The following is a 47,404-nucleotide window of genomic DNA, read 5'->3' on the forward strand; positions in this document are numbered from 1 at the left end:
ATGATGGCAAGAAGGACACACCTGTTCCCATGCCGAACACAGCAGTTAAGCTTCTTAGCGCCGATGGTAGTTGGGTCTTTGACCCTGTGAGAGTAGGACGTTGCCACGCGTGTCATATCAAAGTTATGGGGAATTAGCTCAGCTGGGAGAGCGTCTGCCTTACAAGCAGGATGTCGGCGGTTCGAGCCCGTCATTCCCCACTCTTGACTCGTTAGCTCAGTCGGTAGAGCAACTGACTTTTAATCAGTGGGTCGCAGGTTCGAATCCTGCACGGGTCATATTCCAAAATGGGAACATCGCGGAATTTTACTTGCGGGTGTGGCGGAATTGGCAGACGCACCAGATTTAGGATCTGGCGCCTTCGGGCGTGGGGGTTCAAGTCCCTTCACCCGCACTTGCATTATTGATTGATATAACATATAATTTAATAATATTAGTTAATAACGCCGGCTTAGCTCAGTTGGTAGAGCATCTGATTTGTAATCAGAGGGTCGAGGGTTCAAGTCCTTTAGCCGGCATTTTGCGGAAGTAGTTCAGTGGTAGAACACCACCTTGCCAAGGTGGGGGTCGCGGGTTCGAACCCCGTCTTCCGCTTTGCCAAGATACATTTAGGCTTTTAATAAGCCGGGGTGGCGGAATTGGCAGACGCACAGGACTTAAAATCCTGCGGTGAGTGATCACCGTGCCGGTTCGACTCCGGCCCTCGGCATTTCACTTCTAGTGAATAATAAAATATGTTGCACCCGTGGCTCAACTGGATAGAGTACCTGACTACGAATCAGGCGGTTGCAGGTTCGAATCCTGCCGGGTGTATTAGAGTAAAACGGGAAGTAGCTCAGCTTGGTAGAGCACTTGGTTTGGGACCAAGGGGTCGCAGGTTCGAATCCTGTCTTCCCGATTTGTTTTATTCTCTAATATGGGGGATTAGCTCAGCTGGGAGAGCGCCTGCTTTGCACGCAGGAGGTCAGCGGTTCGATCCCGCTATTCTCCATCTTTTGGCGGTGTAGCTCAGCTGGCTAGAGCGTCCGGTTCATACCCGGGAGGTCATGGGTTCGATCCCCTTCGCCGCTATTTTAAGGCCGGACCTTTAGCTCAGGTGGTTAGAGCTCCCCGCTCATAACGGGGTGGTCGTAGGTTCGAGTCCTACAAGGTCCATTATAAGTTATGGATTTTGCCATTGGTTAACGGAGGATTACCCAAGTTCGGCTGAAGGGAACGGTCTTGAAAACCGTCAGGCGTGTAAAAGCGCGCGTGGGTTCGAATCCCACATCCTCCTTTGGAAACTTGCGGGTGTAGTTTAGTGGTAAAACCACAGCCTTCCAAGCTGTTGTCGGGAGTTCGATTCTCCTCACCCGCTTTATTGATAATGGGCCTGTAGCTCAGCTGGTTAGAGCGCACCCCTGATAAGGGTGAGGTCGGTGGTTCGAGTCCACTCAGGCCCATAACAATATAAAATTGTTACCTAAGAATTGGCACATGGGGAAGTACTCAAGTGGCTGAAGAGGCGCCCCTGCTAAGGGTGTAGGTCGGTTTATACCGGCGCGAGGGTTCAAATCCCTCCTTCTCCGTTATTCTATATACTTGCCAATGAGTTAATTTAAATTGGCCCGTTGGTCAAGCGGTTAAGACACCGCCCTTTCACGGCGGTAACACGGGTTCGAATCCCGTACGGGTCATTACAATTTATGGAGGATTACCCAAGTCCGGCTGAAGGGAACGGTCTTGAAAACCGTCAGGCGTGTAAAAGCGCGCGTGGGTTCGAATCCCACATCCTCCTTTTTAATATTATCGCGGGGTGGAGAAGCTGGCATCTCGTCGGGCTCATAACCCGAAGGTCGTAGGTTCGAATCCTACCCCCGCAATTTTTTAATACTGGTCCGGTGGTGTAGGGGTTAACATGCTTGCCTGTCACGCAGGAGATCGCGGGTTCAAATCCCGTCCGGACCGTTTTTATGCGGGTGTAGTTTAGTGGTAAAACTACAGCCTTCCAAGCTGTTGTCGGGAGTTCGATTCTCCTCACCCGCTTACCAGACTCATCGAGTCTTTTTTTTTATATAAATAAATAACCCTCATCTATTTAAAATGCTAGATTGAGGGTTTTTGTTTTAACATGATTCTTAGAAAAGATAACTTAAACTATAAAAAATAATAAATATTAAACTTAAAGCGCCTTGATAATTCAGTTTGTTCTGAATCCTATGGTTCTTTCTCACAGGTATTAAGCTTGGTAATGCAGTTGTAAATGTGATGCAAAAGAATAGGATTTGTAATAAATAGTAGGACTGACTGGGTAGAGAGGTATAAACACCAATGCAAGTTGCCACAATAAATAGAAAAAAGACAATATAGGTAATCTTGATGGGGATATATTTTTTAGTAAAGTTAAGGTTAAAGGTGCCTTTAAGATATTGTTGATTAATTTCTAAGCCAGTCATTAAAACTACTATTGGAATAAAGGATATTAATTCTTTATTAGTCAGTGTATTGGCTTGTGAATAATATGCAATGACATTTAAAAGAAAGCCCGTAAAATAAATATTTAAAAGACTATGATAAATCGTCCGCACCAGAGGTATAAACTGGTATTGAATCGCTGTAACAATCACAAAAATACCTAATAGAACATTGATAATATAATGCTGATGACTCATAAAGAAAAGTGAACTAGCAATTAAGCCGGCTAATAACAGATAGTATAAAATAGGGGAATTTGCTTTAGGATCTCTTTGGATATGATGATAGAAATTGTAGTGATTGACCAAGTGACTTAATATCACAATAATGACTAAGAGAATAAGATCTAACCAGTCCACTTTTTTGCCAGAAAAGATTGCTGTAACTAATCCGAATCCTATCCATGATAAGGGATAACCAACTAACTGCATGAGAGGATGCTTAAGTATATTATTAATTGTATTCATTTTATTTCCTTTCAAGAGGATTTTCTATTTGAAATTGTTTCTATTTGTATTCTAAGGTATAATTTAAAACGTTACAACCAAAAGTTCCCGATAGGGTTCATAGTTAAAGATTATGAATTTGCCTTGTAACCAAATAATAAAATGGGGGAAGTTAAATGAAAGTTTTAGAGAAAAGATTATTCACTTCAGAGTCAGTGACGGAAGGCCATCCAGACAAAATTGCGGATCAAATTTCTGATTCAATTTTGGATGCCATTCTTGAGCAAGATCCGATGGCTAGGGTAGCTTGTGAGACGGCTGTTAACACAGGTTTAGTGATGGTTTTAGGAGAAGTAACTACCAGTGCCTATGTGGATATTCAAAAAATTGTTCGTCAAAAAGTGGACGAAATTGGATATAACCGGGGAAAGTTTGGCTTTGATGCTGAAAATTTAGCTATCATCGTTTCACTTGATGAGCAGTCTGCAGATATAGCCTTAGGTGTGGATTCTGCAATTGAAACGAGATCAGATCAAGCCAGTGAACAGGAAATTGGAGCAGGCGATCAAGGCTTAATGTTTGGTTACGCATGTGATGAAACACCCGAGCTAATGCCATTACCAATTTCGCTGGCGCATAAATTGACGCGCAGGCTGACCGAGGTACGAAAATCAGGCCAATTAGACTATTTGAGACCAGACGGTAAGGCACAAGTGACGGTCGAATATGATGAGAACGATCAACCTGTTCGTCTTGAAGCAGTTGTGGTTTCAACTCAGCATAGTGAAGAAGTTAGTTTAGGACAATTAAGGGAAGATATTTTAAACCAAGTAATTAAACCAACTCTTTCTGAAAATCTTCTAGACGATCAAACAAAAATTTACATTAATCCAACTGGTCGATTTACCATTGGGGGGCCAAAAGGAGATGCAGGTCTAACAGGACGTAAGATTATAGTCGATACATATGGAGGCTATGCGCGTCATGGTGGAGGAGCTTTTTCAGGTAAGGACGCGACTAAAGTTGACCGATCAGCTTGTTATGCAGCGAGATATATAGCTAAAAATATTGTTGCTGCTGGAATTGCAAAAAAGATAGAAATTCAATTAGCTTATGCCATCGGTGTAGCTCAACCTGTCTCAGTGAGTGTGAATACCTTTGAAAGCTCCAATTATTCTGATGCGGCAATTGTTAAGGCCATCCGACAAGTATTTAATCTCACACCGAAGGGTATTATCGATATGTTAGATTTAAGACAGCCAATTTTTGCTCAAACAGCCGCCTATGGACATTTTGGTAGAGAAGAAGCTGGATTCACATGGGAGCGGACGGATAAAGCGGAAGAATTAAAATCTTTGATGATGTAAGCTAATAAGTTGTACTTCTTTATTATTTTTAGTACGATGTCCTTAGTTAGAACTATTACAAATAATAAATTCGGAGGGATCAATATGAAGTATGTTGTTGTTGGTACATCACATTTTGGTTATGAATCTGTTCAGACTCTACTAAAACGTGAACCAGAAGCTGAAATTCATTTATTCGAAGCAGGAGAAGAATCTTCTTTTATGGGTTGAGGTTCTCAATCTTACCTGGAAGGTATTTCTAAAGAATTATCGGAGTTACATTTTGCTAATAACGCTTCTTACCGTGAACAAGGGATCAATATCCATCCGGCTAGCCAAGTCGTTGGATTAAATCCTGATCAAAAAACTGTAACGGTTAAAACTGAAGAAGGCGAATATCAAGAGTCGTATGACAAGTTGTTATTAAGTCCCGGTGGTTTTGCACCCGTTCCACCTTTTGAAGGAGTTAATCTTGAAAATGTTCATACCTTTAGAGGACCTGAAGATACTCAAGCGGTATACGACCGAATGAAAGAAACTGAGAATTTAGTAGTGATCGGATCAGGTTATATTGGTATTGAAGTGGCGACTGCTTATGCTGAAGCAGGAATTAATGTAACTGTAATTGATATGGAAGACCGCATTTTACCAGCTTACTTAGATAAAGATATCTCGAGCCTACTTGAAGCGCATGGGGCTGAAAAAGGTTTACATTTCAAGGGCGGAGAGGCTGTTCAAAAGCTTTTAGGAGAAGGCAATAAAGTTAAAGCGGTGGTTACAGATAAGGGAGAATATCCGGCAGATACTGTTGTCGTAGCTGTTGGTGTTAAACCAGCTACTGATTGGTTGAAAGGTACACTAGAGATCAATGAAGCTGGTTTTATCCAAACCAATGAGTATCTTGAAACTTCTGCCAAAGATGTTTACGCAGGGGGCGATGCGACTTATGTTCCATTCGCACCAACTGATGACAAAACCAATATTGGACTTGCTACTTTAGCAAGAAGACAAGGAATTGTTGCTGCTTTGAATGCCTCAGGAACTAAGTTTAAGATGCCTAGAGTGTCAGGAACATCTGCTTTAAGATATTTTGATTATACCATTGCTTCAACAGGGCTTTCACTTAATAATGCTGATTTGTATGAAGGTGAAGTAGCGTGGAAGTATGTTGAAGAAAAAGTATACCCTGATTTCATGCGTAAGCCAGGTACAGTTCATATGACGATTTTCTATGATGAAGAAAGTCATGTTATTTTAGGTGGCCAATTAGTATCGAAGTTCGATGTAGCTGATTCAATCAATGTTCTTTCTACAGCAATCAATGCTAAATATACATTAGAACAGCTCGCACTATTAGACTTCTTCTTCCAACCAAATTATGACCGCCCATGGCATTACTTAAATGTTCTAGCCATCGAAGCTTTAGGAAATACAGTTGGTGGAGCCGATAAACTATTATTTTAAACTTAAATTTGTGACTAGCACAAGCAAAGCTTGTGCTAGTTTTTTAGTTTGGTCAAAATGAGATAGGCTTGAAAAATTAGATTTCTTTAATAGTTCTCTTAATAAACGATATTACATTGAAGAAAGCGGTTAAATTGTGTAAGATAAGATTATAAAGGTTAAAATTTAGCATATCTAGGAGGCAAACGAATGGCTTATGATTTTAAAACGTGCGTGGATCGCACACAACAAGGGTCAAGAAAATGGTTATTAATGCGAGAATCTGGTGAAAATATACCTGAGGGAATTGCTCCGCTTTCAGTGGCAGACCTCGACTTTCCAATGGCGCCGGGTATTATTGAAGGCTTAAAAAAAGACTTAGACGAACTAATTTTAGGTTATACGATTCCGAACCAAGCCTACTATGATGCTGTTAAGAAGTGGATGAAGGATCAGCATCAATGGGAAGTTCAAGAAGATTGGTTAGTCACTGCACCAGGTGTCGTTCCTGCAATTAATGTTTTTGTTAATGCCTTTACAAAAGAAGGAGACGGGATCATTGTTTTAGAACCCGTTTATGGTCCTTTTTCAGCAGCCATTGACAATCACGACCGTAAAAAAATTGCGGTCGATCTCATAAACACAGATGGTTATTATACAATTGATTTTGAAGCTTTAGAATTAGCAGCAAAAGACGCTAAGGCAATGATCTTTTGTAGCCCACACAATCCAGTGGGTAGAGTATGGAAGAAGGAAGAATTAGAAAAAGTTGCAGAAATCTGTCGAAACAATAATCTATATTTATTTTCAGATGAGATCCATTTTGATTTAGCTCATAAAAACTACAAGCATCATGTTTTTGCTAATTTGTCTGATGATATTGCTCAACATGTAATTGTTGCAACAGCACCCTCTAAAACTTTTAATCTAGCGGGTCTTCAAACTTCCAACATTTTTATTCCTAATCCTGAATGGCGCCAACAATACATTGAAACTGCTGAAAAAATGAATCTTATTTCTGTTCCAGCTTTAGGTTTGTATGCTTGTAAGCATGCCTACAATAATTGCTTAGATTGGAAAGAAGAGCTAGTTGAACTTATTGAAGAAAATTATCAAATGGCTAAATCAATGATTGAAGCAAAATTACCAGGAATTGTAGTAACTCCTATGGAAGCATCCTACTTGTTATGGCTAGATTTAACACCACTTAACATGGAATGCGATGAAATTATTGAATTATTGGAATCACACCATATATATATAAATAACGGTTTAATGTTTGGTTCGTGTGGAGAAGGGTATATACGGATTCATTTAGCACTGCCAAAGGATGTAGTTAAAGAAAGTATTGAACGTTTTATTAAAGCTCTAGAGAACATAAAATAAAAGATTTTATAAAATAAAGAAGCAACCATTTAAAAAGGTTGCTTCTTATTTCTTTTCTATAGTAATTAATAGTGGAGGATGATTTATTTGATTTATAAAGTCAAGTCTAGATATGGAAAATACTTCTTGCGGCCAGGTGCTTAGATACTTTAATAACTGCTCCTTCTCGATCGCTCCTTCTGGATGTCCAGAATATACAACAATAAATATTTTCCCTCCAGCAATTAAGCGTTTGGCTATTTTTTCTACTGCTTGAATGGTGGAATGTGCTTGAGTGGTAACCTGATGCGGGGTACCAGGCAAGTATCCTAGGTTGAAGATTGCGCCATGGATTTGGGGAACACGCTTATGGCTCAACACCTGATCAAAACGCTCATGCCCAGTGTTGAATAGATAGAAAGCTTCTCTTGGTAGATCTGCCAAAGTTTCTTGTGCTAATTCAATTGCTTGTCTTTGGATATCAAATCCATAGACTTTTCCTTTAAAGAATGGTTGAGTGATTATAAAGCGAGTATCCTTGCCTTTTCCAACTGTAGCATCAATATAAATTCCTTCAGGGAACGTTTCAATTAATTCTGCTAAAGCATCATGACTGTTTTGTAAAGCATTTTTCATCGTTTCACTCTTTCTAAAACAATTTCACTACCGTCAGCTGAGATTAGGGTAACTTTTGGACCTTCAAAACTTATTTCATATTGTTTTGCTGTATGAATCGATTGGATCAAATTTATATGATTGCCTTCTATATGATAGCGGGCTGTAAAATTTAATTGCTCTTTATGTTCCGTTAATAAATCGCTAACTTCAAGACTGGTTGGCTTTAAGTTCTGCTGAGCTTTTTCTAAAAAGTTCTCTTCATTCAATTGGAAGAAAGCCACCTCATCCTCGAAAACAACTTGATAGATTAGTGCTTCATTTAACTTAGTTTGCCATTTATGGTTTTCAAGTCGATTCTTATTCATTATAGTACATCCTGAAAGCAGAATAATTAGGCTTAGGGTTATAAATTTTAGATGGAATTTCAAATAGATATCTCCTCTGTATAAAATGGGTCTTTAATTAATACTATACTAGCTATTTATATCAAATAAAAGCAGATAAAAAACAATACAAATATTTCATTTTTGTTACTTATATTAAGAGTCTAATAAAAGTGCCCATAAATCCCCCTTTTCTGTTCAAGATGAAATATAATACAGTGTGTATCCGTAGGGAAATATCTATAATTTGGAGGCTGAAGGATGATTCAACAGCGAAATCAGAGAATGCGTCAACAACAAAAAATCCAACGACGCAAACTATTTAAAAAAATCTTCACCAATGTCAATGTTGGTGCGATGCTACTGTCAACGAGTGTGCTAACACAAGTACAATCTGAAAATGCCATTGTTCATGCTCAGAAATCTCAAAAGAAATTCTCGCCACAAGAATTTATTAATCAAATTGGTCAATCGGCAAAAGAGATTGCTGCTAAAAATGATTTATATGCATCTGTAATGATTGCTCAAGCAGCATTAGAGTCTGGTTGGGGAAGTTCAACCCTTGCTCAAGCGCCTAATTATAATCTTTTCGGTATTAAGGCTAGCAAGAATGATAACCGTGTTGAGATGGACACTTTAGAAGATGATGGGACTGGGTCATACTATCAAATCAAAGACAGCTTTAGAAAATATGACTCTTATGCTGATTCATTATTAGATTATGCGAGAGTATTAACTGGAGAAGGTTCAGCATGGAGGAAAAATTTCTATCAAGGAGCTTTAAAATCTAACACCACTTCTTATCAAGATGCTACTAAACACTTAACAGGACGTTATGCAACAGATACGCGTTATGGTGGAAAACTTGATCAATTGATTAGCACTTATCAGTTAGATCAATTCGATGGGCCTAAAAACACTTTGGCACCATCAACTTCTCAATCAAGCGGAGTTACCGATAAAAAAGTTGAATCATCTACTAATCAGTCTAGAACTGTATCGTATGGCGTTTCATCAAAAGGTAGCTACACCGTGCAACCAGGAGACGGATTATATAAGATCGCTAATGAAAACGGTGTTAAATTAGATGATTTATTAAAAGCTAACGGATTATCAATCAATTCCATGATCCATCCGAATCAAGTGCTTAAAATTCCAGGTCAAGCCCAATCTAGTATTAATCTAACTAAACCAATAGTTAATGCACCGGTTGAAAATACCCCTGTGTCTGTTCAAAAACTTTCGACAAGTAAAGGTAATTATACGATTAAAGCAGGCGATTCTTTATATGCCATTGCAAGCAAACATGGTATTAGTATCCAAGATTTACTAATAGCTAATGGAATTCAGCTTAATACTGTGATCCATCCTAATCAACAATTAAGAATACCTACCGGAAATGTAGAAGTTAGTTCTCATCCAGTAGTTGACAAAGAAACTCCTTCTGTTTCAAAAGGAAGTCAGGCAAATACTCAAACTGCTCAAGACCCTACTTATTCACAAACGACTGGTAATTATACGATTAAAGTAGGAGACTCTCTTTGGGCGATTGCTAACCGCCATGGTATGACACTAGCAAGTTTATTAAGCGCAAATAACTTAACTGCAAACAGTTTAATACTACCAGGACAAAAGTTGAATGTTTCAAGTAATGGTGCAAGTAACCAATCAGTTACTGTATCAAACACTCAGCAAGCACCAAAGGTAGAAGTTCCACAGCAAGAAAAATCTGAATCAGTTTCTGCACCGGTAGTAACTGAGAAGATCAATGAAACACCACAAACGACTACAAATGATGCGCCTGTTGCAAGTGGATCATATGTTGTCAAAGCGAATGATACACTTTATGCAATTGCACTGCGTAATGGTTTAAATGTTTATGATTTAATTGAAAAAAATGGTGGCACAAATATCTATATTGGACAAGTTATTAATTTCTAAAAAAATAAAGGACCTAGTAAATTATGGCCCATCTAAAGAGAGCTTACACACGGTGAGAGTAAGTGATGGAAAATAATCGAACTCTTCCTTTCAATGCTCGAGCTAAGCTTAAATAGTGTTAACTTGAGACGTTTGCTGCGTTAAAGCATAGAGCATTAGCCAATCGCTAATGAAATAATAGGTGGTACCGCGCTATAGCGCCCTATGAGGTTGTCTTTTTGATGACTTCTTAGGGCTTTTTTGTTTTTATAACTAATAAGTCAAGTGGAGGAAATAAAAATGACCTATCAACATCGAATAATTGAAAAAAAATGGCAGAACTATTGGGAGCAACATGAAACGTTTAAGACTAAAGATCGACCAGGAAGAGAAAAGTACTATGTGCTAGACATGTTTCCTTATCCATCGGGTCAAGGCTTACATGTCGGACATCCAGAAGGTTATACAGCGACAGACATCATGGCTAGAATGAAGCGAGCGCAGGGGTTTGATGTGCTTCATCCAATGGGATGGGATGCTTTTGGTTTACCTGCGGAACAGTATGCCTTAGATACAGGAAACGATCCGGCTGAATTCACCGCTCGAAACATTGCAAACTTCAAACGCCAAATAAAATCTTTAGGATTTTCATACGATTGGGACAGAGAGTTCTCAACTACTGACCCATCTTATTATAAATGGACCCAATGGATTTTCACCAAATTATACGAAAAAGGATTAGCTTATCAAGCGGATGTTATGGTGAATTGGTGCGAAGCATTAGGAACCGTTTTAGCAAATGAAGAAATTGTGGATGGAGTATCAGAACGTGGAGGACATCCTGTAGTGCGTCGGCCAATGAAGCAATGGGTACTTAAAATTACCGAATATGCTCAACGTTTACTCGATGATTTGGAAGAACTTGATTGGCCAGAATCTGTTAAAGAAATGCAAAGAAATTGGATTGGTCGTTCAGAAGGAGCCTTAATTGATTTTCAAGTTAAAGACCGTCAAGCTAAAATTACGACCTATACCACTCGCCCGGATACGTTATTTGGCTTGTCATATATCGTTCTAGCGCCTGAACACGATCTGGTTAAGAAACTAACAACTCCTAAACAAGAAGTTGAAGTTCAAAGTTATATTGCTGCAGCAGCGATTAAATCGGATTTAGACCGAACAGAATTAGCCAAGGATAAGACAGGTGTATTCACTGGCTCTTATGCTATCCATCCAGTAACAGGTAAAGAAATTCCAATTTGGATTGCGGACTATGTGTTAGTTTCATATGGTACAGGCGCAGTAATGGCAGTTCCGGCACATGATCAAAGAGACTATGAATTTTCAGAAAAATACGATTTACCACGATATGAAGTCATTCAATCGGAAGCAGGAATTGCTAAACAGGCTTATGTTGAAGATGGAATGCATATTAATTCTCAGTTTTTAAATGGCCTAAATATTGAGGCTGCTAATCAAAAGATGATTGAATGGTTAGAAGCCAATAACAAAGGTGAAAGAAAAATTAATTTCCGTTTAAGAGATTGGGTTTTCTCAAGACAAAGATACTGGGGAGAGCCTATTCCAGTCATTCATTGGGAAGATGGAAGAAGTACTGCCATCGCCGAAGAAGACTTACCACTTCTTTTACCTAAAACAGATCGGATTAAGCCTTCAGGAACCGGTGAGTCTCCATTAGCCAATGTTAAAGATTGGCTAGAAGTTGTAGATCCTAAAACAGGTTTGAAAGGGAGAAGGGAAACAAATACCATGCCACAATGGGCAGGTTCTTCATGGTACTTCTTACGTTATATGGATCCCCAAAATTCACAAGTCATTGCTTCGCAAGCGGCTTTAGATAAATGGCAAAATGTTGATTTATATATTGGTGGTGCCGAACATGCAGTGTTACATTTACTATATGCACGTTTCTGGCATAAATTCCTTTATGATTTGGGTATTGTACCAACCAAAGAACCTTTTCAAAAGCTTTATAATCAGGGCATGATTTTAGGCGAAAACAACGAAAAGATGTCTAAATCGAAAGGCAATGTTGTGAACCCTGATGATGTCGTTAATGAATATGGAGCGGATACACTTAGGGTTTATGAAATGTTTATGGGGCCTTTAGATGCATCAATTGCTTGGTCAGAAAATGGATTAGAAGGATCAAGGCGTTTCTTAGATCGTGTTTGGCGCTTGTTTGTTGAAGAAAATACAGACAACTTAAATCCAACTATTCAAGAGATAGAAGATGATCACTTGACAAAGGTTTACCATCAGACAGTTAAAAAAGTGACAGAAGATTATGACCAATTACATTTCAATACGGCCATTTCACAATTAATGATTTTCTTAAATGAAGCAAAAGGGGCCGAACGATTACCTAAAAAATATGCCGAAGGATTTGTTCAATTATTAGCTCCAATTGCACCTCATTTAATGGAAGAACTATGGCAAAAATTAGGGCATGAAGAATCTATTTCTGAAGTGAAATGGCCAGAATACGATGAGTCACTGATCAAAGATGACGTCGTAGAAATAGTTATCCAAATTAATGGCAAGCTCAAGGCTAGACTTGAGATCCCTATCGATCTAGAAAAAGAAGCGATGGAGAAAAGGGCGCTCGCAGAAGAAACTATTCAGAAAGAACTCCAAGGAAAAGCAGTCCGTAAGATCATAGCCATTCCTAATCGATTAGTTAATATAGTAGCTAATTAGTTAAATTAGTAAATCATCGTATTTAAAGGCAAAGAATGCTATATTGAATACGAAATATCAATAAAAGGGGTGTAGAAAGTGTCTGATAATCAATTTGATAAGAAGAATCATGGCTTTAAAAATGATTACGACCGTTTTGATACACTGGAATTTACGGAAGAAGATCTTAAAAAATTAAGACAGCCTAATCCTCGTATAATGGACTCAGATTATTTTGATCGTGAGATTAAAGGTGAAGAGAAGACTAAACAAGATTTTGAGATTGAACCAAAAGAGCAAGAACCAAACAATCCAGTCGATGATGACAGGGACTTGTTAATAAATTCTAAGATGAGTGAAGAACAAGAGCTTTCATCTGAATTTCTTCAGGCATCAGAAGAAACAGATCGAGAAGTAAAGGAATTGGAAAAAAAGAAGCCTGAGGATCAACTTGAAGTGAGTAAGCTAGATGCTGGTGAAGATGAGATTGAAGCTTTCTCTTTAGATAGTCGAACACGCAAAGATGACATTCTAAAGATCAATCAAGAAGATCTTGATTTTAAAGATCCCGCTGACCATTTAAAAGAAACGCTAGAGTTAGAACTTGATCCAGATATATTCTACCGTCATGATTTTGAACAACAAAGTTCAGAAAGTAATGAAGATGAAAATCCGTTTCAGTACCGGTCAATTAAAGAGAGCTTGCGTGAAGAGCATCGCAATAAACGGGTGGCCAATGTTCGTCCTGGTTTCTTTCAAAGAGTTTTTCAAACGGTCTTTTCAACGCGTGATGATTTTGAATCAGATACTTTTTCAGATCATAAGGGTGAAGAACCATATCAAGCTGAAGATTGTTCGAATACTTTTGAAGTCGAGCCTCTTAATTCTGATGGGAACGCTTATAAATCAGAAAAGAATGATGAAGACCATTTTGAGTCCGATAAAAGTTCTTTAGCTGAAGAAAGCGTATCAGAAGAAAATAAGGACCTTGAGTTTGATGAAAAGGATGGTCAAGTGCAAGAAAAATCTTGTTCATCGGAAGAAGAAAAGGAAACAGTTGGAGAAGAAAACAGTCTAGGACATGAAAATCAAGATCTGATTTCTAATAGCAAACCGCTTAGTCCACAAATTTTTGTAAGTTCTCAAGCTGATCAGCCCCTAGAAACGAATGATGAAATAGAAAAGACTGAACAAACGCAAGAAGCGGATCCCAAGGTATTTACTATGGAAGCAGAAGAAAACTTAAGCACAGCTAGTATTGAGACAAGCTCTTCCAAAGAAAAGGACCATTCAAATCCAGAAGAATCACACTCAGAAGAAATTACCTATGACTCAAAAAAACCATCACAAACTAAAATGTATGATGAGGAAGAGTTAGAAGCTTTAGCTTGGGATATTTTACCAGAAGATCATTATCTAAAAGATGATGCAACAACAAGCAAAGAACCAACTTTCATAGATAAGGTTAAGATTGGTTCTAAAAATGCTTGGGCTAAACTTGCAAAAAACTCTTCAAGATTAATGGAAAAAACTAAACAGTCAACGAGTCAAATGCTTCAAACCGTTCAAGATCGGCAAGATAATACACAAGATCTTGCTGAGAATCATGAAGGACCAGCTCAGATTGAGGGAATCGATAATCAAGAGAAGGAAGCTAATTTAGCTTTTGATCATACTGATCATTCTGTCTTGAAGCGAAGTGTTGATCAAGCCTTGGAAGTCAATGATGAAAATGAAAATAATTATATAAAAGAAACAGTAGAAAACATTAGTTTAACTGAAGATGAAGCAATTGCCGAGGGAATTTCTCAGAAAACAGCTTCCTATGAAGCTCCTATTTTAACAGATGCCATCCTTGAAGATACGTTGGACTCTAATCTCAGGGAAGCAGACATGACTCAGCAACAGTTAAATGATCAATACAATTCTCAGGATAAATCGAAGTTTGTGGCTGGAGCTGCTTGGCTATCGATGGGACAAATTCTCTCACGGATTATTGGAGCCTTATATATTATTCCTTGGGCAACTTGGCTAGGTGCTGAATATTCTCAGGCTAACTCGCTCTATGCGGTGGGATATAATCCATATGTTTTCTTTTTATCGATCGCAGTAGCTGGCTTTCCGGCAGCTGTCGCTAAGCAAATAGCTTTTTATAGCACCAAAAAAGAATTTAAAGTGGTCGATAAACTCTTTAAGTATTCTTTAGGCATAATGGCTACCTCGGGTATTATCATTGCCGCTATCTTTTATTTTATCGCTCCAACTTTGGTGGCCAATTCACCAACGGACAATCAAGAAGCAGCAATTATTGTCGTTCGTTCGTTAGCGCCTGCTCTTTTAATTTTGCCAACTTTAAGCTTGTTTAAAGGTTACTTCCAAGGTTATAGTCAAATGATTCCATTAGCCCTTTCTGAAGTGCTTGAGCAGATTATCCGAGTCCTCTATATTTTAGGAGCTACTTATTTAATTATGATGGTTTATAAAGGATCGATTACGGAAGCTGTGGCTCATTCAACTTTCGCGGCCTTTGTTGGAGCTTTAATGGCCTTGCTTTTCTTAGTTAGTGCATATGTGATCCATAATAAAAAAATGAAGAGTGTCAAAGAAACATCGTTAAATAAGATGGATATTGATTTTATGGATAGTTTAAAAATCATGTTACGTGATTCCATACCTTTCATCTTACTTGGATCCGGAATCATCTTTGCTCAAAATATTGACACTTATACTTTTAAGCAGATTTTGGTAAGAACCAGTGTGTTATTAAACTCTGAAATTGCTGAATTGTTCGGAGCAATGAGTTTAGATGTTAATAAATTAATCATGATTATTGTGTCGTTTGCTGTGGCTATTGCAGCTTCTTCCATTCCCGCTGTATCAAGCAAATATGCAGAAGGAAATATTAACAAAACGAGCGAATTAATCAAAAATATTGTTCTTTTATTTACCTTTATTATGCTCCCTGCGTCAATAGGAATGGCTATTATTGCCGACAACGTTTATCCTTTCTTCTATCCGGCAGGTATTGCTGCAGGTCCAGGTTTATTGGCCACAGGTTCATTTACAGCAATTGTATTGGGGGCATATACTGTTTTTGCAACCATTCTTCAATCGATGGATTACCGTCGATTTGCAATCACTTATTTATTAGTAGGATTAGCTATTAAGTTAATCTTGCAATTCCCAATGGTCGCTCTTTTCCATGCACATGGTGCTTTGCTTGCAACCTTCTTTGGTTTTGCTGTTTCAGCCGTTCTTATGTGGATGAAAATATGGCGAGTAATTAAAATTCGCGATCGCTATTTTGTCGGTGATATTGTAAGGATTGTAATTGCTACAACAATAATGGCGATAGGTACCTATGGATGGAATCGTTTAATTAATCAAATGATGGATCCCGTTGGTCGAGGCTTAACCTTTGTACAAATTATTTTGGTTGTTTTGATTGCCATTATTATTTATGGCGGTGTCATGGCCCTGTTTGGTATGCTACCAATCATTATTGGCGACTATCAAGCCGATTTACAAAAGAAATTGAGCATGCATCGATGAGAATAGATAAGTTATTAAGTCATATGAATTTTGGCTCTAGAAAAGAAGTTAAGGCTTTGATTTCGGCTGGAAGTGTTAGAATCAATGGGGTTCAAATTGTGAAACCAAACTTTCAAGTCGATGAAGAGAAAGATAGGGTTGAAGTTGAAGGTCAAGCCGTTTCTTATCAGAAATTTGTTTATTGGCTTCTAAATAAACCTAAAGGTGTAGTTTCTGCTACTGAGGATACACGTTATTCAACCGTTATCGATTGCTTGCACCCAGATGACTATCGGTTTGATCTCTTTCCGGTCGGACGATTGGATATAGATACAACGGGTCTCTTGTTAATTACTAATAATGGTCAATTAGCTCATCAATTGACATCTCCCAAAAAGAAAGTGGTTAAAACCTACCAGGCCTTAATACAAGGCCTAGTAACAAAAGAGACGATTAAAACCTTTCAAGAAGGCTTGGATTTGGGGGATTTTATTAGTCAACCCGCTCAATTAATTATTGATGAAATCGATAGTGAAAACGGACGATCAAAGATCCGCGTTTCTATTAGTGAGGGGAAATACCATCAAGTGAAAAGAATGTTTCAAGCCTGCCAGCTCGAGGTAATGAAATTACATCGCTTATCAATGGGGCCTCTTCACTTAGATGAAACGTTAGCTATTGGCGCATATCGTCAACTTACACAAACTGAAATACAGGCTTTAATACCTTATGGATATGAGTAGTTAAAATATAAAATAGGGATATGGGGTTGTCATAAATTGTGTGATATAATGGGAACGGATTCATCTGATGGAAGTCTTTGGCTGAAGTCGGAATGATTTTAAAATTCGAATTTTTACGGAGGTAGAAAATGACAAATTTAGACAATATTAACTGGCTCGAAGAAGTTACCAAAAGACAAGAGGATTTATTAGCAGATCTTTTTCGAATGATTCGTATTCGTTCAGTCCGTGAAGATGATTTAGCAACACCAGAAGCTCCTGTTGGTCCAGGACCTAAAAAAGCCTTGGAAGAATTTCTGAAGATGGCTCAAGAAGACGGTTTTGAAACTAAACAGTTTGGTCCTTTAGTGGGGCGTGTCGAAATCGGTGAAGGTGATTCGACCTTAGGAATATTGGGTCACTTGGATGTAGTTCCTGAAGGGACTGGTTGGGATACCGATCCTTACGAGCCTGTTATTAAAGAAGGACGCATTTATGCCCGGGGTTCATCTGATGATAAAGGTCCAACAATTGGTGCTTACTTTGCGATTAAATTATTGCGTGAATTAGGGGCGGAATTTAATCAGAAAATCCATTTAATTGTTGGAACGGATGAGGAGTCGGGTTGGATGTGTATGGACCATTATGCTAAGGTTGCTGAAATGCCTGACTATGGTTTTTCACCCGATGCTCAATTCCCAATTATTAATGGTGAAAAAGGAAATGTGTCCGCTCGATTCAAATTTGAAGCAAAAGAAGCAGTGGAAGCTGGCAATAAGTTAATTGATTTCCAAGCCGGACTTCGAGCCAATATGGTTCCTCAAGAAGCTTATGCTACCGTTGTAAGTGATCAATCAGAAAAATTAAAAGCTGATTTCCAGAAATATTTGGAAGAACAACCTGTTTCGGGTCAAGTTACTGAAGAAGCTAATCAATTACGCTTTGAGATCACAGGTAAGGCAGCTCACGGTTCGACACCAGAGAAAGGCCATAACGCAGGAACTTATTTGGCATCTTTCTTAAATAATTATCAATTTGATAAGCAAGAAGCAAATGATTTCTTAGCTCTAGTTGGCGATAAGTTACATGTTGATTTTGAAGGCGAAAAAATTGGAGTAGCGATTGTTGATGATATTATGGGTGCCTTATCAATGAACGTTGGTATTATTAATTTTGATGATACTAAAGGTGGTCTAGTAGATGCCAACTTTAGATATCCAAAAGGGACAGATAAAGACCAAATTCAAGCTCAAATTTCCGACAAGCTTACAGATCTAAGCTTTGATTTGGAGATGACAGGAGCAAAAGAACCGCATTATCTTTCAACTGATGATCCAATGGTAAAAACATTATTAGATGTTTACGCTAAACAAACAGGCAATGAAGTTTACGAAAAGACGATCGGTGGTGGAACGTATGGACGTCTAATGAAGCGTGGAGTATCTTTTGGCGTTTTATTCCCAGATTCAATAGATACGATGCACCAAGCCAATGAGTTCCTAGCTATGAACGATTTATTGAGAGCAACAGCAATTTATGCTGAATGTATCTATCGTTTAACTCGTTAATTATATAATTAGCAAACTTTTTTGAGGAATCCTCTTGAAAGTTTGCTTTTTTTTGTTTAATCAAGTAATCTTCAATTCATGAAGAAAAAGGGTGAGACAACTGTGGAATATATCCAATCAAAACAAAATCAAAGAATCAAAGACTATCGCAAACTGCACTTAGCAAAAAATCGAAAAAAAACGGGTAAGTATTTAATTGAAGGTGAACATTTGCTCGAAGAAGCCCTAGCTTATCATGCATCAATTGAAGTAGTATTGGTGACATCAAGCTATTATGAAAGCCATGTGAATGATATTGACCCCATTAATCAATCCTCGACGGAAATATTAATCTTAAGTGATGAAGTAATGGATAGTTTAGCATTCACGCAACATACACAAGGAGTAATGGCGCTCGTCAAGAAAGAAAGCGATAAATTTTCTAACAAAGAACTTATAGGTAGCCACTACCTTTTGTGTGATGGCATTCAAGATCCAGGCAATCTAGGAACAATGATCCGTACTGCCGATGCAGCAGGCTTTGATGGCGTACTCTTAGCAGAAGGGTGTGTCGATCTGTATAATGATAAAGTGATCAGAGCAAGTCAAGGATCCTTATGGCACCTACCGATCTATGAAACTTCTAATGACCAGTTATTAAAAGCGATCCAAACAGCAAAATTACCTATTTACTGTACGGCAGTCAACCAGGACGCTGAAGATTATCGAAAACATATTGGGAGTAAATGCGTCTTAGTCCTAGGCAATGAAGGTCAAGGAGTGGGGACCTATTGGATGAAAGAGGCTGAAAAATCAGTCTATATACCCATGCCAGGCAAGGCTGAATCGCTTAATGTATCTATAGCAGCTGGAATTTTGATGTTTGCATGGAAACAATGGCAAGGGGAACCAAATAATCATTGATGCTTTATGAAAGTTTTACATAGAATTTACATAAAGTTCATATTTGAAGGTTATAATAGTTCTAGAATAAAGAAGGGACGTGGATAGATGGCACTAGCTTGGCAAGAAAATCAAGAATATGTAGCAATTGTAAAGGATTTGATGGAAAATGACAAAGTTCAATCCTTAGAAAAATTTGTTCATCATAAGTTTACTAACCGTTTAGCACATTCTATTTCAGTTTCATATCGGTCTTACCTTTGGGCTAAACGTTTTAAGCTAGATGCAATCGCCACGGCTAGAGCGGCTCTGCTTCATGATTTGTTTTTTTATGATGTATGTGTGAAAGATGGTGTTGGGGGTAAAGGACACAATTATGAACACCCGCGTATTGCCTTAAAAAATGCCCTTGAAATAACGGATCTATCAGATAAAGAAAAGGATATCATATTAAAGCACATGTGTGGTGCAACTTTTGATATACCACGATATGGCGAATCAGTAATCGTAACTTTAATGGATAAGCAAACGGCTGTTTGTGAATTAGCTGAAGGAGTAAAGTACTTGATTAAATCTTCTTTTTATAAAGAAAAGCAAACGATCGAGTTGTGTGAGTAACAATTGTTTCTTTCTATTCGTTGAGGTATATTGACGAAAAACTCTTTACAAGCTATACTTGTTAATGATATACAAAAAGACTATGATCAGGACCTAGTTGGATAGAGCATTAACAGGGAAATTTGCCGCAGACTGAGAGCAGATGATGTAAAGGCCAATTATTTTCATCCTAGGAGTCGATCTCTTAATAGTGTAAGACTAGAAAAGGATACCTTCATTGGGTTAACAATGGTTGGAGTGCTTGAATTTTTTTATTCAAGAATAAGGGTGGTACCACGGTAGCGCGTCCCTTTTGGGACGCGCTTTTTTTGATGTGTTTTGTTGTAGGCAGTTTTAATTGCAAGGAGGATTTTAATGAATGATAAATTACTAGTAGTCAAAGAAGATGTTGATCGTTTAATCGCTACTGCGATCCAAGAAATTGGAACAGCTGAGTCAAGTAAGGCTCTTCAAGATATTCGGGTGAAATATACTGGAAAAAAAGGTGAACTCACCCAAATCTCTAAGCAAATGAAAGATTTAGAAAAAGATGAAAAGCCAGTACTGGGGCAATTAATCAATGAGTTTCACCAAACCTTTAATAAAACGATTGAAAGAAAGCAAGAGGAAGTAACTCAAAAGGAGTTAGCTGCTCAGTTAGCTAGCGAAAGCATGGATATTAGTTTACCTGGAAGACGGCAAAATTTTGGAACGCGTCACTTATTGACTCAAACCAGGGAAGATTTAGAAGACCTCTTCTTAGGAATGGGGTATCAAGTGATTGAAGGGCCAGAAGTTGAATTAGATTCATATAATTTTGAAAAAATGAACTTGCCTAAAAACCATCCTGCTCGAGATATGCAAGACACCTTTTATATTTCGGAAGAAGTCTTATTGAGAACACATACCTCACCTGTTCAGGCTCGAGCAATGGAAAAGCATGACTTTGAAAAAAATGGACCTCTAAAAATGGTCTCACCAGGTAAAGTTTTCAGAAGAGATAATGATGATGCGACTCACTCCCATCAGTTCCATCAATTAGAAGGGTTACTCGTAGCCGAAAAAATCACCATGGCTGATTTGAAGGGAACACTTTTACAATTTGCTAAAGCTTTCTTTGGGGAAGAGCGAGAGATCAGATTAAGACCTTCATTTTTTTCATTTACAGAACCTTCGGTAGAAGTTGATGTCTCATGTTTTAAATGTGGTGGTCAAGGTTGTGGTATATGTAAAGGAACAGGCTGGATAGAAGTTTTAGGAGCAGGATTGGTTCATCCCAACGTTCTAGAAATGTCCGGCATTGATTCAACAAAATATAGTGGCTTTGCATTTGGAGTAGGAATTGATCGTGTAGCTATGTTGAAACATAATGTTGACGATATACGTCATTTCTATCAAAATGACTTGCGCTTCTTGACACAATTCAAAGGAGGTCAAAATTAATGTATGCTTCTTATAAGTGGTTAACAGAGTTTTTAGATTTAAGTGATATATCTGCCGAAGAATTGGCAGAAAAAATGTCTCGCACAGGAATTGAGATTGAAGGCGTTGATAATCTTTCAGACTCACTTCAGGGCCCGTTAGTCGTAGGTTTGGTTGAAGAACTGGAAGCACATCCTGATTCCGATCATTTACAAATTGCCCAAGTAGATGTTGGAAGTTATGGCAGAAAACAAATCGTTTGTGGAGCGCCAAATGTTAAACAAGGTGTCAAAGTCATTACTGCTTTAGAAGGTTGTGTGTTGCCAAATGATTTCAAAATTAAAGAATCTAAACTAAGAGGTCAAATTTCTCAAGGGATGTTATGTTCTTTACAAGAAATTGGCTTTTCAGAAAAGGTTGTACCTAAAGAATTCGTGGATGGAATCTATCTTCTGGATGATGAAGCTCCAATTGGACAAGATATTGTTGAGTATATGGAACTAGATGATCCTATTTTAGAATTATCAATTACCCCAAACCGAGCAGATGCTTTATCGATGCGCGGAGTAGCTTATGAAGTGGGTGCGATTATTTCCCAAGTGCCTCTGTTTAAGGAGTTAAGAATTAATGATCATCAATTAGTACCGATTGAGGTATTGAATCGCTTAGAATTAAACATTGAAGAATACGGTTTAAGTGACCACTATCAATTAAGACTATTAAAGAATATAAAAGTTAAACCAAGTCCTGTTAAGATGCAGAGTCGTTTGATGAAGGCTAATATTCGCCCAATAAACAATCTAGTCGATGTCACCAATTATTATCTTATGCTTTACGGTCAACCAATGCATGCCTTCGATTTTGATCAATTACCAGGTGAAGAGATTGGGGTCCGCTACGCTAAGAAAAATGAGAAGTTAATGACGCTAGATGAAGTAGAAAGGAGTTTAACTACTGAAGATATCGTAATTACAGCTAATGATCAAGTAATAGCCATTGCAGGTGTCATGGGAGGGTTAGATAGTCACGTGACAGACAAGACCCAAAATGTCCTATTAGAAACAGCAGTTTTTAACCCACAAGCTGTTCGATCAACTTCCCGTCGTTTAGGTGTGAGATCTGAATCATCTGCGCGCTTTGAAAAGGGGATTAATCTTGCAACGCTTTCAGAAGCAGGCGACCAAGCGACTATTTTAATGGCTCAGTTGGCAGATGCACAGATTGAAAAAGGTGTATTGGAAGTAAATACATGCATGGTTCAATCAGAAGTCATCAAGTTGCCAATACAAATGATTGAAGATAAATTAGGAATTCAGTTAAATCAAGAGCAGATTCAATCGATTTTTGATCGACTTGGTTTTGAAATAGCGTTCATTAAAGATCAATTGAGTGTCACTATACCTCCCCGTCGTTGGGATATTAAGATTCCAGCTGATATTTTAGAAGAAGTGGCGAGAATATACGGCTATGATAAAATTCCTGTAACGCTACCTACCGTGCCAAGTCTTCCAGCTCAATTGAATAATCGACAAAAATTAAGAAGAGCAACAAGAGCTTTGGCTGAAGGATTAGGGCTGAATGAAACCGTATCATACGTTTTAATCTCACCTGAATTTGCTGATTTAAACGCTATCTCAGACCGTTATGTGTCACTACTGTTACCTATGTCTGAAGACAGATCTCTATTGAGACAGTCAATGTTACCATCCTTTTTAGAAATTGCACGCTATAACAAGGCTCGACATAATAAGCCATTAGCCTTCTATGAAATAGGTAAGGTTTTCTTAAAGACAGAGGCTAATCAGCAACCAGAAGAAAAAGAAAGGCTCAGTTTCTTTTTGTCTGGAGAAAAAAGTCCTTCTGATTGGGAAAAAGCAAGTCAAAACTATGATTTTTATGATCTCAAAGGAATTATCGAGCAGGTATTTGATCAGCTGCGTTTAAGTGACAACCTGACCTTTGAACGTCTTGAAGATTTAGATTTTATGCATCCTGGGCAAACTGCTAACATACTGCTTGAAGGTCAAATTATTGGCTTTATGGGAAAACTACACCCTCAACTAGCTGAGCAATTTGATTTAGCTAAAGAAAGTTTATTTGCTGAAATTAATTTTGATGCTTTAGTTGCATTTAAGAGAAACTTGCTAACACAAAGCCCGTTAGCTAAATACCCAGCTACTTCTCGTGATATCGCACTTTTAGTCGATCGCTCGATGGACCACCAAACTTTAGTTGATTTGATTTATGATCATGCAGGACATAACTTGATAAATGTTCACTTGTTTGACCGTTATACTGGAGATAATATTGAGGCTGATAAACAATCTTTAGCTTATCATCTCACCTTCCAGAATCCGACTAAAACATTAGAAGATAAAGAAATAAAAGAAGCGATGGATCAAGTGATCAAGGCTCTTGAAAGTATAGATAATGTAGAAATTCGATAAATTAAAAATTCACTACTCCATTAATGGAGTAGTGAATTTTGTTTTGCTTATTATTAAATTAAGCGAGTTTCCATTTTGCAAAAGCGGTTAGATAGCGCTCATTAATAACGGTTGTATCAGTCAGCATGTCTAAAGGGTGTTGATGCTTTTTGGTGAAAATGAGAATCAAGGCAATGAACGGAACAAAATAGAAGATCACGCGACCAAAAACTTCTCGAATCATCAAAGTTGAAAAGTTTAGTTTATGAACCTGCGAATTAATCGGAACCACCCGTAAGTCAAACAAGATTTTACCAGGTGTTTGTCCCTTGAGGGTCAAAGTCATTAAGAAAAAGTAGAGACAGTAAATAATTAGATTGAAGAACAAGGGCAAGTTACCCCATAAAATGTCTTTATTCATTTCGCCAATGATATTAGTGAGAATGGTTGAAATTAAGGAAATCAATACAAAATCAACGATATATGCAGCTAAGCGCACCCAGAAGCCCGCATAGACCTCATTAGGTAAATGATCATAGCCATTTTCTCTAATCTGTTGGTCTACAATTTCTAATTGAATAGGATCAATATTAGATTCTTGATTTTCTTTAAGTGCCGCATCTCTTTGCTCTTGGTTAGTAAAGGGGTTGAGACCAGCGTTTTTACGATTTTTAGGCTCAAGTTGAGAAGGCTGAGTAGGCTCAGGTTTTTCTTCTTTTAAAGGGCGCAATGAATTTTGTTCTAAATCTGAGTGAATTTCTGAAGTCTTTTCTTCTTCGAGCAAGCTTGGATTAATCTTTTCATTAGTATCATCTAGAAGTGTTTTGAGTTCTTCTTTATCAAGTTGAACAGGGGTCATATTACATACCACCTTCCCAGCGATATTCGATTTGAGGAAGCACTTCTTCTTTTACGCGATTTAATATTTGATCAAACTGTTCAGCATAATTATCCTCTGATTTCATGAAGGCAGGGAAAAGAGAATTAAAACGGTCTTGCGGAGCTGTTTTTTCGAAAACTTCAGCTGACTCTAGGTTGTTTTCTTGACGAATAAGATCGATGACTTGTCGATAATATAGAATATCATCAATTAAACCATTATCTTTAGCTTGCTTAGCCGTATAAATTCGACCATCAGCTAACTCGCGGACACGTTCTTCAGACATATCACGTCCGTCTACAACCACTTGGACAAAACGATCAAAGGCTTCATCAATATAAGCTTGGAAGACTTCTTCTTCTTCTTTAGTCATTTCACGAGTAGTTGAACCTATATCTTTCATTTTGCCAGATTTGAAGACATAAGGGTCTACACCCACTTTGTCATAGAGTTCTTTCATATTATAGCCAGACATAATCACGCCAATAGATCCCGTAATGGTTTCTGGTGTAGCATAAACTTTATCAGCTAACATGGCATAATAAAAACCGCCAGAAGCAGCAACTTGACCCATTGAAGCATAAACAGGAATTTCTCTTTCTGCGATTACTTCTTTGAATAAGTCATATGCTTCACGTGTTTCATAAACCGCTCCACCTGGTGTATTGAGATCAAATAGCACAGCTTTAATGGTATTATCGCTACGGATTTGTTCAATAGTATCTAAAATAAGATCTTGATCATATGTAGGTGACCCTGCTCCAATGACACCTTCAATCGGAATAACCAATATACGTTGGTCAGAAGAGCCTTCTTCACGCACTTTCTCAGTAAAGTCTTTTGAGATTCCAAACATTGAGTCAATGGTTTCATTAGCCCATTCTTCGCTTAACCTTTTATCTGTTGGCTGCTGAAAAGCATTTGATAAACTAGAGGCTATGATTAAAATTAGAGCAAAAGCAACAACTATCCATTTTTTCTTTGACATATTTGACACCATCCTTTGTATTTTATTTTAACATTTTTGGCCGAAAATATGAATGATAAGCTATCTATTCAAACAAAAAACACCTGATGAACAGGTGTACTCTCTTTTTAGTCGAAGTGATCATTTTCAAATGTATCTAAAATTTGACGTGCTTGGCCGGAATCTTCTGCTTCCATTAACTGGATTCTTAATTCATGAGCCCCTTTAAATTCTCGCAGATAGATCTTAAAAGATCTTCTTAAAGCTGGAAAGGGATGGAGCTGGTAATGGTCAAACAGGTCTAAATGGTAACGAAAGAGATCTATTAATTCTGTGGCGGAATGAGTACGCGGCTGTTTTTCAAAAGCAAAAGGATTATGAAAGACACCCCGACCGATCATTATTCCATCAATTCCATAGGTTTCGAACAATTCAATTCCTTTTTGACGATCTGGAATATCTCCGTTGATTGTTAAGAGAGTTTGTGGGGCGTATTGATCACGCAAGTTTTTAATATCACCGATCAAATCCCAATGAGCAGGGACTTTAGACATTTCAGTTTTGGTTCTTAAATGAATCGATAAGTTTGCTATATCTTGTTCAAATAAATGCTTTAGCCATTCCTTATATTCTTCCACTTGATGATGACCTAAACGTGTTTTGACTGAAACAGGAATATCTGCTTTTTTACTAGCCTGTATCAATTCGGCGGCCACTTTGGGTCTTAAAATCAAGCCAGAACCTCGGCCGTGTTTAAATACGTTGGGAGCAGGACATCCCATATTAATATCAATACCTGCAAATCCTTCTTCTTTCATGCCAGATGCCATTTGCTCAAAAAATTCAGGCCGGTCGCCCCAAATATGCGCTACAATCGGTTGTTCATCATCTGTTTTAATTAATCGGCCGCGTACTGATTCTTTTCCTAAAGGGTGACAATAAGATTCAGAATTTGTGAATTCAGTAAAAAAGACATCGGGTCTTCCTGCTCTCGCAATCACATGCCGAAAAGCTACATCAGTAACATCTTCCATTGGTGCTAAAACAAAGAAGGGTTTTGGTAAAGATTGCCAAAAATTTTCTGTCAAGATGCTAAGACTCCTTTCATAAAATATAATCCTTAAAAGATTACCATAAATAAATGAGGATGCAAGTAAAGAAAACCTTTTATAAATTAATTTTAAGTGAGATTTGAAAAATAGGAGCACTTTAAAGTAAGAGTTAATTGACTGTTAAATAAGAACATTTTTAGAGTAAACTCATCAATTTAAGGATTATCGGTCGTATCTTTTGCAAAACTATTCTATGACTTTTACAATTAGACTTATAAATAACACAAGGAGGAAAACTATATGGTACAAATGAAAGCTGCTCGTTGGTATGGCCAAAAGGATATCCGTGTAGAAGAAGTTGAAGTTCCTAAAGTTGGGGCAAAACAAGTAAAGATAGCTATTAAATATACCGGAATATGTGGATCTGATTTACATGAATATTTAGCTGGACCTATATTTATTCCCGCAAATACCCCGCATCCTCTTTCAGGGGTAAAAGCACCTTTAACTTTGGGACATGAATTTAGTGGTGAAGTAGTTGAAGTCGGTGAAGAAGTAAAAAACGTAAATGTTGGCGATCGTGTCACAGTAGAACCAATCATTGCTGAAAACGGTCTGATTGGTGATTATAATTTAGATCCCTACTTAAATTTCGTTGGTTTAGCGGCTGATGGTGGTTTTGCTGAATTTTGTGTTTGTGATGCAGAACTCGCTCATATTATTCCTGACAGCTTAAGTTATGAACAAGCGGCTCTAACTGAACCATCTGCTGTTGCTTTATATGCTGTTAGACAATCAGCCTTTAAAGCTGGAGATACAGCGGCAGTCTTTGGTTGCGGTCCAATTGGACTTCTAGTTATAGAAGCGTTAAAGGCCGCAGGAGCAACTAAAATTTATGCGATAGAGTTATCTCCGGAGCGTCAGGCTAAAGCAGAGGAATTAGGCGCAATTGTGGTGCGTCCTAAAGAAAATGAAGAAATGGTAGAAGCGATTTATTCATTAACAAACGGTGGAGTAGATGTTTCTTATGAAGTTACTGGGGTTCCAATTGTTTTAAAACAAGCGCTGGAGTCTGTCCATAAAGGTGGAGAATGTATGGTCGTTTCGATCTTTGAGAAAGAGGCTTCAATTCAACCTAATGTATTAGTAACGGGTGAGAAAACTATGAAAGGTACTATTGCTTACCGTCATATTTTCCCAAATGTTTTAGAATTAATGGAAAAAGGCTATTTTTCTGCTGATAAAATTGTTACTAAGAAGATAATATTAGATGACATTGTAGCTAATGGTTTCGAAGAACTAAGTAAAGACAAATCACAGGTTAAAATTTTGGTTTCACCTAAATAAGCTACATAAAAATATTAGCAGCTCTTAATTGAGCTGTTTTTATGTGGAAAAAAGATCGTATTCAACTAATTATACGTTCACTCGTTAAATTATTAAAAGTGAGGAAAAAGCATGTCAAATATATATAATAAAACATACAAAGTGACGGACGAGCATTCTGCTGCCAAGATCGGATCAGGTGATTTGAAGGTTCTCTCAACTCCGTCGCTGATTGCCTTTATGGAAAATGCAGCCTATGAACTCTGTCAAACAAAAATCAAAGATAAAAATGTGGAAACAACAGTGGGGATAGCGATACAGGTAAAGCATCTAAGAGCCAGTGCGATTGGTAATCAAGTTAAAGTGAATATAACTAAACTTCAAAAAGAAGGAAGCATCTATACTGTAGAATTGGCAGCTTATGATAGGGATCAATTAATTGGAGAAGCGATTCACCAACGAGCTATCGTGAATATCGATCGATTTATGGCCAAAGTCAAGTAAGACTCTCTAATGTAAACAAATCATGGAAGCTATTCAGTTTACAAACTAACTGTGATAAGATAAGGCAAGTTAGTAGTTAAACTGGAAAATGGAGGATCTTAAATGGCGACTTTTTTTGAAATGCTGAGCATTCAACTCGTGTTAATTATTTATGTTCTTGCGGGTGTTCTGGCTTATAAAAAAGGGATGATTACGGACCAGAATCGTCCCGGTTTGATCAAACTAATCGTAGAAATATTAGTACCTGCTTTAATTTTTAAATCTTTTTTTAATATTACTTGGGATATTATCGCTCTTAGTTTTCAAACCTTAATCATTGCAACAGTAATTTATACTACCATCACTCTTGTGGGGGGCTATTTTTATCGTGATTTACCAGAAAAACAAGCTAAAATTCTTCATTATGCAACGCTTTGTAATAGCGCTGGATTTGCAGGCTTGCCAATTGTCACTTCATTATTTGGTGAGTTAGGTTCGATCTTAGCGGCCGTTTATTTAATCCCTCACCGAATTTTCACCTATACAATCGGTATTTCACTTTTGGTAAAACAAGAGAAAGATCTAAAAACAACCCTATTATCCTTCATCAAAAATCCGATGATTTTAGCAGTTTTCTTTGGTTTGATCATGGGATTAAGTCAGATTCAACTACCTACTTTTATCGTTAATAGTTTAAATGGCCTTAGCGGAACGGTAACTCCTCTTTCCATGGTAGCGATTGGTTCAATTATTGGTTCGGTGAAAATGGAAGCTCTTTTTGAAAAAGCTGTCCTTCGGTTTGTCTGGGTACGCATGCTATTTATTCCTTTAATCGTTCTGATGGTATTAAAAGTCATGCACGTCGATCAACAAGTAGTAGGTATGTGTGTAGTAATGGCAACAATGCCGGCAGGTGCTACTACACCCATTCTAGCTGCCAAATATGACTTAGATGTTGCACTAGCTTCTAAGTTAACCTTTGTGTCAATTATATTGTCGCTCTTTTTAAGTCCTGCCTTTTTGGCATTTGTCTAATAGGTAAAATGATCGGAGTTGCAATTTAATGACTGAGATACGATTAAAAAAGATTTCTAATCAAGAACTTCATACTATCTGGCAAGTAGGCTTTACTCAAGATATGCCTGAATGGGCTCAATACAATGGGCCATACTTTGAAGCGTATCAAAGCTATCCCAATTTTCAAACCTTTTTGTCAAGTAAGGATGCTGCCTATTTACTAAATGAAGAAAAGGTAAGAGCGATTCTTTTAGACAATATACCCATTGGAATGGTAAGCAGATATTGGGAAGATGAGAAAACACTTTGGTTGGAAATTGGTGTAATCATATATGATGCTAAATATTGGAATAAAGGCATCGCATACAATGCTTTAATTCAATGGATAAACCAAACCTTTTATGATTTTCCTGAACTTGAACATATTGGTCTGACTACTTGGTCAGGCAATCCAGGGATGATGCGACTGGCTGAGAAATTAGGCATGAAACAAGAAGCGTGTATCCGCAAAGTACGTTACTGGCAAGGTGTTTATTATGACAGTGTTAAATACGGTGTTTTACGCCAGGAATGGTATAAGAATTAAAGAGAGCTATCCATATTTTATGCCCCCAAAAAGTTGGACCAAAAATCTAACTTTTTAGGGGCACTTTATCAGTCACCATGACAACATCAGTATCTGTCTAAATGTCTTTTTTCCACCTGGTTCTGTTTGCTATGGTTCTTCATAGTCATGATGTCCCTCTGCGTAAGTTAATAAAACGTAGCTTCCGCTAAAATAAAACCGACATCGTATGCTACAGTTACTATATCTTCATCCGCCGCCTTATAAGAGGTTCCAACTGTGATATAAATGGCTCCAAATTCTTAAGCGTGTTCTTTTAACTCTGCAATTTAAATTTTTTCGAAAGATTTCGTTGCTGTAAAATTGCTTGTGGATTACAAGAGGGAACAAAAAATATTATTAATTATAACTGTTTGAAGTTGAACAAATGCGATAGTATAACGAACAGTTTTATAGAATTTCTCGTGATTATCGTTGTGTTTTAATTTTTTGCAATAAACAAAAGCACCGACTATTTGATTAATAGATGGTGCTTGAGTTAACTTTTTAAGCAAATGCTGTTTCGACTATTTGATGGCCCTTAACCATAACTGGTTGACAGTGGCCTTTCTTTAATTCTATGGCAAGTTCATAAATATTTGACACTTTGTTGGGGAAATAAGTAGCATAGACTCCGACTTGGCCAAAATGATGAGCATCACTACCTCCTACACATTGTAAATCATGCTCTTTAGCTACAGAAAATGCTGTTTTGTTTTCTTCTAAAGTTGAGTTTCCGTTCAATACTTCTACTGCATGAAGTCCTTTAACTTTGTAAATCTGATCGCCAAGACCCCGATTATTATTGCGATAAGGATGAGCAGCAGTGCAGGCTCCGCCTTTTTGATTAACATAATTAACAAATTCTTGTGCACTTAAACCGGATTCTGGCAACTCATCAATGCCGTAAGCTAAAATATCACCTTCTGTTGTTAAATATTCCACACCAACAAAGATCGGAAAGTCAAGACGCTGACGGGCTTGATTGACCAGAGCAGTGAAACCAATAGAATCATGATCGGTTATGCAAACAGCATCTAATCCAATCAATTTGGCTCTTTCGACAATTTGTTCTATAGTCATAAAGCTGTCAGGGGAAAATGTTTTTTCGTGCATATGAAGATCAATTAGCATTTTTTTAGTCCTTTCAGAAATTGATTTTGCTTATTTAAAATAACCATCCCATCTATTTTATCCAAGATATAGGGCGGGTTCAAAAATGATAACCGTTAAGGCTGAATACTTATAGCTGTCTTCATATCAATTCTAGCAAGAGCTAAAGAGAATCATCTTATTATTTATTAAAAAAAATCATACGGTTCATGAATTCAAATTATAAGAAAAAATATGTCTTAGATTAAAAAATAATTAGAATAGATTTAACATATAGAAAAACGGTTACAAATTTGATAATATACAGTTAAAATAATTTGGAGGCACTTTATGAAGTTACTGTAAAATTACAAAAGTTCGTATCTTTTCAATAAATTCTCTAATCGTTTTACTTACTTATTAAAGTGTCGACCAGTATATGCAACAAATAGTTGAATATAGACGAAATAATTTTAAAAAAATAGTACATTTATTGTGAAATCTTATGGGTATGACGGCAAACAAGAGTTTAAGTTTTTATTAAGCTTTCGTGATCAACAACCTTCTAAAACATTGCAGTTGATCAGGTAAATAAATTGATTTGGTTAATTACTTTTATGAAGATTCGGAAATGAAGCATATATTAAAACACAAAACAATAACTGTCTTAGGTATGTTAAATCCTTATTTATTTTTTGAATATACTGATTAAACCTGGCTTTTTAAATTAGAATAATTGTTAGTAATTTACATTTAAATTAATAATTAGAGGTGTAAATATGAAAGTTCTGGCAAACTTTAAAATTCGATGTGTTTTTTTCTTGGCGTTATTTACCTTATTTGCATACCTAATGGTAAGACCAATCTATGATAGTTATGTTTTTTATAAAGAGCGTGATAAAAGTACGATAATTGTTTTGGCAGGCGTATATGGTTATGAGGGTAAAGAGGAATTCGAGCCAATGTTAACATACCTTGAAGAGTTACCGGCGGAATATTTGAATTCAGCTGAGCGCGGAATAGTGGATCGCGCCCGTTATTTTAGTACAGATCCCGAACTAGGAATCGTTTTAAAAAAGGGTGGAATAATTGTTGTCGGCTTATTTATCTTTTATTTAATAATCGAATACTGCTTGACTAGAACATATACGATTTAGCAGGGACAGAATTTATTAAAAATCGAATAACATAATCAAATATTTTCGCTACCTACTATATAGTGGGTAGTTTTATATAATTCCTTAACTTTCACAATGAGAACTTTCTAAGCTACTTTTCATATAGATTTAACTAAGTTTTGCGTAATTAATAGTATACTATGAATCATGAACGGTTATTTCAATCAAATGGTTGAGTGATCCTTTTTTAAGGTTTTTTTAGAAAACGCTTGCAGATTTAAATTTAGAACATCTATGTTAGTAAGTCGAATTAAAAGGAGATAGAGATGATTAAATACCAAATCCCTGGAAATGAAACAATTGAAATTTCGAATTTGGTTATTGATTTCAATGGAACTATTGCAGAAGATGGGAAATTGATTGAGGGAGTAGCAGAACTTTTGATAAATTTGTCTGGAAAAATCAAAATTTATATTGCAACGGCTGATACCTATGGGACGGTTAAAACTCAATGTGAAAGTCTACCCGTTGAACTAGCGACTTTCCCTTCGAATAAAGCAGCACTTTCTAAAAAAGCCTTAGTAGAACTTCTTGGATCTGAAAATTGCGCTTGCATTGGCAATGGGTATAATGACGGAGAAATGATGAGTCTAGCTGCCTTAGCCATTGCAGTTGTAGGAACAGAGGGGTTAGCTACAGCATGTATCCGTAAAGCAGATATTGTTGCTCCTTCTATTCACTCTGCTCTGGGTATGTTGTTGAAACCTGATCATATAAAAGCAACATTACGTCATTAAAAGGTTAAAGGAGATTTTATATGAACAAAAAGTATTGGGCTTATGCCTTTGAGAAGACATTACCCATAGGACTAGTTTATCTTATGTTAGCCTTAGGTTTTGGTATAATGATGCAGGCAAAAGGTTTTAGTTGGATATGGGCACTCTGCTTAAGTCTTTTTGTCTATTCAGGATCGATTCAATTTCTAGCTCCTGTAATTTTATCTTCAGGAACTGGGTTTTTTGATACGTTTATTTTAACCTTTATGGTCAATTTTCGTCTTCTATTTTATGGTATTAGTCAGCTAGAAAGATACAAACACATAAAGGGCTGGCGCAAAATATATCTAATTCATGGGTTAACCGATGAAACATTTGCGCTCGTTTCCACAGATCAACTGCCTGAGGGAATAGATCGTGAAAAATATTCATTATATGTAACGTTACTTAATCATATGTACTGGATTTCCGGAAGTATTTTAGGTAATTTAGCCGGAGATTTATTGCCATTCTCGACAGAAGGAATTGATTTTGCATTAACCGCACTGTTTTTCGTAGTTGTGTTGAATCAATGGGAGGCGACTAATAATCACAAACCTGCTTTGTTAGGAGTGATGTCTGGTTTCTTCTTTTTTATTATTTTTGGCCCGGATAACTTTATGTTACCTTCAATGCTTGTAGTCATTGCTTTTCTCTTAATTGAAAATCGGCTTAAAGGAGGACATCCTGATTATGTCTAAATTACACGCAGTTCTTTTAATTTTGATCATGGCCATTGTGACGATCAGTATTCGAGGGCTTCCCTTTATTATTTTCAAAAAACATACGCCGATTTGGGTAATTTACTTAGGCCAAGTTTTTCCTTATGCGATTATGACAATCTTATTAATTTATACATTTAAGGATATTGCTTATACTTACCAGCGAAGTATTGCGACAGTTCTTTCTTGTATACTTGTATTTATCCTACACAAATGGCGTCACTCTACTATATTGTCTATTTTAGGGGGAACTATTTTGTATATGGTATTAGTCCAAACGCTCTGTCATTAAAACATGTTGTTAAATACGAATATACTTAAATTCAAGTTAAAAGCCAAGGGTACGGTCCTTGGCTTTTCGTTTGACTTATTTTTTATTTGAAGGATCATAAATCGAAACCTACTCTTAGGTAGATATAAGCAAACCTTTATTCCGATCAAGCGTTTTAGGAGATAGGTTATTCTCTGGTATTCTACCGTTCAATTTCACCAACAACAGAATTTTTAATAGACGCTAACTAATCTAAATTTATCCGCTGTTTTAAATTTTTGAATGGAATGAGATTTTAAATTACCGAAAAATTAAATTAAATCTATTTAAATTTTCTATAGATAGTACTTACTTATCTAGTAATCTCATTTAATATTTAAAATATTATTGAGTATACTTAATCTATAAATAAACACAAAGGAGATCGATTATATGTCAAAAACTTACGATGTTGTTTTGAGATTTACAGGTATGGGAGAAGGCGAAAAACCTTTAACTGAAAATTTGATGAAAGGGTTTTTAAATACTTTAGCCAATAAACAAAATGCCCCTAAACATATTTTATTATATGGAGAAGCTGTTAAATTAGCTTGCAAGGGTTCCGATTCGATTGAGGATTTAAAAGTTATGGAAGATAGAGGCACAAAAGTACTTTCTTGTGGTATCTGTACGGAATATTATGAAGTGGAAAAACACATCATGGTGGGACAAGTGACTACTATGCGTGAAGTGGTTGATATTTTAACTGAAAGTGAATTAATAATCGAACCTTAAAAACAAAAGAATGAGAGGGAATATATTGGAAACGATTTTTAAGCCGTTTACGACGACTTTAATTGGATCGATGCCCCGTTCGCCTCAATTACTTGCAGCCAAAAAAAGCTGCCAAACATCTAATGAATGTGATCATTATGAACAATTGATTGATGAAGAAACGCAAGCAATTATGGATCTTTTTGATTGGGTAGGCATAGATGTTGTAGTGAGTGGAGAGATTTCCAGAGATAATTTTATGTCTTATGTGGCAGAAAAAGTTGAGGGTATAGAGCTTTTTTCAACAGATGAAATAAATGAATTAATCGGTCATAATGAGGATTATATTCAGTCACTTGAGGAGATGGATGCATCCGATAACTCAATGAACAGTCCGGTTTGTATTGGAAAACTTAATCTAGATGCAGATCTGTGTAGCCAGGAGCATGAATTAATTAAAAGGACGACGAAGAAGCCATATAAAATCACTCTTCCTAGTCCCTATTTATTGACGCGGTCTATGTGGGTGGAAGGAATTAGCGATAAAGTCTATGATACACGACGTCAATTGGGAAAAGATGTCGTCCAATTATTGAAAAACACCATCCACCGCTTATATGATGATGGAGCACGCGTCATCCAAATTGATGAACCGATTTTGTCAGAGATCGTTTTTCAACGTTCGCAAGCCGATACATCCTTTTATTGAGGGACTTTATCGGCAAAGGTCAAGGTTGATCAAGAATTAATGTTTGCTCAATCGCTTATCCAACTTGTCCTAGATGAGATTAATAGTTTGGAAGGTTGTCTATCTGCAATTCATGTTTGTCGTGGAAATTGGACAAAGGATGAGAGTGTCTTACTTGAGGGAGCTTACGATAAGTTAGGAAGTTTCTTTAATAAATTAAATGTTGATATGTTAGCTCTGGAATTTTCAACTCCGCGAGCTGGAGAAGTGTCTAAATTATTTTACAATAATTTCTTGGATGAAAAAATTATATTGGGTTTAGGTGTTGTGAATCCTCGTTCGGATGAAGTGGAATCTGTCGAAGACATAATCACTTTAGCTGAAGAAGCCTTGGCATTCTTACCGCCCGAAAGATTATGGTTAAATCCTGATTGTGGATTTGCAACGTTTGCCAATCGTCCACTAAATTCAAGAGAAATTATTGCGAAAAAATTAGAGAATATGGTTAAAGCTGCTCAAATCTTGCGAGACAGACACTGTAAATAAATTAAAAAGCAACTAGTTTTGTCTAGTTGCTTTTTAATTTTTAAAATAGCCTATTTTGAACGCTATTTGATTGTATCAATACCTTGCTTTTATTATAATAAAAGCATTAGTTAGGAAACGTTTTCTTTAATAGAGACTTTGTTAAAAGTATTATAACTATTGAAATATTTATAAAGGAGGAAAGTATGAACTATACCATAACTTTTAATCCCGCCATCGACTACTTGGTCGAGGTAGATGATTTTAAAGAAGGTAAATTAAACCGCTCAAATTCTGAAGCCTATATTATTGGCGGAAAAGGGATCAATGTTTCATTATTATTAGCTGAATTGGATGTATCTTCCTGTGCCTTAGGTTTTATTGGCGGATTTACAGGCGATTATTTAAGAGCCTGTTTAGATGAAAAGGGAATTAATAATCATTTCATTGAAGTAGCAGGACAAACTAGGATTAATGTGAAGCTGAAAGGCAAAAAAGAAACGGAAATAAATGGAAGGGGACCAGAAATAACAAAACGTCATTATGAAGAACTTTATGATTATTTAAAAAGGGAACTTAAAAGTGAAGACACGGTTTTTTTATCAGGAAATTTAGCAAGAGGAATGAATAAAGATAATTATTGGAAGATCGCTAAGTTATGCCAAGAACTTAAAGTAAACTTTATTTTAGACTCTAATCGAGAGTTAGTCACTGCTTGTCTTACCTACCAACCCTTTCTGATTAAACCCAATCGACATGAACTTGCTGAAATTTTTAATGTATCCATTCAAACAGATAGCGAAGTACTTACTTATGCAAAAGAACTGCAGAAAAGAGGGGCGCAAAATATTTTGATATCGATGGGTGAGGATGGGGCAATTTTATTAACGAGTGAAGGAAAAGTGTTTCGAGCAAGTGCCGCAAAGGGTAAAATGATTAATTCAGTGGGTGCGGGGGATTCCATGCTAGCTGGCTTTATGGCAGAGTATCAATCTTCGCGTTCCCTTGAAGAAGCTTTAAGATTAGGGTCCGCAGCTGGTGCCGCCACTGCTTTCTCATTAGGTATTGCTAAGAGACAATTTATTGAATCATTAAAAGAAAAAATAAATATTATTGAAATGAAGGAGGAGTAATAATGAAAATTTCAGATTTACTTAATATTGAAGTAATGGATCTTGATTTGATTGTTCGTAATAAATCAGAAGCATTAAAAAGTCTTGTTAATAATTTAGATCAGATCGGTGGGGTCAGTGATCCTGAAGAATTAATTCAAGCTTTAAAAAAGAGGGAGCAACTTTCGACAACGGGTGTTGGGAATGGTGTTGCGATGCCTCATGCGCAGTCTTCGACTATAAAAAAACCGATTATTATTTTTGCACGCTCTCAAAAAGGCATAAACTGGGAAGCTATGGATGAGAAGGGTGTTCACTTAATTTTTATGATTTTGATGCCTGAACATTCTTCAAATGAGCACTTAACTACCATTGCCTCCTTATCTAAAGTGTTAATGAAACCAGGGGTTATTGAACACTTAATGACGGTTAATCATGCACAAGAAGTGGTTAATCTGTTTTCAAACGCTCAAGAAGACAAAGAGGATCAAAAGACTAAAAAGAGTATAAATAATACAGGGCAATTAGATTCTTATATTTTAGCGGTTACAGCCTGTCCTACAGGTATAGCTCATACTTTCATGGCAGAAGAAAAGTTAAAAGAAGCAGCACAAAAGGCTGGAATTACTATTAAAGTTGAAACAAATGGTCAAGCAGGAATTGCTAACAAATTAACCCGATCAGACATACAAAAGGCAGATGCAATTATTGTTGCTGCTGATAAACAAGTAGAGATGCAGCGATTTGATGGGAAACCAGTAATTATTACAAGCGTTTCAGAGGGAATTAATAAGGCAGATAAACTCATAGAAAGAGCAGTCCATATAGACGCTCCGATATATCACGCTAAAGGAGAACGTCCAAAATGGCAAGAACAAGAAGAAAATGAATCAATGGGTAGACAGATATACAAGCATTTGATGAATGGCGTCTCTCATATGCTGCCTTTTGTTGTGGCTGGAGGAATTCTAATTGCATTATCTTTCTTTTGGGGAATAAATTCTGCCGATCCAACGAGTTCAGAATACCATCCTTTAGCACAGATATTGAAAACTGTTGGAGGCATGTCATTCGCACTGATGCTCCCGATCTTATCAGGATTTATCGGACAATCCATTGCAGACCGTCCAGGTCTAATCGTTGGTCTAATGGGTGGAGTTTTTGCCAATCCAGGTGTATTATCTTCATACTCTGAGCAAGGTATTTTTGAACATTTAGTTCCTTCTGGTTTTTTGGGAGCGTTGATAGCCGGATTTCTTGCGGGTGCGATTATTAAGGGATTGCAAATCTGCTTTAAGTGGATGCCTAAATCATTGGAAGGCATGAAATCGATCTTTATTTTCCCAGTATTAGGTGTCTTAATAATTGGAATACTCATGTTATTTGTGGTGAATGGACCAATGGGCGCCGTAATGACCTGGTTAATGAATGCTATTGATTCTATTCCGAGAGAATGGGGAATTCTGTTAGGTTTTGTAGTAGGCGCTATGATGTCCATTGATATGGGAGGCCCTATTAATAAAGCGGCTTATGTAACGGGTACAGCATTGGTTACTCAAGCGCAAGGTGCAGGTTCGGATGTAATGGCCGCAGTAATGGTCGGAGGAATGGTTCCGCCAATGGCCATCGCTCTAGCTGCAACAATTAAGCCAAAATCATGGACTAAACAAGAGCGGTCTTCAGCATACGTAAATTATGCAATGGGTGCTAGTTTTATAACGGAAGGTGCGATTCCGTTTGCAGCGGCTGATCCTTTGCGCGTAATTCCTAGTTTAGCTATTGGTGCTGGCATAGCAGGGGCTCTTTCCATGGCCTTCAATTGTGTAAGTCTTGTCCCACATGGAGGAATATTTGCAGTTGCAGCGGGTGGAGTATCAAATCCAATAATGTATTTATTGTCATGGCTAGTAGGTAGTCTTTTATCCGCTATTTTGCTTAACTTAACCCGTCGTATGAAAGATTGATTTGTGAAAGAATGGTTTCTTGGGAATCATTATATAAATATAAGGGAAAAATTATTAAATTGTGAGAAAAAATTCTGCTTAAGCCTGGTTAATAGTCATTTAATAAAATAATAGCAAGTGAACATTAGAATATAAAACGTTTTCCAAATCAAATTTTAATCAAAAACCTATGGAAATTAACAAAGAGTTTGTATAATATTAGAGAAAGAAGTTAGAAAACGATAACATTTTCTGACTTACTTGAGAATGATTAGAAAATTTTGGATTTATTTAATTTAGAATTTTTCAAAATCATTATTTAATGAGGGAAGCCGACTTGTAAACGCTTAAAGTTTATAACGCTAATAAAATAGTGAAAGAGCTTGACAGCGTTTTCACCGATTGGTAAAATGTAAGCAATTACAGTTATTGAAAGTGAGGGAAGTATACTCAAAAAACTTTGTTGATTGTCGCTTCGTACATCTATAAGGAGGAAAATTAATGAAAAAATCATTAAGAAAAGTAGTTGTTTCTTTTGTAACTGCTTTGACACTTGGTTCGGTAGCAGCTCCAATGCTAGCTTCTGCACAAACAGAAGTGGTTGGTGACTTGGTTCCAGAATATAAAACGACTTATCTAACTGACCCTACTACTTTAGACTATACATTCTCAATGCGTGATATTAACACGAACCATGGTACAAACTTTATCGAAAGTTTATATGAAAATGACCGTTATGGAAACTATATCCCTGCAGCTGCTGAATCGCATGAGGTTTCAGAGGATGGTTTAGTTTATACTTACAAAATTCGTCCGGGCGTTATGTGGGTTGATAATAACGGAAACGAAGTGGCAGAAACAACTGCTCATGACTTCGTAACAGGTTTAAAACACGCTGTAGATGTTCAATCAGAAATGTTACCAATTGTTCAATACTCTATTAAAGGCTTAAATGATTATATTAATGGTAAGATTACTGACTTTGCAGAAGTAGGCGTTAAAGCAGTTGATGATTATACGCTTGAATATACCCTAGAAAGACCTGAACCATATTTTAACTCTAAAACGACTTATGGTATTCTCTATCCAATTAATCAAGAATTTTTAGATTCTGTTGGCGATGATTTTGGTTCATTAGACCCTGCTTCAATTCTTTATAATGGACCATTCGTTTTAGCTAACTTAACTGCAAAATCTCAAATTGAATACGTTAAGAATGAGTCTTATTGGGATTTAGAAAACGTATTTATTGATTCAGTACAGTATACTTATAATGACAACTCAGACCCAGAAGTTTTCTATCGTCTTTATAAGGATGGTGCAGTATCAGCATTTGGTGTAAATCCTACTCTTCCAATTTATGAAGATGTACAAAAAGAATTAGGTGAGTATATTACTCAAGCTCAACGCCCAGGTTCATCATTCTTACTACAATTTAACTTAAACCGTATTAAGCATGAAGCTACTGGTAAAGAAAACGATAAGCAACACGAAGACACACATGCTGCTGTTCTAAATAAAGCTTTCCGTCAAGCTATCATGTTTGGTTTTGATAAGCATACCTATATGACGCAAGACTTTGGTGAAGAGTTTGCTGATACAGATATCCGTAACACATTAGTAGCTCCGGACTTTGCTATGGTAAATGGAGAATCATTTGGTGAAGCTGTAGAGCGTCATTTAGAAGAAATAAATCCTGAATTATACGAAGGTATTAATCTTGAAGATGGTCAAGATGCATTCTATGATACAGAAAAAGCTGCTAAATTAATTGAACAAGCTAAATCAGAATTAGAAGGCGTAGACTTCCCAATTCAATTAGATTTACCAGTTTTAGAATCAATTCCTAGATCAGTTAACTTAGCTAAATCAATGAAAGCTTCTATTGAAGAATCCCTAGGAGCAGAAAATGTTATAATTAACCCTGTGTTACTCAACCAAGATACATATCTTGCTTCAACATTTAATGCTACAGTTGCAGCAGAAGTAGATTATGATATCACTAACGAATCTGGATGGATTCCTGACTACTTAGACCCATCTACTTTCTTAGATATCTATTTACCAACAAACGGTACATTCCTAGTGCCAATTGGATTTGATCCACTGCTTAAAGAAGGTCAAGAAGATCCATATGCTGAAGCACGCGAAGCTTCAGGGTTGTTCGAATATGCCGAATTAGTTAATGCGGCAGCAGCAATTACCGACGATTTAGATGCTCGTTACGATGCATATGCAAAAGCACAGGCTTGGTTAACCGATGCAGCGATTGCTTTACCAATTCGTGCAGGAGGATCTCAGTTACGTGTTACTAACATTGTTCCATTCTCAGGACCATATGCTTTTGCAGGTACTGGAGCTCAACGATTCAAATTCCTTAAAGTTCAATCTGAACCAGTATCTAAAGATCAATGGCAAGCAGCTTATGATGATTGGTCAGCTAATAAATTAGATGCATCCAGCATCTCAAGTAACGCTTCTAAAGAAGATAGTGACGAATCAGCTTCTGAATCTGCAGAAGGTGAAGAATCTGCAGAAAGTGAAGAATCTGAAGAAATGAAAGATGAAGCAGAAAAAACAGAAGATTCTGAAGCAGACAAAACTGAAGAAACTGAAACGGCTGAAGAAACTGCTGAATAGTTAAAAAAATTGTAATCTTAGATGAAAAAGGCTGAGAAATTAGCCTTTTTCATTTATTATAGGAGGATTCAAATGAAAAAATATTTATTCAATCGAATTCTTCGGTCACTTTTTTCGATCTTTATGGTTACTACTTTAGTGTATTTAACCATTTTTTCACTAGTGCCGAGAAATTCAATCTTCAAAGATGACCCTGCAATTAGTAAATTAAAATCTCAACCAGACCAACTTTTAGAATATCAAAATAGTGCTTTTGACCGAATGGGTTATATAAATTATTTAAATCAAAGAGACTTTCAAAAGGAAGTTCAGAAAGATTATCCTGAATTTAATAATGAAGAAAGTCCTGAGAATCAAGCAATTATAGAAAAATGGAAAGAGAAAAACACTGAATGGGAAGTTGGTCAACTTCCAATTGGAGGTGGTTACTATGCTACAAATGAAATTTCAATTGGATTAAGAGTTCTTAATTTTTATAAAAATCTACTTCAAATTGACCACCCTTGGCGCATAAAAGACCCTGAAAATCCTGACTTAAAGCGAGGTTATCAAATAACACATGATAAGACAGTTGGATGGGCGTTAACGGGTTCTGGAACCAAATATTATTATCAAATTTATTTTAATAATAAATTTCCATTTATCCATCAAAACTTTTTAAAAATGGACTTAGGGGTCTCTTATCCTACTTTTGCTGGACAAAAAGTAGTTGACGTAATTACCCATAAGCAAGGGCGAACAGTAACTGAAAAAATTGTTTTACCTGATGGAAAAGAGTTCAAATCATCTATTAATCCATATTCTCGTTATTATAAGCCAACTAGCGAATTATCTTTGACCGAAAAACGTATGTTTGAAGGGTCTAATTATGCTGGTGCCTATTCTATAAATGAAGATCCGTCAATGATGATGATTTCTTTTAGAAACGGGGTTGTTGCTGTTATTTTAACTTACTTGATTTCAGTTCCAATGGCAATGGCTATGGCTCGTTATAAAGGACAATGGGTTGATAAACTAGGAACAGTTATAATTACTCTGCTTATTTCAGTTCCTTCTGTAGCCTTTATATTCTTTGGAAGATATATTGGTAATAAATTCTTTGGGTTGCCCGATTTATTCCCGATTTTAGGACCAGATAATATTAAATCTTATATTATGCCAGTTATTATATTAGCGTTATTAGGACTCTCAGGTTCCGTGATGTGGATTCGTCGTTATATGGTGGATCAACAATCCTCAGATTACGTTAAGTTTGCAAGATCTAAAGGGTTAAGTGAAGCAGAAATTTCTCGTAAACATATCTTTAGGAATGCGATTATTCCAATAGTTAATGGTATTCCAGGAGCTATTATTGCATCAATCGGTGGTGCGTTGATTACAGAAAAGGTTTTTGCCATTCCTGGAATGGGAAAAATGTTGCCCGATGCGATCACAGCTCATAATAATCCGATCACTGTTGGTCTAGTCTTTATTTTCTCAGTTTTAGGGGTCATTTCTATCTTATTAGGTGATATCTCCATGACCCTTGTGGATCCAAGAATCCGCCTAGAAGTTAAGGAGGACAAATAATGGAAGTACAACCAAAAGTAAATGATGCTTCATTTCACTTCATTGAAACAAATGAACGAGAGGCAGAAGTAATTGACACACCAAAATATTCATATTGGCAATCAGTTTGGAGAACATTCGGAAGGAATAAAGTTGCTATTTTCTTTTTGGTTATTTTAGCAGCAATTTTATTAATGTCATTCATTCAACCAATGTTTTCAGGATATGATCCGATGAACTCTGCAAAAATTAATGACCTTTCGGCTCGATATATTGAACCAAACAGTGAGCAATGGTTTGGTACAGATGCAAACGGGCAGTCTTTATTTGATGCCACATGGTCTGGAGCAAAAACGTCTATTTCTATTACTGTCTTAGCAACTTTAGTTACGACTGTTATTGGTGTAATTGTAGGTGCTTTCTGGGGAATGTCGCAAAAAGTAGATGTATTCATGCTTGAAGTCTATAATATTTTTGCAAATATTCCATTTCTACTTATTGTAATGGTATTATCATACTCTTTAGGAAATGGTTTCTGGAATTTGCTCTTTGCGATGACTTTAACCTCTTGGATATTTACGGCATACTTTATTCGTGTTCAAGTTATGATTATGCGTGATCGTGAATATAACTTAGCATCAAGAACACTTGGAACACCAGCTAGTCGTATGATTTTCAAAAATATTTTGCCATATTTAACCTCTATCATTACAACAGATGTTTCTAGAACATTGCCAGCTTTTATTGGTACTGAAACTTTTCTTTCCTTTATTGGAGTCGGTTTATCAGCTGATGTTGTTTCACTTGGTGGTTTAATTAATAGATATTCTACAAATATTTCTTCAAAACCATACTTATTTTGGATACCAGTATCAGTTCTTGCTTTAGTTTCAGTTTCTCTTTACATTGTGGGTCAAGCATTAGCTGATGCAACTGATCCTAAGAACCATATATAGGAGGACATTGAAATGACAGAAAAGAAAAAAATATTGGAAATTCGAGACCTTGTTGTTAAATTTACAGTGCGTGATGCGCAGTTAACTGCTATTCGTGGAATTGATTTAGATCTTTATGAAGGAGAAGTTTTAGCTTTAGTAGGAGAGTCCGGATCCGGGAAATCCGTTCTCACTAAAACCTTTACTGGAATGTTAGAAAAGAATGGTAGTATCGCAGAAGGAAAAGTAATATATAAAGGAGAGGAGCTACAAAACTTTAATTCTCCAAAACAATGGTTGAAATATCGAGGGAGGGAAATGGCAACTATTTTCCAAGACCCAATGACATCCCTAAACCCTGTTTTAACAATTGGTACACAAATTACTGAAGTAATTACCAAACATCGCGGAGCTTCACAGTCGGAAGCTAAACAAATTGCCATTGATTTGATGGAACGTGTAGGAATTCGTGACGCTGCTAAACGTTTTGACGATTATCCGTTTGAATATTCTGGAGGAATGCGTCAGAGAATTGTGATTGCCATTGCTTTAGCATGCAAACCAAAAGTATTAATCTGTGACGAACCTACAACGGCATTAGATGTAACAATTCAAGCGCAAATTTTGAGATTATTAAAAGATTTACAAAAAGAGTATGAATTTACTACAATTTTTATTACTCATGACTTGGGCGTTGTGGCTCAAATAGCTGATCGTGTTGCCGTAATGTATGCAGGTCAAATCATTGAAACTGGAACAGTAGAAGATGTCTTTTATGATCCTAGACACCCATATACTTGGGCACTTTTATCGTCGTTACCTCAGTTATCAAATCCGAACGAAGATCTATTTTCTATTGCAGGTACTCCGCCTTCTTTATATACTAAGATAGCTGGAGATGCTTTTGCTCCTCGTAGTCCTTATGCAATGCAAATTGATTATGAAGCCGAACCACCAATGTTTAAAGTGTCAGATACTCATTACGCTAAGACTTGGTTATTAGATCCTCGGGCACCGGAAGCTGAGAAACCTTCTGTTATCCATAATCTTCATGAAAAATTGAAGAAAGTTCACGGAGCAGATGCAGCTCTTAGAGAGGAGTTAGCAAATGGAGAATAATAGAGAAAAATTAGTTGAAGTTAATGATCTTGAAATTACCTTTGGTGAAGGAAAAGATAAATTCGTCGCAGTTAAAGATGCAACTTTCCATGTTTATAAAGGGGAAACGTTATCTTTAGTAGGTGAGTCTGGTTCGGGTAAAACAACCATTGGGCGTGCAATTAACGGTATTAATAAAACCTCTGGAGGAGAAATTCTTTTCAAAGGTAAGCGAATCAATACTAAACTATCCGAAAAAGAGCGTAAAGAGTTAATTGGCGATATTCAAATGGTTTTCCAAGATCCATCGGCTTCCTTAAATGACCGTGCAACCGTTGAATATATTATTTCAGAAGGTTTATATAATTTTAATTTATTCGAAAGCGAAGAAGACCGTTTGCAAAAAGTTGAAAACATGTTAACTGAAGTAGGATTATTACCAGAACATATGTATCGCTATCCACATGAGTTCTCAGGTGGACAACGCCAACGGATTGGTATTGCTCGAGCTTTAATTATGGAACCAGAATTGGTAATTGCGGATGAGCCAATCTCTTCTTTAGACGTTTCAGTTCGTGCTCAAGTTCTTAACTTATTACGTAAATTCCAACGCGAAAATGGTTTAACGTATATCTTTATCGCGCACGACTTATCTGTTGTTAGATATATATCAGACCGTATCGCGGTTATACGAAATGGACGAATTCTTGAAGTAGCTGAAACGGAAGAACTATTCCGCAATCCGATCCATCCTTATACACAAGCCTTACTTTCTGCGGTTCCAATTCCAGACCCAGAGCTTGCTCGTAAAGTGAAATTAAAAGTATATAATCCTGAGATGCATGATTATTCAACGGATGTACCAAAAGTACGTGAAGTGCTCCCAGAACATTATATTTATTGTAATGAAGCTGAATTTGCGGAGTATCAAAAGATGTATCATTAGGAACCTTAAGTCGGGAGTTTATCTCGACTTTTCTTTTGAGACTTTATGATGTAAAATTAGATTAATATATAGGAAAGAGGTAGAAAAATGTTACCACAAACTGGCGAAATGGCTACTTGGTTTTTAATTGTGATCGCAGCGATTGCTTTAATTGGCGGTTTAGCGCTTATTGTCAAAGGGAATAAAAAGAAACATTAATATTATATATGCCCTGACTATCTGCAAAGAAGTTCAGGGTTTTTAAGTCTATTTCATAATTTAATGGATAAAAACTTGCAGCATATCTTCCATGAAAAGTTCGGTAAAATATACGTGTATAAGTCATAATATTTGAGCTTAGTACAATTATCTGTTAATATTCTTATATTAAGAAGGTCGTTAAAAATGAATTCTTCTTAAAAAATATTTAAGGAGTGGAAGTTATGGCCAAAATAAAAAAAGTTATCGGTATTGTAGCCGGTTTAGCAGGTGCATATGCCGTAGTTAATTATTTATTTCCCGAAAAAACAGAAGAATATCGTAAGCGTTTATCTGAAACCAGTTTAGAAGCGCGTGATCAACTAGAGTCTTATAAGGAGTTAGCTCTTAAAAAGGGGCAAGAGTTGTCTGATGTAGCTGTTTTAGCAAGTCAGGATGCTAAAGTTTCATTTACTGAAACGACGGAGGAACTAAAAACCTCTCTTTCTAAATTGAAAGACCAATTGTATAGTTCAATCGAAGAGACTCAAAATACATTAGCTAATCAAAACGAAGATGCTGATTTTAAAGAAGTATTAGCTCATTCTGCAAAAGAATTAAAAGAGGAAATCGGAAAATCCTTTGAAGAAATTTTGGAAAGTTTCGCCAATTTAAAACATGAGATTGAAGACACTACGGATACTGCAATAGAATTATCAAAAGAAGTTACCACAGATTAATTTGGCTCTATGTCAAATAGGGTTGATGCCCTTATGGAGACTAAGCAACGAATAGTTGCTTGGTCTCTTTTTCTTTTCTTCCTGACACATACAATCTTGATATTAAAAGTATTCTATTTTTAAAATGAG

40 protein-coding genes, 20 tRNA genes, 1 rRNA gene, 1 riboswitch and 1 other annotated feature are annotated in these 47,404 nt (G+C 36.7%); of the genes, 54 read left to right on the forward strand and 7 right to left on the reverse strand.

Going from position 1 to position 47,404, the window contains the following annotated elements:
• The 21 genes from rrf to HF969_RS08800 form a co-directional block, all read left to right on the forward strand.
• Positions 1-109, forward strand: a 5S ribosomal RNA gene (gene rrf / locus HF969_RS08700); the annotation flags it as partial.
• Between the two features lie 18 nt (positions 110-127).
• Positions 128-200 (forward strand) — tRNA-Val (locus HF969_RS08705).
• 5 nt (positions 201-205) lie between these two features.
• A tRNA-Lys gene (locus tag HF969_RS08710) sits at positions 206-278 on the forward strand.
• 34 nt (positions 279-312) lie between these two features.
• Positions 313-394, forward strand: a tRNA-Leu gene (locus tag HF969_RS08715).
• Positions 395-445: 51 nt separating this feature from the next.
• Positions 446-518 (forward strand) — tRNA-Thr (locus HF969_RS08720).
• Between the two features lie 4 nt (positions 519-522).
• A tRNA-Gly gene (locus HF969_RS08725) sits at positions 523-594 on the forward strand.
• A 29-nt stretch (positions 595-623) separates the two neighbouring features.
• Positions 624-709 (forward strand) — tRNA-Leu (locus HF969_RS08730).
• A gap of 30 nt (positions 710-739) precedes the next feature.
• Positions 740-813, forward strand: a tRNA-Arg gene (locus HF969_RS08735).
• Positions 814-824: 11 nt separating this feature from the next.
• Positions 825-898: transfer RNA gene (locus tag HF969_RS08740), tRNA-Pro, on the forward strand.
• Positions 899-918: 20 nt separating this feature from the next.
• Positions 919-991, forward strand: a tRNA-Ala gene (locus HF969_RS08745).
• A gap of 6 nt (positions 992-997) precedes the next feature.
• Positions 998-1,071 (forward strand) — tRNA-Met (locus HF969_RS08750).
• 10 nt (positions 1,072-1,081) lie between these two features.
• Positions 1,082-1,155, forward strand: a tRNA-Ile gene (locus tag HF969_RS08755).
• A gap of 31 nt (positions 1,156-1,186) precedes the next feature.
• Positions 1,187-1,276: transfer RNA gene (locus HF969_RS08760), tRNA-Ser, on the forward strand.
• 10 nt (positions 1,277-1,286) lie between these two features.
• Positions 1,287-1,357, forward strand: a tRNA-Gly gene (locus HF969_RS08765).
• 11 nt (positions 1,358-1,368) lie between these two features.
• A tRNA-Ile gene (locus HF969_RS08770) sits at positions 1,369-1,442 on the forward strand.
• Positions 1,443-1,478: 36 nt separating this feature from the next.
• Positions 1,479-1,568, forward strand: a tRNA-Ser gene (locus HF969_RS08775).
• 36 nt (positions 1,569-1,604) lie between these two features.
• Positions 1,605-1,676 (forward strand) — tRNA-Glu (locus tag HF969_RS08780).
• Between the two features lie 11 nt (positions 1,677-1,687).
• Positions 1,688-1,777 (forward strand) — tRNA-Ser (locus HF969_RS08785).
• Positions 1,778-1,789: 12 nt separating this feature from the next.
• A tRNA-Met gene (locus HF969_RS08790) sits at positions 1,790-1,862 on the forward strand.
• A gap of 12 nt (positions 1,863-1,874) precedes the next feature.
• Positions 1,875-1,947: transfer RNA gene (locus HF969_RS08795), tRNA-Asp, on the forward strand.
• A 7-nt stretch (positions 1,948-1,954) separates the two neighbouring features.
• Positions 1,955-2,025 (forward strand) — tRNA-Gly (locus HF969_RS08800).
• A 92-nt stretch (positions 2,026-2,117) separates the two neighbouring features.
• On the opposite strand, the gene HF969_RS08805 is transcribed toward HF969_RS08800, so the two are convergent.
• Positions 2,118-2,921, reverse strand: coding sequence for a hypothetical protein (locus tag HF969_RS08805; RefSeq protein ID WP_090290396.1), 804 nt, complete (start codon positions 2,919-2,921; stop codon positions 2,118-2,120).
• Positions 2,922-2,987: 66 nt separating this feature from the next.
• Positions 2,988-3,079, forward strand: a riboswitch (SMK box riboswitch).
• Between HF969_RS08805 and metK the strand changes: the two genes are divergently transcribed.
• From metK to HF969_RS08820, 4 genes are all read left to right on the forward strand, one after another.
• Positions 3,077-4,267: a methionine adenosyltransferase gene (metK, locus tag HF969_RS08810; protein WP_090290395.1), complete on the forward strand. Its 1,191-nt coding sequence runs from the start codon at positions 3,077-3,079 to the stop codon at positions 4,265-4,267. (Overlaps the previous riboswitch by 3 nt.)
• 84 nt (positions 4,268-4,351) lie before the next feature.
• Positions 4,352-4,477 carry an NADH peroxidase gene (locus tag HF969_RS09780; RefSeq protein WP_090290394.1) on the forward strand — a complete coding sequence of 42 codons (126 nt, stop codon included), beginning with the start codon at positions 4,352-4,354 and terminating at the stop codon, positions 4,475-4,477.
• A gap of 24 nt (positions 4,478-4,501) precedes the next feature.
• A complete protein-coding gene (locus tag HF969_RS08815) occupies positions 4,502-5,710 on the forward strand; it encodes an FAD-dependent oxidoreductase (RefSeq protein ID WP_090290393.1) in 1,209 nt (402 codons plus the stop codon).
• A 189-nt stretch (positions 5,711-5,899) separates the two neighbouring features.
• Positions 5,900-7,075 carry a MalY/PatB family protein gene (locus HF969_RS08820; protein WP_090290392.1) on the forward strand — a complete coding sequence of 392 codons (1,176 nt, stop codon included), beginning with the start codon at positions 5,900-5,902 and terminating at the stop codon, positions 7,073-7,075.
• A gap of 45 nt (positions 7,076-7,120) precedes the next feature.
• Here the strand turns inward: HF969_RS08820 and mnmM are convergent, their stop codons facing one another.
• Both mnmM and HF969_RS08830 read right to left on the reverse strand, forming a co-directional pair.
• Positions 7,121-7,690 (reverse strand): tRNA 5-(aminomethyl)-2-thiouridylate-methyltransferase MnmM, encoded by a 570-nt coding sequence (gene mnmM / locus HF969_RS08825; RefSeq protein WP_090290391.1) that lies wholly within the window; start codon positions 7,688-7,690, stop codon positions 7,121-7,123.
• Complete coding sequence (locus tag HF969_RS08830) at positions 7,687-8,037, reverse strand: hypothetical protein (protein WP_090290390.1); 351 nt, start codon at positions 8,035-8,037, stop codon at positions 7,687-7,689. Before HF969_RS08830 ends, mnmM begins: the two co-directional genes overlap by 4 nt.
• Before the next feature lie 279 nt (positions 8,038-8,316).
• On the opposite strand from HF969_RS08830, the gene HF969_RS08835 reads away from it, so the two are divergent.
• The 9 genes from HF969_RS08835 to pheT all read left to right on the forward strand — a co-directional run bounded on the left by HF969_RS08835 (position 8,317) and on the right by pheT (position 23,844).
• On the forward strand, positions 8,317-9,996 hold the full coding sequence (locus HF969_RS08835; RefSeq protein ID WP_090290389.1) for a LysM peptidoglycan-binding domain-containing protein: 1,680 nt from the start codon (positions 8,317-8,319) through the stop codon (positions 9,994-9,996).
• Positions 9,995-10,204, forward strand: a binding site (T-box leader). (Overlaps the previous gene by 2 nt.)
• A 71-nt stretch (positions 10,205-10,275) precedes the next feature.
• Positions 10,276-12,696: a leucine--tRNA ligase gene (gene leuS / locus HF969_RS08840; protein ID WP_090290388.1), complete on the forward strand. Its 2,421-nt coding sequence runs from the start codon at positions 10,276-10,278 to the stop codon at positions 12,694-12,696.
• Positions 12,697-12,774: 78 nt separating this feature from the next.
• Positions 12,775-16,227 (forward strand): polysaccharide biosynthesis protein, encoded by a 3,453-nt coding sequence (locus HF969_RS10145; protein ID WP_090290387.1) that lies wholly within the window; start codon positions 12,775-12,777, stop codon positions 16,225-16,227.
• Positions 16,224-16,949, forward strand: a complete 726-nt coding sequence (locus HF969_RS08850; protein WP_090290386.1) for a pseudouridine synthase — start codon at positions 16,224-16,226, stop codon at positions 16,947-16,949. The genes HF969_RS10145 and HF969_RS08850 overlap by 4 nt, the downstream gene beginning before the upstream one ends.
• Before the next feature lie 128 nt (positions 16,950-17,077).
• A complete protein-coding gene (pepV, locus tag HF969_RS08855; RefSeq protein WP_090290385.1) occupies positions 17,078-18,496 on the forward strand; it encodes a dipeptidase PepV in 1,419 nt (472 codons plus the stop codon).
• Between the two features lie 102 nt (positions 18,497-18,598).
• Positions 18,599-19,399: a TrmH family RNA methyltransferase gene (locus HF969_RS08860; protein ID WP_090290384.1), complete on the forward strand. Its 801-nt coding sequence runs from the start codon at positions 18,599-18,601 to the stop codon at positions 19,397-19,399.
• 87 nt (positions 19,400-19,486) lie between these two features.
• Positions 19,487-19,996: an HD domain-containing protein gene (locus HF969_RS08865; RefSeq protein WP_090290383.1), complete on the forward strand. Its 510-nt coding sequence runs from the start codon at positions 19,487-19,489 to the stop codon at positions 19,994-19,996.
• Positions 19,997-20,350: 354 nt separating this feature from the next.
• Entirely contained in the window at positions 20,351-21,418 is a 1,068-nt protein-coding gene (gene pheS, locus HF969_RS08870; RefSeq protein WP_090290382.1) for a phenylalanine--tRNA ligase subunit alpha, read from the forward strand.
• Positions 21,418-23,844, forward strand: a complete 2,427-nt coding sequence (gene pheT / locus HF969_RS08875; RefSeq protein ID WP_090290381.1) for a phenylalanine--tRNA ligase subunit beta — start codon at positions 21,418-21,420, stop codon at positions 23,842-23,844. The genes pheS and pheT overlap by 1 nt, the downstream gene beginning before the upstream one ends.
• Positions 23,845-23,902: 58 nt before the next feature.
• On the opposite strand, the gene HF969_RS08880 is transcribed toward pheT, so the two are convergent.
• The 3 genes from HF969_RS08880 to HF969_RS08890 form a co-directional block, all read right to left on the reverse strand.
• The gene (locus HF969_RS08880) at positions 23,903-24,682 is read right to left on the reverse strand and encodes an RDD family protein (RefSeq protein WP_090290380.1); all 780 of its coding nucleotides are present in this window, start codon (positions 24,680-24,682) and stop codon (positions 23,903-23,905) included.
• A 1-nt stretch (position 24,683) separates the two neighbouring features.
• Positions 24,684-25,691 carry a signal peptide peptidase SppA gene (sppA, locus tag HF969_RS08885; protein WP_090290379.1) on the reverse strand — a complete coding sequence of 336 codons (1,008 nt, stop codon included), beginning with the start codon at positions 25,689-25,691 and terminating at the stop codon, positions 24,684-24,686.
• A gap of 107 nt (positions 25,692-25,798) precedes the next feature.
• Positions 25,799-26,758, reverse strand: coding sequence for a tRNA dihydrouridine synthase (locus HF969_RS08890; protein WP_090290378.1), 960 nt, complete (start codon positions 26,756-26,758; stop codon positions 25,799-25,801).
• Positions 26,759-27,022: 264 nt separating this feature from the next.
• On the opposite strand from HF969_RS08890, the gene HF969_RS08895 reads away from it, so the two are divergent.
• The 4 genes from HF969_RS08895 to HF969_RS08910 all read left to right on the forward strand — a co-directional run bounded on the left by HF969_RS08895 (position 27,023) and on the right by HF969_RS08910 (position 30,134).
• The gene (locus HF969_RS08895; RefSeq protein WP_090290377.1) at positions 27,023-28,069 is read left to right on the forward strand and encodes a 2,3-butanediol dehydrogenase; all 1,047 of its coding nucleotides are present in this window, start codon (positions 27,023-27,025) and stop codon (positions 28,067-28,069) included.
• A 111-nt stretch (positions 28,070-28,180) separates the two neighbouring features.
• Positions 28,181-28,552 (forward strand): thioesterase family protein, encoded by a 372-nt coding sequence (locus HF969_RS08900; RefSeq protein WP_090290376.1) that lies wholly within the window; start codon positions 28,181-28,183, stop codon positions 28,550-28,552.
• 102 nt (positions 28,553-28,654) lie between these two features.
• A complete protein-coding gene (locus HF969_RS08905; RefSeq protein ID WP_090290375.1) occupies positions 28,655-29,566 on the forward strand; it encodes an AEC family transporter in 912 nt (303 codons plus the stop codon).
• A 28-nt stretch (positions 29,567-29,594) separates the two neighbouring features.
• Entirely contained in the window at positions 29,595-30,134 is a 540-nt protein-coding gene (locus tag HF969_RS08910; protein ID WP_090290374.1) for a GNAT family N-acetyltransferase, read from the forward strand.
• 525 nt (positions 30,135-30,659) lie between these two features.
• Here the strand turns inward: HF969_RS08910 and HF969_RS08915 are convergent.
• On the reverse strand, positions 30,660-31,286 hold the full coding sequence (locus tag HF969_RS08915; protein WP_090290373.1) for a PHP domain-containing protein: 627 nt from the start codon (positions 31,284-31,286) through the stop codon (positions 30,660-30,662).
• 737 nt (positions 31,287-32,023) lie between these two features.
• Between HF969_RS08915 and HF969_RS08920 the strand changes: the two genes are divergently transcribed.
• The 16 genes from HF969_RS08920 to HF969_RS08995 all read left to right on the forward strand — a co-directional run bounded on the left by HF969_RS08920 (position 32,024) and on the right by HF969_RS08995 (position 47,275).
• Positions 32,024-32,401, forward strand: a complete 378-nt coding sequence (locus HF969_RS08920) for a hypothetical protein (protein ID WP_090290372.1) — start codon at positions 32,024-32,026, stop codon at positions 32,399-32,401.
• Positions 32,402-32,688: 287 nt separating this feature from the next.
• The gene (locus HF969_RS08925; protein WP_090290371.1) at positions 32,689-33,159 is read left to right on the forward strand and encodes an HAD family hydrolase; all 471 of its coding nucleotides are present in this window, start codon (positions 32,689-32,691) and stop codon (positions 33,157-33,159) included.
• Between the two features lie 20 nt (positions 33,160-33,179).
• Positions 33,180-33,878: an AzlC family ABC transporter permease gene (locus HF969_RS08930; protein ID WP_090290370.1), complete on the forward strand. Its 699-nt coding sequence runs from the start codon at positions 33,180-33,182 to the stop codon at positions 33,876-33,878.
• Positions 33,871-34,191 (forward strand): branched-chain amino acid transporter permease, encoded by a 321-nt coding sequence (locus HF969_RS08935; RefSeq protein WP_090290369.1) that lies wholly within the window; start codon positions 33,871-33,873, stop codon positions 34,189-34,191. Before HF969_RS08930 ends, HF969_RS08935 begins: the two co-directional genes overlap by 8 nt.
• A gap of 411 nt (positions 34,192-34,602) precedes the next feature.
• Positions 34,603-34,944 (forward strand): preprotein translocase subunit TatB, encoded by a 342-nt coding sequence (locus tag HF969_RS08940; protein ID WP_090290368.1) that lies wholly within the window; start codon positions 34,603-34,605, stop codon positions 34,942-34,944.
• 25 nt (positions 34,945-34,969) lie between these two features.
• On the forward strand, positions 34,970-35,632 hold the full coding sequence (locus tag HF969_RS10255; protein WP_090290367.1) for a uroporphyrinogen decarboxylase/cobalamine-independent methonine synthase family protein: 663 nt from the start codon (positions 34,970-34,972) through the stop codon (positions 35,630-35,632).
• A gap of 39 nt (positions 35,633-35,671) precedes the next feature.
• Positions 35,672-36,157 carry a uroporphyrinogen decarboxylase/cobalamine-independent methonine synthase family protein gene (locus HF969_RS10260; RefSeq protein WP_090290366.1) on the forward strand — a complete coding sequence of 162 codons (486 nt, stop codon included), beginning with the start codon at positions 35,672-35,674 and terminating at the stop codon, positions 36,155-36,157.
• Positions 36,158-36,342: 185 nt separating this feature from the next.
• Complete coding sequence (pfkB, locus tag HF969_RS08955; protein WP_090290365.1) at positions 36,343-37,269, forward strand: 1-phosphofructokinase; 927 nt, start codon at positions 36,343-36,345, stop codon at positions 37,267-37,269.
• A 2-nt stretch (positions 37,270-37,271) separates the two neighbouring features.
• A complete protein-coding gene (locus HF969_RS08960; protein WP_090290364.1) occupies positions 37,272-39,212 on the forward strand; it encodes a PTS fructose transporter subunit IIABC in 1,941 nt (646 codons plus the stop codon).
• 480 nt (positions 39,213-39,692) lie between these two features.
• Positions 39,693-41,831 (forward strand): peptide ABC transporter substrate-binding protein, encoded by a 2,139-nt coding sequence (locus HF969_RS08965; protein ID WP_090290363.1) that lies wholly within the window; start codon positions 39,693-39,695, stop codon positions 41,829-41,831.
• Positions 41,832-41,903: 72 nt separating this feature from the next.
• Positions 41,904-43,400, forward strand: coding sequence for an ABC transporter permease (locus HF969_RS08970; RefSeq protein WP_090290362.1), 1,497 nt, complete (start codon positions 41,904-41,906; stop codon positions 43,398-43,400).
• On the forward strand, positions 43,400-44,335 hold the full coding sequence (gene oppC / locus HF969_RS08975) for an oligopeptide ABC transporter permease OppC (RefSeq protein ID WP_090290361.1): 936 nt from the start codon (positions 43,400-43,402) through the stop codon (positions 44,333-44,335). The genes HF969_RS08970 and oppC overlap by 1 nt, the downstream gene beginning before the upstream one ends.
• A 12-nt stretch (positions 44,336-44,347) precedes the next feature.
• Positions 44,348-45,433, forward strand: coding sequence for an ABC transporter ATP-binding protein (locus HF969_RS08980; RefSeq protein ID WP_090290360.1), 1,086 nt, complete (start codon positions 44,348-44,350; stop codon positions 45,431-45,433).
• On the forward strand, positions 45,423-46,358 hold the full coding sequence (locus HF969_RS08985; protein WP_090290359.1) for an ATP-binding cassette domain-containing protein: 936 nt from the start codon (positions 45,423-45,425) through the stop codon (positions 46,356-46,358). The genes HF969_RS08980 and HF969_RS08985 overlap by 11 nt, the downstream gene beginning before the upstream one ends.
• Positions 46,359-46,445: 87 nt before the next feature.
• Complete coding sequence (locus tag HF969_RS08990) at positions 46,446-46,556, forward strand: LPXTG cell wall anchor domain-containing protein (RefSeq protein WP_090290358.1); 111 nt, start codon at positions 46,446-46,448, stop codon at positions 46,554-46,556.
• Between the two features lie 224 nt (positions 46,557-46,780).
• Positions 46,781-47,275: a YtxH domain-containing protein gene (locus tag HF969_RS08995; protein WP_090290357.1), complete on the forward strand. Its 495-nt coding sequence runs from the start codon at positions 46,781-46,783 to the stop codon at positions 47,273-47,275.
• The last annotated feature ends 129 nt before the right edge of the window (positions 47,276-47,404 follow it).

The organism is Facklamia miroungae (assembly GCF_012396555.1).
Classification (GTDB): Bacteria; Bacillota; Bacilli; order Lactobacillales; family Aerococcaceae; genus Facklamia; species Facklamia miroungae.

Bases quoted from the DNA above. Each gene is read 5' to 3' on its own strand.
- HF969_RS08935 (WP_090290369.1), top strand. From the start codon at position 33,871: ATGTCTAAATTACACGCAGTTCTTTTAATTTTGATCATGGCCATTGTG.
- metK (WP_090290395.1), top strand. From the start codon at position 3,077: ATGAAAGTTTTAGAGAAAAGATTATTCACTTCAGAGTCAGTGACGGAA.
- HF969_RS08865 (WP_090290383.1), top strand. From the start codon at position 19,487: ATGGCACTAGCTTGGCAAGAAAATCAAGAATATGTAGCAATTGTAAAG.
- HF969_RS08960 (WP_090290364.1), top strand. From the start codon at position 37,272: ATGAAAATTTCAGATTTACTTAATATTGAAGTAATGGATCTTGATTTG.
- HF969_RS08805 (WP_090290396.1), bottom strand. From the start codon at position 2,921: ATGAATACAATTAATAATATACTTAAGCATCCTCTCATGCAGTTAGTT.
- pheS (WP_090290382.1), top strand. From the start codon at position 20,351: ATGAATGATAAATTACTAGTAGTCAAAGAAGATGTTGATCGTTTAATC.
- HF969_RS08985 (WP_090290359.1), top strand. From the start codon at position 45,423: ATGGAGAATAATAGAGAAAAATTAGTTGAAGTTAATGATCTTGAAATT.
- pepV (WP_090290385.1), top strand. From the start codon at position 17,078: ATGACAAATTTAGACAATATTAACTGGCTCGAAGAAGTTACCAAAAGA.
- sppA (WP_090290379.1), bottom strand. From the start codon at position 25,691: ATGTCAAAGAAAAAATGGATAGTTGTTGCTTTTGCTCTAATTTTAATC.
- pheT (WP_090290381.1), top strand. From the start codon at position 21,418: ATGTATGCTTCTTATAAGTGGTTAACAGAGTTTTTAGATTTAAGTGAT.
- HF969_RS08970 (WP_090290362.1), top strand. From the start codon at position 41,904: ATGAAAAAATATTTATTCAATCGAATTCTTCGGTCACTTTTTTCGATC.
- HF969_RS10260 (WP_090290366.1), top strand. From the start codon at position 35,672: ATGTTTGCTCAATCGCTTATCCAACTTGTCCTAGATGAGATTAATAGT.
- oppC (WP_090290361.1), top strand. From the start codon at position 43,400: ATGGAAGTACAACCAAAAGTAAATGATGCTTCATTTCACTTCATTGAA.
- HF969_RS08980 (WP_090290360.1), top strand. From the start codon at position 44,348: ATGACAGAAAAGAAAAAAATATTGGAAATTCGAGACCTTGTTGTTAAA.
- HF969_RS08925 (WP_090290371.1), top strand. From the start codon at position 32,689: ATGATTAAATACCAAATCCCTGGAAATGAAACAATTGAAATTTCGAAT.
- HF969_RS08900 (WP_090290376.1), top strand. From the start codon at position 28,181: ATGTCAAATATATATAATAAAACATACAAAGTGACGGACGAGCATTCT.
- HF969_RS08835 (WP_090290389.1), top strand. From the start codon at position 8,317: ATGATTCAACAGCGAAATCAGAGAATGCGTCAACAACAAAAAATCCAA.
- mnmM (WP_090290391.1), bottom strand. From the start codon at position 7,690: ATGAAAAATGCTTTACAAAACAGTCATGATGCTTTAGCAGAATTAATT.
- HF969_RS08905 (WP_090290375.1), top strand. From the start codon at position 28,655: ATGGCGACTTTTTTTGAAATGCTGAGCATTCAACTCGTGTTAATTATT.
- HF969_RS08920 (WP_090290372.1), top strand. From the start codon at position 32,024: ATGAAAGTTCTGGCAAACTTTAAAATTCGATGTGTTTTTTTCTTGGCG.
- HF969_RS08820 (WP_090290392.1), top strand. From the start codon at position 5,900: ATGGCTTATGATTTTAAAACGTGCGTGGATCGCACACAACAAGGGTCA.
- HF969_RS08850 (WP_090290386.1), top strand. From the start codon at position 16,224: ATGAGAATAGATAAGTTATTAAGTCATATGAATTTTGGCTCTAGAAAA.
- HF969_RS08965 (WP_090290363.1), top strand. From the start codon at position 39,693: ATGAAAAAATCATTAAGAAAAGTAGTTGTTTCTTTTGTAACTGCTTTG.
- HF969_RS08910 (WP_090290374.1), top strand. From the start codon at position 29,595: ATGACTGAGATACGATTAAAAAAGATTTCTAATCAAGAACTTCATACT.
- HF969_RS08895 (WP_090290377.1), top strand. From the start codon at position 27,023: ATGGTACAAATGAAAGCTGCTCGTTGGTATGGCCAAAAGGATATCCGT.
- leuS (WP_090290388.1), top strand. From the start codon at position 10,276: ATGACCTATCAACATCGAATAATTGAAAAAAAATGGCAGAACTATTGG.
- HF969_RS09780 (WP_090290394.1), top strand. From the start codon at position 4,352: ATGAAGTATGTTGTTGTTGGTACATCACATTTTGGTTATGAATCTGTT.
- HF969_RS08830 (WP_090290390.1), bottom strand. From the start codon at position 8,037: ATGAATAAGAATCGACTTGAAAACCATAAATGGCAAACTAAGTTAAAT.
- HF969_RS08940 (WP_090290368.1), top strand. From the start codon at position 34,603: ATGTCAAAAACTTACGATGTTGTTTTGAGATTTACAGGTATGGGAGAA.
- HF969_RS08990 (WP_090290358.1), top strand. From the start codon at position 46,446: ATGTTACCACAAACTGGCGAAATGGCTACTTGGTTTTTAATTGTGATC.
- pfkB (WP_090290365.1), top strand. From the start codon at position 36,343: ATGAACTATACCATAACTTTTAATCCCGCCATCGACTACTTGGTCGAG.
- HF969_RS08880 (WP_090290380.1), bottom strand. From the start codon at position 24,682: ATGACCCCTGTTCAACTTGATAAAGAAGAACTCAAAACACTTCTAGAT.
- HF969_RS08915 (WP_090290373.1), bottom strand. From the start codon at position 31,286: ATGCTAATTGATCTTCATATGCACGAAAAAACATTTTCCCCTGACAGC.
- HF969_RS08995 (WP_090290357.1), top strand. From the start codon at position 46,781: ATGGCCAAAATAAAAAAAGTTATCGGTATTGTAGCCGGTTTAGCAGGT.
- HF969_RS08930 (WP_090290370.1), top strand. From the start codon at position 33,180: ATGAACAAAAAGTATTGGGCTTATGCCTTTGAGAAGACATTACCCATA.